Origin of the sequence: Streptomyces sp. NPDC047042 (assembly GCF_040644035.1) — a bacterium.
Classification (GTDB): domain Bacteria; phylum Actinomycetota; class Actinomycetes; order Streptomycetales; family Streptomycetaceae; genus Streptomyces.
Window position 1 is genome coordinate 1 of record NZ_JBEYVP010000027.1, and the last position, 57671, is coordinate 57671.

Genomic DNA, 57671 nt, shown 5'->3' on the forward strand with positions numbered 1-57671 from the left:
GGGGGGGGTTTCCCGCCCTCGGTGTATTTGCCCCTACCCGTCCCATCCTGTCCCGGGGGGGGGGGGGGGGGGGGGGGGGCTTTTTCGCCCCCGCCGCCCCTACCCGTCCCATCCCGTTCCTGGGGGCTGTGCCCCCAGACCCCCCTTTCGCGCTGGACGCGCTCGTCCTCAAACGCCGGACGGGCTGGGAATGCCTGGGTGGGCTGAAAAGGGAATGCCCCGCCTGACTCGCCGCGAACTTCGTTTTCTATGATCTCCGTCTGATCTTCCGAAGGTCCAAGAGGCCTCCCAGGCACGGAGTTCGACGGTGAGTGGTGTTGTTTTGACCGGCAGGCGTCGGTTTTTGACCGCTGTCGGGGCTGCCGCTTCCGGGCAGCTTCTGATGGCGGGGACCGCGCGGGCCGCGCAGACGCCGTTGCCCGCCGGGGTGTTCAGCCTCGGGGTCGCCTCCGGGGACCCGCTGCCCGACGGGGTCGTGCTGTGGACCCGGCTCGCTCCCGATCCGCTCCACGGGGGCGGGATGCCCGACCGGGCTGTTGTCGTCGAGTGGCAGATATCCGACGACCCCCGGTTCCGGCGCAAGGTCAGGAGCGGGTACGCCTGGGCCCGGCCCGAGTTCGGGCACAGCGTTCACGCGGATGTCCGGGGGCTGCTTCCGGAGCGGCACTACTGGTACCGGTTCCGGACCAGCGGGCAGATCTCGCCGGTGGGGCGTACCCGCACGGCGCCCCGGCAGTTCGCCTACGGCAACCGTCTGCGGGTCGCGCTCGCGTCCTGCCAGAACTGGCAGCACGGCTACTTCACCCCGTACGCCGACATGCGCGTCCAGGACCCGGACCTCGTCGTCTTCGTCGGCGACTACATCTACGAGTCGACGCCCGCGAGCACCGGCGTACGCAGACACGAGGGCAGCGGTGAGCCGTACAGCCTTGTGCAGTACCGCAACCGGTACGCCCAGTACCGCAGCGATCCGCACCTCAAGGCGATGCACGCCGCCGCGCCCTTCGTCGTCACCTTCGACGACCACGAGATCGACAACGACTTCGCCGGGGACATCCCGCAGGACCCCGACAAGCAGACGCCGGAGGCGTTCGCCGCCCGGCTCGCCGCCGGCTACCAGGCCTACTACGAGCACATGCCCGTGCGGGCGGCGGCGATACCCAACGGCCCCCACATACGGATGCACCGGCGGCTCGACTTCGGGCTGCTCGTGCGGCTCAATGTGCTTGACACCAGGCAGTACCGCAGTGACCAGGCCAGCAGCCAGGCCGGTGCCATGGACCCGGCGATGACCATGCTCGGCGCCGCGCAGAAGCAGTGGCTGCTCAGCAGTCTGCGCGGGTCGCAGGCCCGGTGGAACCTCATCGCCTCGCAGATCATGATGGCCGAGACCGACCTCAAGATCGGCGACGGCAAGCTCTGGTACTACGACTCCTGGGACGGCTACCAGGTCGAACGCAACGCCCTGCTCGCCGAGTTCGCGAATGTCCGCAATCCCGTCGTGCTCTCCGGGGACCGGCATGTCACCATGATCAGCGACCTCAAGCGGGACTTCGCTGATCCCGGCTCGGCGGTGGTCGGTTCCGAGTTCGTCGGTACGTCCATATCGAGCGGCGGTGACCAGGACCCTGTCGCCTTCCACAACGAGTGGGACGCTCGGATGGGTGACAATCCGCACTGGAAGGTCATCGACAACCACCGCGGCTACCACCTGTTCGACATCCGGCGCACGGGCATCGACGCCCAGGTCCGGATCGCCGACACCGTGACCAGGCCCACCTCCGCCTCCCGGACCCTCGCGAAACTCCATGTGGAGTCCGGGAAACCGGGAGTGCGGAAGGTCTGACTCACGGTCGAGTAAGTAGACCGTAAGCAAAATCACCGGAACAATTTCCGGTGAATAACGGGTTGCGCGCAGATATGCCACGGAGGGCGCTCACCTTGCACTGCGGTAACCGCAGATGGGACGATTTCAGGGTTCTCCGTTGCCCCGAGGTAGGTCGCCCGTGTCCCAGCGCAAAGCCAAGCCCCGCACCACCGCCGTCGTCCTCGCGGGCGGCACCGGTCAGCGGGTGGGTCTGTCGATTCCGAAGCAGTTGCTGAAGATCGCGGGCAAGGCGGTCATCGAGCACACCCTGAGCACGTTCGAGCAGGCGGAGTCGATCGACGACGTCATCGTGCTGATGGCGCCGGGCTATGTCGCGGACGTCGAGAAGATCGTCGCCAAGGCCGGTTTCAAGAAGGTCACCCGGATCATCGAGGGCGGTGCCACCCGCAACGACACCACCGAGCGGGCCATCGAGGCCCTGGGGGAGGGGCTGGAGGAGGGTGAGGACCGCAATGTCCTGTTCCATGACGCCGTACGGCCGCTGCTGTCCCAGCGGGTCATCGACGACTGTGTGACCGCCCTTGAGCGGTACCAGGCCGTCGATGTGGCCATTCCCTCCGCCGATACGATCATCGTCACGCGTACGCATGGTGAAGACGGTGAGTTCATCACCGAGATTCCGGACCGGTCGCGGCTGCGGCGCGGTCAGACGCCTCAGGCGTTCAAGCTGTCGACCATCCGGCGGGCCTACGAGGTGGCGGCGGGCGACCCCAACTTCCAGGCCACGGACGACTGTTCGGTGGTGCTGCGGTACCTGCCCGACGTACCGATCCATGTCGTCGCGGGCGACGAGTACAACATGAAGGTCACCCAGCCCGTCGATGTGTTCATCGCCGACAAGCTCTTCCAGCTCGCCTCCGCCGCCACTCCCGAACAGATGGGCGAGGACGCCTACCGCGAGTTGCTCACCGGAAAAACCCTTGTCGTCTTCGGCGGGTCCTACGGCATCGGCAAGGACATCGCCGAGCTGGCCGAGGGGTACGGCGCCAAGGTGTACGCCCTCGGACGGTCGACCACCGGCACGCACGTCGAGAACCCCGAGGAGGTCGACGACGCGCTGTCCAGGGCGTACTCCGCGACCGGGCGCATCGACTACGTCGTCAACACGGCCGGCGTACTGCGGATCGGCAAGCTCGCCGAGACCGACAACGCGACGATCGAGGAAGCGCTGAAGGTCAACTACCTCGCCCCCGTGCAGATCGCCCGGTCGGCCTACAAGTACCTCGCCGAGACCAAGGGCCAGCTGCTCCTCTACACCTCCAGCAGCTACACGCGCGGACGCGCCGAGTACAGCCTCTACTCCTCCACCAAGGCCGCGATGGTGAACCTCACCCAGGCCCTGTCGGACGAATGGGCCGCCGACGGCGTCCGCGTCAACTGCGTCAACCCGGAGCGCACGGCCACGCCGATGCGTACCAAGGCCTTCGGCGAGGAGCCCGCCGGTTCGCTGCTGTCCTCCGAGGCGGTCGCCCGTACCTCGCTGGACGTGCTGCTCTCCGAGCTGACCGGGCATGTCATCGACGTCCGCCAGCAGGACCCGACGGCCGCGGCCGGCCGGGCCTCCGGCTTCGAACAGGCGCTCGCAAGCGTTCTCGACCGGCAGAACGAGGACCTGGCATAAAGTCCACAGCACATTCACAAGAACACTGCCGGACAGACACCCAGACAATTCCCGAGTAATTCCAGATCGTTCCCGGGTACTTTCCCAGATACAGGTTCTCCTTGATTTCCACTGCTATTCGCGTCGCCCGGGTGGGCAGCCCGGCCGAACTGGCCGCGGCGGTCCTCATGATGCTGGGCTTCCCCTGTCTCATGCTGGCCGCGCTCCTCCCGAGCGTGCCCGCTTTCGCCGTCGCCGCCGCAGTGACGTACCTGGCGGACAACTATCTGCACCACCGGGGCAGTTATCTGGTCAACCGCCTCAGCAAGGTGCGCGCGGGCGTCTCCATCCGGTTCCTGGTCCGAGAGCTGCTGGTGCTGTTGCTGCTGGCCCGCCTGGACCTCTCCCGGAGCATGATCTTCTACGCGGCGATCGCCTGCTTCATCGCGTTCTACGGCTTCCAGGCCCCCCAGGGCGCCCTGGTCACGCTGATCCGCAACCGCCGCCGGATGCCGGTGGCCACCCGCAACGTCGATCTGGCCTCGCGCATCGCCATCCCGGACGCCCCGCCGCGCTTCCTGCTGAACCGCTCCACCGAGAAGATGCTCCACCTCGACCTGGCCGCGCTGACCGGCATCCTGGTCACCGCCGAGTCGGGTTCGACGGCGTTCGGCATGATCGGCGTCGGTGTCACCCTCGGACTGGCGTTCCTGTACGTGGTCGCCCTCGCGCCCTACGTCCGCGGGCGCCGCATCCCACCGGACGCGGAGACGGTGCTCGCCGCGACCGACGCGTGGCTGCGGGAGTACCGGCCGCAGACGGTGCTGTACTTCTCCGGTTCCAAGGACTCCGCGTACCAGGTCAACATGTGGCTGGAGACGATGGAGCAGCTGGACACCCGGCCCCTGATCGTCCTGCGGGAACGCGTCATCCTGCAGAACCTCGCGCCCACGACCGTCCCCGTGATCTGTGTGCCCGGCGGCATCCATCTGATGAACCTGGACCTGCGCACGGTCCGGGTCGCGCTCTACGCGGCCAACGTCGGCAAGAACATCCACCTGCTGCGCGTACCGACCATGAAGCACGTCTTCATCGGGCACGGCGACAGCGACAAGATCGCCAGCGTGAACCCGTTCAGCAAGGCCTACGACGAGGTGTGGGTCGCCGGGCGGGCCGGACGCGACCGGTACGCGATCGCCGACGTGGGTGTCCGGGACGAGGACATCGTCGAGGTCGGACGACCCCAACTGGCGCCGATCCGCGGGCCGTTGGGGGCGCCGACGGACGGGCGCATCCCGACCGTCCTCTACGCGCCCACCTGGGAGGGCTGGGACGACGACCCCGGCAACACCTCCCTCCTCCTCGCCGGCGAGAACATCGTGCGCGAGCTGGTGGCGGCCGACCCGCCCGTCCGGGTGCTGTACAAGCCGCACCCCTTCACCGGCACCCGCAGCGAAGAGGCCGGGGCCGCCCACCAGCGGATCACCGCGCTGGTCGAGAAGGCCGCCGTCGAACGGGCCGCCGACCCGCGCTTCCTGGGCGACGTCGACGAACAGACGCGCGCCAAGGCCGACCTCGTACGGATCGAGGCGCGGCTCGCCGAACTGGCCGGGCCCGCCGGGGAGAAGGGCGACGAGGCGGAGGCGTCCCGGGACGGGGTCGTCGACGTGGAGCGGCACGAGGAGATCGCGAAGCTGCGCACCGAGTGGAACGACGCGTACTGGCGTTCGTTCAGCGCCGGGGAGCACCGGGTCGTCACGGGCGCCGAACCCCGGCTCTACGACTGCTTCAACGTGTCCGACGCGATGGTCTCCGACATCTCCAGCGTCGTCTCCGACTTCATCGCGAGCGGCAAGCCGTACGCCGTGACGGACTCGGCGGCGCTGGGCGCGGAGGAGTTCAAGCGGCAGAACACCGCCGTACGCGCCGCCGTGATCCTCGGCAACAGCGCCCAGGAGCTGGGCCTGCTGCTGGACGCGGTGCGCGACCCGGCGGCCGATCCGCTGGCCGGTGAGCGCGCGGAACTCAAGCGGTATCTGCTCGGACCGGACGAGCCGCCGTCCATCGAGCAGTTCAACACCGCGACGGCGGACCTCACGGCGAAGGCCGAGGCACGCAACGCCGGTCAGAAGCGGCAGGCGGCGGCAGCGCGGAGCTGACGCGTGGTCGTTGTTCATTGCAGAGAGGCCCGTCCCGGGGATCACCCCTCGGTACGGGCCTCTCGTACGTGTCCGGTCAGGCCTCGGGCGTGGTGGTCAGTCCCTTGCAGGCGTTCGTGTTGTCGGCCGTGCCCGGGATCGCCGCCGCCTTGGCCGCGTTGAAGGCGGTGACATAGGCGTCGTGGTCGGCGTTGCTGTCGACCTTCAGGAGCGCCTCGTCGTTCTTGGTGAGAGCCGGGCCGCTGTAGTTGTGGCTGCCGGTCCACAGGATTTTCTGGCTGGCCGTGCCGTCGTACTTGCCCTCGATCAGCAGGTACTTGGAGTGGATGATGCGCGCGGCGGTGTTCGCGTTGTTGTCGTCGTCCCAGTTGTAGCAGCGCAGGGCAGGGCCGCCGGAGGCGTGCAGGGTCTCCCAGGTGCCGCTCGAACTGCCGCTGTCCGTCTCCGAGTAGACGATGTCGACCTGGCAGCCGGCCTTCTGCAGCGCGACCAGCTTCTGCGCCACGGCCAGCCGGGTGAGCTTGAACATCCCGACCCGGACCTTGGTCTGCTTGGCCGTGCCGCCCTCGGTGTAGGCGCAGGTGACGTTGTCGAGAACGGCGGTGACGGTGTCACCGGGGGAGGGGTCGTTCGCGGGGCGCGGGAAGAAGTACGCCTTGTACGGGCTGCTGGTGGTGGAGGTGTACCGCCAGTTCGCCCAGTCCTTGCCGACCAGCTTGCCGAAGTAGTCGCTGTACGCGGTGTAGATCGCCGCGTTGTTCGGCAGGACGTACGCGTCGTTCCAGAAGCGGCTGTAGCTGGACGGCGTCATGTTCGCCGAGGACTGCACGACGACGTTGCTCGCGCCGTCGAGCTGCGAGAACAGCCAGAACTTGTTGTGGTTGATCGAGGCGCCCTGGTCGGGCCGGCCCAGGCACGACTTGTCGACCGGGCACAGGCCGACGAACGAGTCCTGGGTGAGATCGGTGCCGAGGGCCGAGGCCAGGACGGGGTACGAGGGCTCGCCGTCGATGTCGCTGACGGAGCTCTCGTCCAGCATCACCTGCACCTTGACGCCCCGGGTGCGGGCGTCGGCCAGGGCCTGGGCGAGGCCCTTGTCCCAGAGGTGGTAGACCGAGGCCTTGATGGACGAGCCGGACGGCGACTGGCCGATGTAGTCGAGGAGCCGGGTGCGGATGGCCTGCTGTTCGGCGACGGTCCCGGTCGGGTTGTTGAAGACCGGGCCTGCGGTGACGGCGGCGGACGCGTCGCCGGCCAGGCCCAGTTGGAGCCCGGCGGCGAGCGAGAGCGCGGCGAGGACCGCGGTGAGACGGTCCGCTCCGCGAGCTGGTCGGCGGCGCGTGAAGTTCATGGTTCCCCCTGGCACATGGGCGCCGGACACCGCTGTCGGTGATCGAACTGGCGCTTGTCGGGGGGATGTTGCCAGAGAAATCGACTGTACGGCCAGAAAAGGGCGGCAGACGATCACTGGTCTCGGGCCGGCCGCCGGCCGACCGGGCCGTCGCCGAAATCGCGCACGATCACGTGGGATCCCCGAGTCCGCGTGCTGGACCGACGAGCGGTACCCGGCCCCCTTCGCGTAAATTGCGGCTCAGTGCGGCCGGGCAGTCCGGGCCGGCCGACCCGAGGGGACAGCACGCAGGTGGCAGGGGCAAGGCAGGCCGTCGCAGAGGCCCACAGGATCGTCGTCAAAGTGGGTTCCTCGTCGTTGACGACCGCGACCGGCGGTCTCGACGCCGACCGGGTGGACGCGCTCGTCGACGTACTCGCCAAGAGCCGCAGCGGCGGCGAGAAGGAGATCGTCCTCGTCTCCTCCGGTGCCATCGCCGCAGGTCTCGCCCCCCTCGGTCTGCGCCGGCGCCCCAAGGACCTGGCCCGCCAGCAGGCCGCCGCCAGCGTCGGGCAGGGACTCCTCGTCGCCCGCTACACCGCCTCCTGCGCGCGCTACGGCATCCGCGTCGGCCAGGTCCTGCTGACCTCCGACGACACCAGCCGCCGCGCCCACCACCGCAACGCCTCACGCACCCTCGACAAGCTCCTCGCGATGGGCGCGCTCCCGGTCGTCAACGAGAACGACACCGTCGCCACGGACGAGATCCGCTTCGGCGACAACGACCGCCTCGCCGCCCTCGTCGCCCACCTCGTCCGCGCCGACCTCCTCGTCCTGCTGTCCGACGTCGACGGCGTGTACGACGGCGACCCCAGCAAGCCCGGTACGGCACGGATCGCCGAGGTACGCGAACCGGCGGACCTCGCCCATGTCGACATCGGCAGCGCGGGCAAGGCCGGCGTCGGCACCGGCGGCATGGTCACCAAGGTCGAGGCCGCCCGGATCGCCGCCGCCGCCGGGATCCCGGTGGTCCTGACAAGTGCGGTGCACGCCGCCGACGCCCTCGCGGGCCGGGACACGGGCACCTACTTCCACGCCACCGGCAGACGCTCCGCCGACCGCCTCCTCTGGCTCCAGCACGCCTCCACCCCGCAGGGCTCGCTCACCCTCGACGACGGCGCCGTGCGGGCGGTCGTCCAGGGCCGCAAGTCGCTGCTGCCGGCCGGGATCGCCGGCGTCGAGGGCGAGTTCGTCGCCGGTGACCCCGTCGAGCTGCGCGACAGCGCGGGCCACGCGATCGCACGCGGGCTCGTCAGCTTCGACGCCAAGGAGATCCCCCAGCTGATCGGCCGCTCGACCCGCGAACTGGCCCGCGAACTGGGTCCCGCGTACGAGCGCGAGGTCGTGCACCGGGACGACCTCGTCATCCTGAACCCCTGAGGCAACCTTCCGCCCTCGTTGCCCGTCTTCCTCACCGCAGTCCCGCAAAGGCCGAAAACAGGGGGAACGCCCCGCAAATCCGCCCGCCGTGAGGTGGACGTTCCGCAAAAGTGCCCCACGAAGCGTGCGTACCTGCTTCTCTCTGTTTCAGGGAGATTCCGCACGACCATCGGGTAAAGGAGGCCGTCGTGAGACGAGTGCGCTCTGGGGCGGCGGCGTCCCGCGGTGGAGCCGCCGCCCGCAAGGTGGGCGAGGAGCGCGCCCTGACCAGCGTCGCGGCCGGCGCCCGCTACGAGGAGACGTACGAGGAGCCGAAGGACGTGCCGCGTCTGTGGCACGTCACCCTCAGCGTCTCCGGCGCCGAGGCCCCGCTGAAGGAGGTCCGGCGCGGCCTGGAACAGCTCGCCAACGACCACCCCTTCCTGCTGACCAGCAGATACGCCAACGACCACGCGGAGATCCGCTACTGGGAGGAGGCCCGCGACCTGCACGACGCCGCGGCCGTCGCCCTGCGGCTGTGGGGCGAGCACCGCCAGACCGCGAAGCTGCCGCCCTGGGAGATCGTCGGCCTGGAGGTCATCGACCGTGAGACCTACCACTACCGCATCGCCGAGGGCTTCGGCCCACTGCCGGCGACCCCGGTGGGCGTCCACCCCTTCTGACCGCACCGAGGCCACCCTGTGAGGTCACCCTTTTGCGGGGTCTCAGGGCCTTGTCTCGGGGTTTGGGATAGCCGCTGGACGGCTGTGCCCGGCGCACTACGCTTCCCCCATGACCACGCTTTCGCCGTACGACTCGATGTCCCCGGTCACCCAGGCCGCCTACCGCGCCAAGGCCGCCGCCGCCGACCTCGCCCCCCTCCCGAGGGCCGAGAAGGACGACGCGCTCCTCGCCATCGCGGACGCGCTGGAGGTCCGTACGAGCGAAATCGTCGAGGCCAACGCCAAGGACATCGCCCGCGCGCGCGAGGCCGGCACCAGCGAGACGGTCATCGACCGGCTGACGCTCACCCCGGAGCGGGTGCGCGCGATCGCCTCCGACGTACGGGACGTGGTGGCGCTGCCCGACCCGGTCGGCGAGGTCGTCCGCGGCTCGACCCTCCCCAACGGCATCGACCTGCGCCAGGTCCGCGTCCCGCTGGGCGTCGTCGGCATCATCTACGAGGCCCGCCCCAACGTGACGGTCGACGCCGCCGCGCTCTGCCTGAAGTCGGGCAACGCGGTCCTGCTGCGCGGCTCGTCCTCCGCGATCGCGTCGAACACCGCCCTGGTACGGGTGCTGCGCGACGCCGTCGGCGGGGCCGGCCTGCCCGCCGACGCCGTGCAGCTCGTACCCGGCGAGGGCCGCGAGTCCGTGACGGAGCTGATGCGCGCCCGAGGCCTGGTCGACGTGCTCATCCCGCGCGGCGGCGCCTCCCTGATCCAGACCGTCGTCCAGGAGTCGACCGTCCCCGTCATCGAGACCGGCACGGGCAACTGCCATGTGTACGTGGACGCGCAGGCCGACCTCGACATGGCGATCGAAATCCTGCTCAACTCCAAGGCGCAGCGCCCCAGCGTCTGCAACGCGGCCGAGACCCTCCTCGTCCACCAGGACATCGCCCCCGAGTTCCTGCCGCGCGCCCTGGACGCGCTGGCCGAGGCAGGCGTCACCGTGCACGCCGACGAGCGCGTGCTGGCGTACGCGAAGGACTCGAAGGCCACGGTCCTCGAGGCGACTCTGGAGGACTGGGAGACCGAGTACCTGTCGTACGACATCGCCGCCGCCGTCGTCGACTCGCTGGACCGGGCCGTCGACCACATCCGGCTGTGGACCTCCGGACACACGGAGGCGATCGTGACGACCTCGCAGCAGGCCGCACGCCGTTTCACCCAGCTGGTCGACTCGACCACGGTGGCCGTCAACGCGTCGACGCGATTCACCGATGGCGGTCAGTTCGGTTTCGGCGCCGAGATCGGGATCTCGACGCAGAAGCTGCACGCGCGCGGGCCGATGGGGCTGCCGGAGCTGACCAGCACCAAGTACATCGTCACCGGTGACGGGCACATTCGCCGCTGACGGGTGCGCTCGCGTGGGTCCGGCCGCCGGGGCGCGCGACGGCGGCCGGCGGGGCATGAAACGCCTCTCATCCAGGAGCTGAATTTCCCTACCGCCTGCCCAAATTGACACCCCCGGTCTACTCTGGATCCGTGCCGGAGGACGTGGGGGGCACGCCGTTCTTCCCTGACGGCTGGGAGCCCGACGACGACCACGACCGCGGGGTGTCGGACGAAGAGTTCGCCTCCGTGGTCTTCGACGAGGCCTTCGTACGGGCGGCCGTGGTGCACGAGCCGACCGCCGTCGAACGCCTCCTGGCCGCCGCAGAGGCGAGAGCGGAGGCCTCCGAGGCCGAGGCGCGCCGAGCGCACGCCAGAGGCCTCAGAGGGGACGACGAGCGCTACGAGGACGGCTTCGGGCCCGACGACCCCGGCTATTTCGGCCACGACCCGGATCTCGACGATCTGGACGACGCCGAGATCCTGGAGGGCCGCTACGGCGCTCCGGGCCCGCACGGCAAACAGGTCTCCCGCTGGCACCGCCCGGTCGCCTGGATGCTCGCCCTCGTGATGGGGGTCGGCATGGTCGCGCTGGCGTTCACGGCGGTCTACCGGGGGGCGTCCTCCAGCCGTCAGGAACAGGTCCCGCCGCCCGCCTCGACCGGCCTCGAGCAGGGCAGCGGAACGGGGTCGGGAACGGGCACCGGATCAGGCATCGGAGCGACCATCGGCACGGGCATCGGCACCGGTATCGGGGCGAGTCCCTCGGCCTCGGCCGACTACTCCCAGCCGGCTGTCTCGGCGATCCCGCGCACGCCCTGACCAAAACCTCCCCGCGCCCTGTTCCTTCCTGGTGAGAACCTGTCAGAACTTGTGGAGCAGCGGGGCGTTTACCGGGGCTTCAGGAGACCTACTCTGAATGTATGGGCGGACCAGGAGACCCACCTGAGGGGACACCCGAGGCTGCCCCCGGTGGCGGCGAGGACGAGTACCGATCCGTCGTCTTCGACGAGTCGTTCGTCCGTGCTGCCCGCCTCCAGGAGTTCTCCGCCCAGGAGCGTCTCGACGATCACGCACCCGCCGTACGCCGTCGCCAGCCACTGCACCGGGGGCTGTCCCGGCAGGTGCTGATCCTCGTCGTGCTGATCGCCGTCGCCTTCGGCACCGCGATCTACATGGGCGTACGGAACCCGTACGAGAGCCCCGTGGCCGAGTTGTCGCCCGAGCCGCTGCGGATGACCGTCATCCCGCTCGCCCCGCAGGGTGCCGTGCCCGGCGCGACCGATCCCGAACAACTGTTCGCCAGGAGTCCGGCGGCGCAGTTCGGTGTGGGGGCCGAGGGAATCCCGCTGCCCGCCACCCGGCGCACCGCTCACTTCTCGGACAGCCAGGTCGTCAGCGCCCTGGCCGCCGCCAAGGACTACCTGGTCGAGTCCTCGCTCTATCCCGAGGTGCTCGCCGGCAGCGAGGTCCGTGCCGTGCGGGTGATGCTCGATCCGGACCAGCTCGAGCAGTTCGACCAGAGCTTCGAGCACCCGGCGGCCGATGGCAGGCACGAGCCCACCGGCTGGCTGGTCCGCTTCGACCCCTCCCACGCCCAGCTGGCCGACGACCGGATCCGGGTGCGGGGGACCCTGCGGGTCAGCGAGACCGACTCGCAGACCCTCGAGGTCACCTCGGACCACACCTTTGTGTACGCGCTGAAGCCGACCGGGGCCGACGCCCGGGCGAAGGCGTCGCTGTTCACCGTCCGGCGCGAGCTGCACTTCAGCTTCGACCGTGACGATCTGCGGATGCATCAGGCCCGGCTGGTGGTCTCCTATGTCCAGGCCGGGCCCTTGTCCTGTGCGGAGGACTCCGTCGGTTACTTTCGGCCGCTGCTGGCCGGGCAGACCGCCAAGGCGGGTGGGCCGGCCGGGACGGATCCTTACGCCACGGGGGGTGCGACGGCGCTGTGCGGGTCGTTGGCGGTGGGGGTGCAGCCGAAGGTGTGAGGGTGTTTGGGGTGCGTGGGGTGCGTGGGGTGCGTTGTCGGGTGCGGGCCGGTGGGGGCTTGTCGCGCAGTTCCCCGCGCCCCTGGGGGTGGGTTCAGTTGTCCGGGGATGAATTCGCGCCGCCGAAGCCCCTTCTTACCCTGCCGCCCAGGTCGCCTGCTCCTCCGGCGATGTCTGTGACCAGCTTCATCAGGGGGTCCTTGGAGTTCTTGACGTTGGTCGCGTAGCTTGCCGCCGACTCGCGGAAGGAGCCGGAGACCGAGGTGTCCTTGTCCTCGGTGCGGCGCGGGTAGTGGCCGTCCATGAGCCGCTGGAAGTCGCGGGACTCGGCCCACTTCTTCAGCTCGGCGGCGCGCACGGTGGTGAAGGGGTGGGTGCGCGGGAGGACGTTGAGGATCTTCAGTACGGAGTCGCGCAGGTCGCCCCCCGCCTCGTACTCATCGGCCTGGGCGAGGAACGCGTCCACGTTCATCTCGTGCAGATGGTTGCCGCCGGCGATCTTCATCAGGCCGCGCATCGACGCCTTGAGGTCCTGGCCGACGAGCAGGCCCGCGCGGTCCGCGGACAGCTCCGACTTGCGGAACCACTCGCGCAGAGCCGTCACGATCGCCATGATCGCGATGTTGCCGAGCGGGATCCAGGCGACGCGGAGGGCCAGGTTGGTCAGGAAGAGCAGGATGGTCCGGTAGACGGAGTGGCCGGAGAGGGCATGTCCCACCTCGTGCCCGATGACCGCCCGCATCTCCTCCTCGTCGAGCAGTTCGACGAGACCGGTGGTGACGACGATGATCGGCTCGTCCAGGCCGATGCACATCGCGTTGGGCTGCGGATCCTGGTTGACGTACATCGGCGGGACCTTCTCCAGGTCCAGGATCTGGCAGGCGTCCAGCAGCATGGTGTGGAGATGGACGAACTGCTGGTCCGAGACGCGCACGGAGTCGGACAGGAACAGCAGCCGCAGGCTGCGCTCCGGAAGCAGTCCGCTGAGCGCCTTGAAGACGGTGTCGAACCCGCTGAGCTTGCGCAGGGCGACGAGGGCGGAGCGGTCCGCCGGATGCTCGTACGCCCGCGAGGAGATACCCGGGAAGCTCCTGCGCTGCCTGCTGGGTACGTGCTCGTGCCCTTCGGACCCCTCCGGCCCGTGCCCGTTGCTCTCGTGGCTGTCGTCGGACATGTGTTCCCCCATGCGTCTGATTGCCCTATGTGCCCCCCGAAGCGGGGCCCAGCCTAGGCGGAGATACCGTGGCGGGGCAGCACACCGTAAGGAGCGATCCGATGGACCACACCCCCGTAACCGACTGGATCACCCAGGCCGCGAGCGCCGCCGAGAAGCAGGGATCCGGCGGATCCGGCGACCTGCTCCGGGTCGTGCTGATCGTGATGTTCTTCGGCTGCATCCTGACCGCGTGGTTCGTGCTGCGGGGGTACAAGCAGAAGGACGACTGACACGGGCCGGAAGTTCCCCTCCGGCCCTTGCGCGGAGTCGGCGTGATCCCCGTCGGCGGGCACGCTTACGATGAGCCGACGTCTTTATCCCGCCCTCACCGAATAGGTACTGCCGAAGATGAGCTTCCACAGCGCCGCAGCCCAGTTGGTCACGCTTGCCGCCGAGGGCGAGGAGCACGGCGGCAACCACGAGAGCCTCAGCCCCTACGTCACCGGTGGCGGCGCCCTCTTCATCCTGCTGCTCCTGCTGTGGATCACCACCCGTTTCAACCGCGACCGCTGAGTCCGGTCAGGAGGGTCCGTCAGGCTGCGGCCGGGGCTCTCAGGCCGGGCCGGTAGGGTCTGCACGCATGGGAGAGCAGGACATGCCTACCGGCCCGGCGAACAACGCCGACGGCCGTCCGGCGCGCGACACGGAGAACCGCCCGGCGTTCCGGCGCGCGACCGGCAACGGCCCGTCGAGCGCGGGCAAGCGCCGCCTCGGCGTCATGGGCGGCACATTCGATCCGATCCACCACGGTCACCTCGTGGCGGCCAGTGAGGTCGCCGCGCAGTTCCACCTCGACGAGGTGGTGTTCGTACCGACCGGGCAGCCGTGGCAGAAGTCCGACCGCAGTGTGTCGCCGGCCGAGGACCGCTACCTGATGACGGTCATCGCGACCGCCGAGAACCCGCAGTTCTCGGTCAGCCGCATCGACCTCGACCGCGGTGGCCCTACCTACACGACGGACACCCTGCGCGACCTGCGCGCCCTCAACCCCGAAACGGACCTGTTCTTCATCACGGGCGCCGACGCGCTCGGCCAGATCCTCACCTGGCGCGATGCCGACGAACTGTTCTCCCTCGCGCACTTCATCGGGGTCACCCGGCCCGGCCACACCCTCACCGACCCGGGACTTCCGGAGGGCGGTGTCTCGCTCGTCGAGGTCCCCGCCCTGGCCATCTCGTCCACGGACTGCCGTGCGCGGGTCGCCAAGGGTGACCCGGTCTGGTACCTGGTGCCCGACGGTGTGGTGCGCTACATCGACAAGCGCGAGCTGTACCGCGGCGAGTGAGCCGAGAGGAGCACCGGTGAACGACCGATACGACTCGGGGTACGACGGCGACCAGCAGTACGAGATCGTCGGCTACGACGACTACGGCCGGCCCATATACCAGCAGGTGCCGGCGCAACAGGCGTACCAGCAACAACAGCCCCACCAGGGGCAACAGCCGTACGACCCGTACGCGCAGCAGACGCCCCAGAATCAGGGCTACGAGGGGTACGGCTACGACCCGTACAGCACCGGGCAGCAGCAGCCCGTCCCCGCCTACGACCCGTACGGGGCCCAGAACCCGGCCACCGGGTACGACCCCTACGGGCAGGCGGCGAGCAGTGGCCCGCAGCCCCGGGTCGCCGAGCAGACCGCGCCCTCCGTACCGACGCCGCGGACCCCTCGGGCCGAACAGACCCCCCAGGTCCCGCAGCAGGGCGGCCCGGCCGGGAACGACGGCCCGCAGGCGCGGGGGAGCACGCAGGAGCAGGGCGAACGCGACTACAGCACCCAGCAGTTCGCCTTCGTCGAGGAGCCCAGCGGCGACTCCGAGGACGTCATCGACTGGCTGAACTTCACCGAGAACCGCACCGAACGCCGCGAGGAGGCCAAGCGCCGCGCCCGGGGCCGCGTCATCGCCCTGGTCGTCGTCCTCGCCCTGGTGGCCGTGGGCGGGGTCGGCTACCTCTGGTACGCGGGGAAGCTGCCCGGCACGTCCTCCTCGGACACGAAGGCGGGCGCCGCGACCGGCGGGGCGGCCCAGAAACGGGACGTGGTCGTCGTCCATCTGCACAACACCGCCAAGGGCGGCACCTCGACGGTGCTGCTCGTCGACAACACCACCACCAAGCAGGGCGCCACCGTCCTGCTGCCCAACTCCCTCGCCCTGACCGACGACGACGGCACCACGACCACGCTCGCCAAGTCCGTCGACGACGACGGCTCCTCCGGGACGCGCGACGCGCTCGACACCGTCCTCGGCACCGACATCGAGGGCACCTGGCGGCTCGACACGCCCTACCTGCAGAACCTCGTCGAACTGGTCGGCAACATCGACATCGACACGAACGCCGACGTACCCGACCCGGGCGCCAAGAAGGGCACGGCGCCCCTGGTGAAGAAGGGCGAGGACCAGACCCTCAGCGGCAAGATGGCCGTCGCCTACGCCACCTACGTCGCCCGCGGCGAGACCCAGGACGCCCAGCTCGAGCGGTTCGGGCAGGTCATGCAGGGCGTGCTGCGCAAGCTGTCCTCCGACACCCAGGCGGCGACGGTGACCGTGCAGACCCTGGCGCAGATCCTCGACCCCTCGCTGACCGACAAGGACCTCGGCAGCTTCCTCGCCAGGCTCGCCGACCTCGCCAAGGGCGGCGACTACAAGACAGCGCTGCTGCCCGTCCAGGGCGACGGCACCCTGAGCGCCCAGGCCAGCTCCGCGGTCGTCAAGACCGTCCTGGGCGGCACCGCCAAGAGCCCCGACAAGGACGCCGCGGTCCGTGTCTCCGTCCAGAACGCGACCGGCGACAAGGACAACACCGAGAAGGCCCGCGTCGCCCTCCTCAACGGCGGCTTCACCTTCCTCGAGGCCGGTACCGGCACCGCACGCGCCACGTCCCAGGTCACCTACACCGACGCCGCCGACAAGGAGAACGCCACCGAGGCCGCCAAGACGCTGGGTCTGCCGACGAGCGCGGTGAAGAAGGGCACGGCCACCTCGAACGCGGACGTCTCCGTGATCCTCGGCCAGGACTTCAAGGCGCCCGCGTGACGAAGTGACCCGGGAAGCGATCCACTCCCCGGGGGCCCGACGCGGCTCCCGGGGAGTCATCCGGTAATGACGTGGGGTGGTGTGGGCGGTCCGTGAGACCCTTGGGGTAACCCGTACGGGTTCCCGACCGCCGACCGAAAGCCTTGTAGTGACCGCCACTGACCGTTCCATCGAGCTCATCTCCGCCGCCGCGCAGGCGGCTGCCGACAAGCTCGCGCACGACATCATCGCCTACGACGTCAGCGACGTGCTGTCGATCACGGACGCCTTCCTGCTGGCCTCCGCACCCAACGACCGCCAGGTCAAGTCGATCGTCGACGAGATCGAGGAGCGGCTCAGCAAGGAACTCGGCACCAAGCCGGTCCGCCGCGAGGGCGACCGCGAGGCCCGCTGGGTGCTCCTGGACTACGTCGACATCGTCGTCCACGTCCAGCACAGCGAGGAGCGCGTCTTCTACGCCCTGGAGCGGCTCTGGAAGGACTGCCCCGAGCTGGAACTGCCCGCCGACGCGAAGGCCACCCGCGGCAAGGCCGCCGAACACGCCAAGCTGCAGGCCGAGGAGGACACCGCCGACTTCGGAGGTCTGCGGTGACCGCCTCCGCGCCCGACGGGTCCCGCCGCAAGCCGCGCCCGGGCCGTCGCCTGATCCTCTGGCGCCACGGCCAGACGTCGTGGAACGTGGAGCGGCGCTTCCAGGGCACCACGGACGTCGAGCTCACCGAGACGGGCATCAGCCAGGCCCGCCGCGCCGCCCGGCTGCTCGCCTCCCTGAAGCCCGACGCGATCGTCGCCTCGGACCTCCGGCGCGCGGCGGACACCGCAGGCGAACTCGCCGAGCTCACCGGTCTCACGGTGAGCCACGACGAGGGCCTGCGCGAGACCTACGCGGGCGTCTGGCAGGGGCTGACGCACGAGGAGATCATCGCCCGGCACGGGGACGAGTACGCGGCGTGGAAGCGCGGTGAGCCGGTCCGTCGCGGTGGCGGCGAACTGGAGACCGAGGTCGCCGACCGCGCGGCTCCCGTGGTGCTGCGGCACGCCGACAAGCTGCCCGACGAGGGCACCCTCGTGGTGGTCAGCCACGGCGGCACCATCCGGACCACCATCGGGCGCCTGCTCGGCCTGGAGTCCCACCACTGGGAGAGCCTCGGCGGTCTCTCCAACTGCTGCTGGTCCGTCCTCGGCGAGGGCGCCCGCGGCTGGCGTCTCCTGGAGCACAACGCCGGCACACTGCCCGAGCCGGTCCTCGGTGACGACGACTGACCCGGATTTCACTTTCCGGCTGGTCGCAGGCTAAAGTTCATCTTGTTCACCCGCCAGGGCGGGAAGAACGCGAGGGGCTATAGCTCAGTTGGTAGAGCGCCTGCATGGCATGCAGGAGGTCAGGAGTTCAATTCTCCTTAGCTCCACAGATATCGGTGACAAAAGTCCCGTTCCCGTCAGGGAGCGGGATTTTTTGCATGCCTCGTCCGTGTGTGGTGTGTCACTTCGGCGCGGGGTCGACTCCCGTCCGGATCGCCGTGGCGAGGGGACCTCAACTCGGCTTCCGTGTCCGCGTTCAGGGCGCGTGTGCCGGGGCCGGCCCCGGCCGCGGCGCCCCGCGCGCCAGACGGTCCTCGCCTCGGCTGCGGTCGTCTCCGGCCCTGGTGGGCCTGGAATGTGGGCCCGGGCCGCCTGTCGGCAACCTGCCCTGATCCCGGCCGGGTTGACTCTTCCCGAACCGGCTTGAGTCACTTGGGGGGCCGGAGGCGTATACCTCTCCGGAAGCTCTTCTTATGCGCGTGTTCGCGCTGGCTGTGACGGCCGCGGCAGGTCGCCGTGTCCGGACTGGTACGAAGGCGTCGCTGACCGTATTGGTCCGGCCGTGGCAGAATCAAACGGCCGGAAGGGGGCGCGGCCCGACGGGAGGGAGTTGCGATGCCTGCGAGCATCCTCAGGGAGGTCGGTCACCTCCCTGAAGCGGCAGTCATACGGGGCAGGAGAACCCGTCTCAGCTGCCCTTCCTGCGGTTCCGGCCATGTCGCCCAGGTGCTCGGTGACAACGGTGGCGTTTCCTACGTGTGCACGGCCTGCGGCCACAGCTGGAGCTGATCCATGGGTGCACACAGGAGGAAATGCGACTGGTGCGGCAGTGGTACGCCGATCGTCCGTGACATGGAGCCGGTGAACCACGACTACCAGTACTGGTGCGAGGAATGCGCACGGGCGCTGATCATAAAAGGCGACCCGATCGAGACCTACCGTGAGCTCGAGGGCGAGCCGATCTACGGCCGGCTCCTCGAAGAGCACTGCACCCTCAAACGGTTCTACTCGTTCGTCACGGCCTGACCCCGGGAAACGATTTGGTGCTGCACCGGGGGACCGGTAATGTTGGCGTCGCCGCCGGGGAAACCCGGCCGCAACACCGCAAGGGGCTATAGCTCAGTTGGTAGAGCGCCTGCATGGCATGCAGGAGGTCAGGAGTTCAATTCTCCTTAGCTCCACAGAAAGTTGAAGGCGGGTCACCCGATCAGGGTGACCCGCCTTCGGCGTTGTGTGCGGTACTCAGGGGGACCGGGGGAGGGGGAGTGGCAAACCGGGTTGCCGCTCCCCCTCCGTGGCCTCAGCGGCCGCTCCCGAGGGCGCGGCGGCCCCGGCCGCCCCGCTGGGACAGGACCGGCAGACGGTCGGGGGCAGAGGCCCTGGTGTCCTCCTCGATGCGCAGCGCCAGCGCCGGGCAGCGGCGGACCGCGCGCAGGGCCTTCGCCTCCGCGTACCGGGGCACCTTGGCCTGCGCGACGGTCGGGAAGCCGTCGGCGCCCAGTTCGAAGACCTCGGGCAGGATGTCGGCGCACAGACCGTGACCCCGGCAGAGGGTCCAGTCGACGAAGATCTTCTGGCGGCTGGGGCCGCTCTCCTCCTCCGCCTGGCCACCCGGGATGCCCGTAGGGGTCTGGCCGCCCTCGAAGAGCGGCAGAACGCCTTCTACGGGCCTTCCGCAGCCGTTTCCGAGGACATGGGCGGCGAGGTCGTCCGTGAACGCCTTGATGGTCGATTCCAGGAACATCGCCGAGCCGTCCGGATGCGAGCACGCGCCGCGCCGTTTCACGGACTTGGCGACCTGCTTGACGGCCTCCAGGGCGGCCGGACCGCCGCCGTTGAGGATGTCCTGCATACCGCGCGCCGCGGCCGGCAGACCGAGGTAGCAGGGGCCGCACTGGCCGGCGCTCTCCTCCGCCAGCCACTGGGCGACCCGCAGCGACTCGCCGAGCGGGCAGGTGTCCTGGCTGATCGGCAGGATCGCGCCCGCGCCGAGCGCACCGCCCACCTGGTCCAGGGAGTTGCGCGAGACGATCGCCTCGTTGACCGTCGCCGCGTCGATCCACTTGCCGTGGTAGCCGCCGGTCAGCACACCCTGCGGGACCGGCGGGGCGCCGGCGAGCTGCAGGACGTAGCGCAGCGGAACACCCGTCGGCACCTCGATCACCATCGGGCGGGCGACCGCGCCGGAGACCGTGAGCATGACGGTGCCCGGCTCGTCGTACAGGCCGGTGTTGCAGTAGCGCTCGGCGCCGATGCGGGCGGCGATCGCCAGCTGGGCGTAGGTCTCGGCGTTGGACAGCAGGGTGGGCGCACCGCCCACTCCGCTCTGGGAGGCGCTGATCTTGCGGCCGGGCGGGATCGCCGGGCCGCCGTCGATGGAGCGGATCAGGGAGGCGGCGGCGCCGGTGACCATGCGGATCGGGTTGCGCTGCACGCGCGCGCGTAGCGCCGACCGGCGGCCGTTGTTGAGGCCGCGTTCGGCGAGCGCCGCCTCCATGGAGCGCTGCGTGGATTCACGTGTCACCCCGATGACGAGGGTGCGGGCGCCCATCGCCTCCGCGCACAGCAGGGCACCGTCCAGGATCAGGTGCGGGGCGCGGTTGACCAGCACCGTGTCCTTGCGGCAGGCGGGCTCGTCCTCGCTGGCGTTGACGACGACGACCGGGCGCACACCGCGCCGGATCGCCGACTCGGCGACCGACCGCAGCTTCTTGTGAAAGGGGAAGCCCGCGCCGCCGCGGCCCTTGAGGGAAATACGTTCGGCGAGCTGCGCGAGCTGCTCGCCGCCCATCGGTTCGAGCGGCCCGTGCACCTTCAGGTGCATGGGCAGGTCAAGTCTCTCGACAAGGTCGAAACCCGACGTGAGCTGAGGAAGCCCGACCACGCGGACTTCGGGGACGTCGGGCAGAGCCTCGTTCACTTAAAGCCTCCGGAAGGCGCGTTCCAAGGTTCGCCCGAACCCGGTGCGTCGTAACCGTAGGAAGCACCGGGGTTTGTCTCAGTGGCGGGACCGCTGTTGTACGTGTCGTTCGCGTTGTACGTGCCGTAGGCCGCATTCGACTCACCGGTGTTGTACACATCACTCGTGCCGTATGCGGCCGTGCCCGGATTGCCATAGGCCGGGATGTTGTATCCGGTGTCGTTCATGGGGTCGTACGCCGACACGGGAGCCTCGCCCACGGGCGGCGGGGACGGGATCGGCCAGTTGCCCGACGTGCTGCCGTCCACGCGCGGGATCGCCCCGGTCCCCTGCATGTCCATCGACAGGTCCATGCGCGCGGTCTGGTCCATGTACGTGTCCTGCCCGCGCGGGGGTGTCACGGCGCGGTAGGCCGCCGCGAAACCGTCCTGGGCGGGCTCGGGGGTCATGGTGCGGCTGGCCGGAACGTCGTAGAGCGGCGACGCGGTCGGCGCGCTGCGCGGCGTGGGAATTCCCCCGTCCCCGCGCGCGGGCCTGCCCCCGGACTGGTTCTCGTAGCCCGGCAGGGAGGATTCCCCGAGGCGCGCCCGGCTCGCGTCCAGGCCCTCGCGGCTCGGCCGCTCCTGGGAACCCAGGAACGCCATGATCTGGGCGGCCACCCGGCGCTTGAAGGGGCGGGGCGCCGAGCGCAGGGCCAGGGCCGCGATCACCGCGAGTAGACACAGGCTGTAGAGGATCGTGAAGACCGGCTTCGCCTGGCGTCCCGCGTACAGGCCGTGGACCAGGGCGAAGCACCAGGCCGGGTAGGCCAGCATGTGCATCGCGCGCCAGCGCGCCGCCACGGGCGCCGGGGAGGCGAAGCGGCTGCGCAGCGCGCCGGTGACGGCCGTGAAGATCATGAGCAGGCCGGCCGCGGAGCCCATGCCGATGAGACCTGAGGTGCCGGTGACGCCGAGGCTGAAGGGGATCAGCGCGGCGATCAGCGAGACGTGGTCGAGTGCCAGCTTGACCGAGACGTGCAGCAGCAGGAAGGCGACCGAGGAGACGGCGGTCGTCCGGTGCACGGCCTGCGCGATCAACCGCTGGCGGGTGTTCAGGAAGACCCGGTCGGTCGCGACCAGGCCCCAGATCACCGAGCAGGAGAGGGCGACCAACGAGAGCACGCCGGCGCCGAAGTTCAGGAAGTCCTGGACCGGGTCACCTCCGACCAGCACGATCACCGGTATGAGGAGCAGCACGGCAGCCGTCGCCATCCCGTAGGCCGAACGGCCCGTCCTGGGAAGCGAACTGTTACTACGAGGGTTCATGGGGGCAACTCCGAGCGGTTCGGGAAGGCGGTCCCGCGTCGAACTCTAAGTCGAGACATACCGAGGAGTACGAGGTTTGAGTTATTGCGCTGTTACCAAAGCGCCGTGAGGCCGTTGTGATGTCCCAAAGGGGTTGTTACGCGAAGTAATTTTTGAACCTGGTTCAGGTTTCGCTGTGTGGCGATTCACGTTTCCCCCTGAGGCGTGAGGGAGTCATGAGGGCGATGTGTGGGGGCTCTGTGGGCACTTCCGCGACTCCCGGGGGCACGGCGCCCGGCGTCGTCCCCCGCCGGGTACTCCGTCGCGGCACGCTCGACGGCTGCGGTACCCTGACGCCATGCGTGCCGTACGCCTTCTGCTTAGTGAGCCGCGCTGATCAGTCCCGACCGCTGAAGAATCGTGGTCGGCATCGGCGCGGCGTCCCCTCCTGTGCGAGGGGATTTTTCATTTCCAGCCACTGGCAGAGACGATCGATGGAGCTTTGAGGACCATGAGCGAGACGAACCCCGCTGCCGCCGAGGTCGCGGCGCCGCACCGCTACACGGCTGCCATGGCGGCCGACATCGAGGCACGCTGGCAGGACTTCTGGGACGCCGAGGGCACCTATGCCGCGCCGAACCCGAGCGGCGATCTGGCCGGCGACCCGGAGCTGGCCGCGAAGCCCAAGAAGTTCATCATGGACATGTTCCCGTACCCCTCCGGGGCGGGACTGCACGTCGGCCACCCGCTGGGCTACATCGCGACCGATGTGTACGCCCGTTTCCAGCGCATGACCGGCCACAACGTGCTGCACACCCTGGGCTTCGACGCCTTCGGCCTGCCCGCCGAGCAGTACGCCGTGCAGACCGGCACGCACCCACGTGTGTCCACCGAGGCCAACATCGAGAACATGAAGGTCCAGCTGCGTCGGCTGGGCCTGGGCCACGACCGGCGCCGGTCCTTCGCCACGATCGACCCGGACTACTACAAGTGGACCCAGTGGATCTTCCTGCAGATCTTCAACTCCTGGTACGACGAGGAGGCGGACAAGGCCCGCCCGATCGCCGCCCTGATCGCCCAGTTCGAGAGCGGCGAGCGCGCCGTACCGGGTGACCACGCGCGCGCGTGGAACGAGCTGACCGTCGCCGAGCGCGCCGACGTGCTGGGCGAGTACCGCCTGGCGTACGCCTCCGAGGCGCCCGTCAACTGGTGTCCGGGACTGGGCACCGTGCTGGCCAACGAGGAGGTCACCGCCGACGGCCGTTCCGAGCGCGGCAACTTCCCCGTCTTCAAGGCCAAGCTGCGCCAGTGGAACATGCGCATCACCGCCTACGCCGACCGGCTGCTGAACGACCTAGACGCGCTGGACTGGCCCGAGGCCATCAAGCTGCAGCAGCGCAACTGGATCGGCCGCTCCGAGGGCGCCCGGGTCGACTTCCCGGTGGACGGCGAGGCCATCACGGTCTTCACCACCCGCCCCGACACCCTGTTCGGCGCCAGCTACATGGTCCTGGCGCCCGAGCACCCGCTGGTCGAGAAGCTGATCCCGGCCGCCTGGCCCGAGGGCACCCACGACAGCTGGACGGGCGGTCACGCCACCCCCGGCGAGGCCGTCGCCGCCTACCGCGCCCAGGCCGCCTCGAAGTCGGACGTCGAGCGACAGGCCGAGGCCAAGGACAAGACCGGCGTCTTCATCGGCTCGTACGCGACCAACCCGGTCAACGGCGAGCAGATCCCCGTCTTCATCGCCGACTACGTCCTGATGGGCTACGGCACCGGCGCGATCATGGCCGTACCGGCGGGCGACCAGCGCGACTTCGAGTTCGCGCGCGCCTTCGAGCTGCCCATCCACTGCATCGTGGAGCCGACCGACGGGCGCGGCACCGACACCTCGACGTGGGACAACGCCTTCGGCGCCTACGACGCGAAGATCATCAACTCGGCCAACGGCGACATCTCGCTGGACGGCCTGCCCGTCGCCGAGGCCAAGGCCCGCATCACCGAGTGGCTGGAGCGCAAGGGCATCGGCCGCGGCACCGTCAACTTCCGGCTGCGCGACTGGCTGTTCAGCCGCCAGCGCTACTGGGGCGAGCCCTTCCCGATCGTCTACGACGAGGACGGCGTCGCCCACTCGCTGCCCGAGTCGATGCTGCCCCTGGAGCTGCCCGAGGTTGAGGACTACTCGCCGCGCACCTTCGACCCGGACGACGCGAACACCTCCCCGGAGACCCCGCTGTCCCGCAACGCGGACTGGGTCAACGTCACCCTGGACCTGGGCGACGGGCGCGGGCCGCAGAAGTACCGCCGCGAGACCAACACCATGCCCAACTGGGCCGGTTCCTGCTGGTACGAGCTGCGCTACCTGGACCCGCACAACAGCGAGAAGCTGGTCGACCCGGCCGTCGAGCAGTACTGGATGGGCCCCCGCGAGGGCCGGCCCCACGGCGGCGTCGACCTGTACGTCGGCGGCGCCGAGCACGCCGTGCTGCACCTGCTGTATGCCCGCTTCTGGTCCAAGGTCCTGTTCGACCTGGGGCACGTCTCGTCGGTCGAGCCGTTCCACAAGCTGTTCAACCAGGGCATGATCCAGGCCTTCGTGTACCGCGACAGCCGAGGCATCGCCGTACCGGCCACCGAGGTGGAGGAGCGCGACGGCGAGTTCTTCCACAACGGCGAGAAGGTCTCCCGGCTGCTGGGCAAGATGGGCAAGTCCCTGAAGAACGCGGTCACTCCGGACGAGGTCAGTGCCGAGTACGGGGCGGACACACTGCGCCTGTACGAGATGGCCATGGGCCCCCTGGACGTGTCGCGGCCGTGGGACACGCGCGCGGTGGTGGGCCAGTACCGGCTGCTGCAGCGGCTGTGGCGCAACGTCGTCGACGAGAACACCGGTGAGGTCACCGTCGTCGACTCCGAGACCGACGAGGCGACCCTGCGTGCCCTGCACAAGGCGATCGACGGCGTCCGCCAGGACCTGGAGGGCCTGCGCTTCAACACGGCCATCGCCAAGGTCACCGAGCTGAACAACCAGCTGACCAAGACGGGCGGGCCGGTCACGCGCACGGTCGCCGAGGCCCTGGTGCTGCTGGTCGCGCCGCTGGCCCCGCACATCGCCGAGGAGCTGTGGCGCAGGCTGGGCCACCCCGACTCGGTCGTCCACCAGGACTTCCCGGTCGCCGACCCCGCGTACGTCGTCGATGAGAGCGTGACCTGCGTCGTGCAGATCAAGGGCAAGGTCAAGGCCCGCCTGGAGGTCTCGCCGTCGATCTCCGAGGACGAGCTGGAGAAGGTGGCGCTGGGTGACGACAAGGTCGTGGAGGCACTGGCCGGCGCGGGGATCCGCAAGGTGATCGTGCGGGCGCCGAAGCTGGTCAACATCGTCACGGCGTAGGTCCGGGCTGCGGTCCGGACCGCAGTGCGGGCATGCGTGCCCGCAGTGACGCGGGGCCGGGCGTGGGCGGTCCGGTGGATCGCTCGGGGTAGTCCCCTACGGGCAGGTTCGGGGTTCTTTTGGAACTCCGGGCCTGCCCTTTGCGTTTACGGTTGAAGAGCGGCTCGAAGGCCGCGACCGGTACGAGGAGGAGCGTCGTGGAAGCCGCTGTCGCAGTTGTCGCCCTGCTCTTCCTGCTGTTCGTCGTGCTGGGCGTGTACGCGACCGTGAAAGTGGTCGGCGCGGCCAAGAGAGGTGTCGACCGGACGATCTCGCAGGCCCGCCGCACGGTCGAGGACACCACCCTGCGCGCCAAGACGTACGCCCAGCCCGGCCCGGTCGGCGAGCTGGCCCAGCTCAGGCTCAAACTGCGTACGTCGATGCGGGCCACCCAGGACGCGCTGCACGCGGGCGTGACCGAGGACGAGTCGCTCAAGGAGTCCCTCGGCCTCTTCGAACGGCTCAGCAGGCACGGCCACGAACTGGACGCCGAACTCAAGCGACTGGAGTCCGAGCCCGACCGGGCGACGCTGGCCGCGAGACTGCCCGCGCTGCGCGAGCGCACCGACCAGATCACTCAGGCCGCCGACTCGCTGCGCTGGGCGGCCCGGGACCGCGCGACCCGTTTCGCCGGCGACGACCTGGACTCCCTGCGGACCCAGATCGACGTCGAGGCGGGCGCCCTGCGGCACTGGACGACCGTGGAGCCGACGCCCACCGCGACACCCTCACCGGCAGCCACACCGACTCCCGCCCCCACGCCGGCCGCCACTCCCGCCCCCGCTCCGCCGCCCTGGCCCGAGGCTCCGGCCGCCGACGGGGGCGCGGCGCAACAGACCTGGGAGGACAACGCGGACGGGCGTCGGCCCGCCGAACCGGCTCGGCCCGCCATCACCCCGCCGGTCCAACAGCCCACCTATCCCTGGCAGAAGAAACCCCGTCCGGAGAGCACGACTTGATCCGGTGGGCCGACTCCGGTCCCGACGCAGGTGAAAGGGGCGGGCTGCCGCCCACAAGCTACGGCAGGTAACCTCCAGCTCATGTCCCGCCATGTCGCGATCGTCACCGATTCAACGGCCTACCTGCCGCCACGGACGATGGAGCGCCACGGCATCATCGCGGTGCCGCTGACCGTGGTCCTCGGCGACCAGGCTCTCGAAGAGGGCACCGAGATCTCGGCCCGTTCCCTGGCCCAGGCTCTCCAGAAGCGTCGGTCCGTCACCACTTCGCGCCCCAGCCCCCAACTCTTCGCGGAGACCTACCGCAAGGTCGCCGAGTCCGGCGCCACCGGCATCGTCTCCCTGCACCTCTCCGCCGAGTTCTCGGGCACGTACGATGCCGCGGTCCTGGCGGCCCGTGAGGCGCCGGTGCCCGTGCGGGTGGTGGACACCGGGATGGTCGCGATGGCCCTCGGGTTCTGCGCACTGGCCGCCGCCGAGGCGGCGGAGGCGGGCGGCACGGTGGACGAGGCCGTCACGGCCGCGGAGAAGCGCGCCGCGGGCACGTCCGCGTACTTCTACGTCGACACCCTCGACTATCTGCGCCGCGGCGGTCGGATCGGCGCGGCGCAGGCCATTTTCGGTTCCGCCCTCGCGGTGAAGCCGCTGTTGCAGCTGGACGGCGGACGCATCGAACTGCTCGAGAAGGTGCGAACGGCGTCCAGGGCCATCGCCCGCCTGGAGGAGATCGCCGTCGACCGTGCGGGTGGTGCACAGGTCGACATCGCGGTGCATCATCTGGCCGCTCCCGAACGGGCAGCGGCTCTCGCGGACCGACTGCGGGTCCGGGTGCCGGAGCTGGCCGACCTGCATGTGAGCGAGGTGGGCGCGGTGATCGGGGCGCATACGGGGCCCGGGTTGCTGGGTGTGGTTGTTTCGCCTCGGTGATGGTCTTCTGTGCCCAGAGGTTTGTGTGGGGCACTCGTGTGGGTGACGGAGTTTTCCACAACCGGTGAGTAATCCACCGGAATTGAGCAAGATCATCGCGAGTGTGGCGGATTGCTCCATCCTCGGCGCATGACATTTCGATCAGGTTCACGCGCAACCACTGCGACCAGCGGCCCGGGCCGCGGCTCGATGTCCGACGGCCGCGTCCGTCATGGCCATGGCCATGGCCAGCGCCATCGGCATCGCCGTCCCGGTGGCCGGGCTCGGCAGCATCAGGCGTCGGCCGATGAACTGCGGCGGCGGGCGGAGGTGCTCTTCGGCGAACGGGTACTGGAGCGAAGGGAGTTGGGGAACGGGCCGCCGGGTGGGGATCAGAATGCGGGGGCGGTGGACGACGGGGAGGTGGCGGGGCTCGGTAGGCCGGCGGCGGTAGGGCGTCGGGGCTCTGGTGGGGGCGTGGACGGCAGGGGTGCCGTTGGTGCGGCTGTTGTTGGGGACCGGGGTGCTGGTGCTGGTGTTCGGGCTGGTGGTGCTGGTGGCGGCATCAGTGCTGGTGCTGGTGCTGGCACGGGTGACGGTGACGGTGGCAGTGGCAGTGGCAGTGGCCGTGAGCGGGGTCGTGGCGGTGTCGGTGGCCGTGGCGATGGCGGTACCAGTAACAGTTCCGGTGTTGGCACCGGCACCAGTACGGGTGCCGGTGGCGGTTCGGATGGTGGTTACGGGGCCCCTGTTGAGGGCTGGCGGGAGCGGGCCGGGCTTGCTGTGCGGGAGCGGATGCCCGTGTGGTTGCAGGCGCGGTGCGGTCTGGAACGGCGGAGCGTGGTGGCGCTCACGGCGGTGCTGGTCGCTGCCGGTGTTCTCGCCGGGCAGCACTTCTGGGCGGGGCGTGTCCAGCCTGTCCGGGCGCCGGAAGTGGTGCGGGCGGCGGCTCCGCTCGGGTCGGCGCGGGCCGCGAGTGGCGTGACCGTGCCCCGGGGTGTCACGGCGCCGGCCGGGGCGCAGATCGTGGTGGACGTCAGCGGCAAGGTGCGTGAGCCGGGGGTTCATCGGCTGCCGGCCGGGTCGCGGGTCGCCGACGCGCTGCGGGCCGCCGGTGGGGTGCGGCCCGGCACGAAGACGGATGGGCTCAACCGCGCCCGGTTCCTGGTGGACGGCGAACAGGTGGTGGTCGGCGGGGTCGTGGGCGCATCGGGCGCGGTCGTGGGTGGCACGGTTGTGAGCGGGGCGGCCGGCTCGGGTGGCGTGGGAGCGGGCGGCTCCGTGGGCGGGGCGGGGGCTGGACCGGTGGCGCCGGTTTCGTTGAACACGGGCACCGTGGAACAGCTCGACACCCTGCCGGGGGTCGGGCCGGTGCTGGCGCAGCACATCGTCGACTACCGCACCCAGCACGGCGGATACCGGTCCGTCGACGAACTGCGCGAGGTGAACGGCATCGGCGACCGACGCTTCGCCGATCTGCGAAACCTCGTGCAGCCATGAGCCGGGTACCGGGCACCCCGGAATCGGAGCATCGCGCTCGGAACGCGGTGGCGGGGGACGCGCACGACGACTTTCGCCGGCTCGACGAGCAGAACGTCCCCGACGGTCGGACATCTCGCGCCCGTCGGTCCGTGCACGCCGCCTCGGGCAAGCGGCTCGGGGAGGCGAACCCCCGGCAGGAAGGGCCGACAGACCTGCGGTTGGTGCCGCCCGCGTTGGCGGCATGGGCGACAGCGGCACTGACACTGGATGCCCCTCCCGGCTGGGTCACCGGTGTCGCGGTCGTCTGTTCGGTCGTGGCCGGAGTGCTCCTGCTGGTCCGTCGGACCTCGGCGGGACCGGGGCTGCCGGCGGTGCGACAGCCCTGGCGGGGCAACTGGTCGCGGGTTTCCGTGGCCTGCGTGCTGCTCTGCGTCGCCGCGGCCGCCGCCTCCGCCGGACTGCACGGGGCCGATCTGCGCAGGGGGCCCGTGCCGGGGCTGGCGCGACAGTACGCCAGTGTGACGGCCGAGGTGGAGCTCACTTCCGATCCACGGCTCTCCCGGCCCCGGATCCAGGGCGCTCACGCCGCGCCGAGCGCCGTACTGCTCGACGCCGAGATCCGGCGGATCGAGTCGCCCGACGGGAGCACGACGGCGACACGGACGCCCGTACTCGTGACCGTCGACATGAGCGCGAAGCCGACGAGGGCGGGGCCCTTCCGCCGGCCGGGCGCCAAGGCGGGGGCCGGGCCGGAGCGTTCGCCCTGGCTGGGGTTGTTGCCGTCCACGCGGCTGAAGGTGACCGGGCGGCTCGTGCCCGCGTTGACCGGCGGTGACCGGATCGCGGCTGTGCTGCGGGTACGGGGTCGGGCGGCGCCGGAGGTGGTGGGGCCACCGTCGGCGGCACAGCGGTTCGCCGGGCGGCTGCGGGCGGGGCTGCGGGACGCCACCGAGGATCTCCCGGCGGACGCGCGGGCGCTGCTGCCCGGCCTGGTCGTCGGGGACACCTCGCGTGTCACACCCGAGCTGGACGAGGCGTTCAAGGAGACCGACCTCACGCACCTCATGGCCGTCAGCGGGGCGAACTTCACGATCCTCCTCGCCCTCCTCATCGGCCCGCCCGCCCTCGCCCAGCAGGTCGAACGGCGTGGTCTCGCACCCCGGCTGGGCATCTCCCTCCGGACGACCGCGCTGTTCGGCGGCGCGCTCACCCTGGGATTCGTCGTCGTGTGCAGACCCGACCCGAGTGTGCTGCGGGCCGCGGCCTGCGGATCGGTCGCACTGCTCGCCCTCGCGACCGGGCGCCGCCGGTCACTGATCCCGGCGCTGGCGACAGCGATCCTGCTGCTGGTGCTGTACGACCCCTGGCTGGCACGGAGTTACGGCTTCCTGCTCTCCGTCCTCGCCACCGGCGCCCTCCTCACCCTCGCGCCCCGCTGGAGCCCGGCGTTGCGCAGGCGCGGGGTGCCGCCGCGACTGGCCGAGGCGCTGGCCGCCGCCGGTGCCGCCCAGGCCGTGTGCGCGCCGGTCGTGGCCGTACTGTCGGCACGGGTGAGCCTGGTGGCGGTGCCGTGCAACCTGCTCGCCGAGTTCGCCGTCGCCCCGGCCACCGTGCTGGGCTTCGGGGCGCTGGCCACCGCGCCGGTGGCCATGCCGGTGGCCGGAGCGCTGGCCTGGGGCGCGAGTTGGCCCGCGGGGTGGATCGTCGACATCGCCCGCACGGGAGCGGCGCTGCCCGGCGGGGGAGTGGACTGGCCGGGCAGCTGGACGGGCGCGCTGCTGCTGGGGCTGTGCGTGGTGCTCGTCGTGTTCGTGGGCGCGCGGCTGTTGCGGCACCCCTGGTGGTGCGCGGCCTGTGGGGTGCTGCTGCTCCTGGTGGTCGTGCGGCCCGCGCCGCTGACCAGGGCGATCACCGGGTGGCCGCCGCCGGGGTGGCGGTTCGCGATGTGCGACGTGGGGCAAGGCGACGCGAGTGTGCTGGCGGCCGGGGAGGGTACCGGCGTGGTCGTGGACGCCGGACCCGACCCGGCGCTGGTCGACCACTGTCTGCGCGACCTCGGCATCACCAAGGTGCCCCTGGTGATCCTCACCCACTTCCACGCCGACCATGTCGCCGGGCTGCCCGGGGTACTGCGGGGGCGTTCGGTGGGCGCGATCGAGACGACCGGGTTCGAGGAGCCCGAGGACCAGGCCGAGTTCGTGCTGAGGGAGGCGGCGGCCCGGCGTATCCCCGTGACGCGTGCGGTCGCCGGGGAGCGGCGGAGGACGGGTGACCTCGACTGGGAGGTGCTGTGGCCGCGGCCGGCACCCGCACCCGAGCCGGAGGGGGCCAACGACGCCAGTGTCACGTTGCTCGTCCGGTCGGCGGGGCTGCGCCTGCTGCTCCTCGGGGACCTGGAACCCCCGGCCCAGCGCGCGCTGTTGGGTTCGCCGGCCGCCGGGGCGGTGCGTGCAGTGGACGTCCTGAAGGTCGCCCACCACGGATCCGCCTATCAGGACCCAGAGCTCATACGGGCGGCGGCACCGAGGCTGGCCCTCATCTCGTGCGGCGCGGACAACACGTACGGGCATCCCGCTCCCAGTACGGTGGCGGCGCTCAGGAACGGGGGTGCCGTGGTGCTGAGGACGGACGAGGACGGGGCGTTGGCGGTCGTCGGTGCGGGCCGTGAGCTGCGGGTGGCGAGAGACTGAGGCCATGAACTCCGCACAGGCTGCGGCCTACCTCCGTCGGCTGGGCGTCGAGCGCCCGGTGTCGCCCACCCTCGACACGCTGCGCGAGCTGCAACTGCGGCACCTGGTGTCGGTGCCTTTCGAGAATCTCTCGATCCATCTCGGAGAGGAGATCGTGCTGGCCGAGGACCGGCTGTTCGACAAGGTGGTGGGCGCCCGGCGGGGCGGGTTCTGCTACGAACTCAACGGTCTTTTCGGGGCGTTGCTGACGGCGCTGGGCTTCGACGTCACGCTGCTCGCGGCGCGGGTGTACGGCGACGAAGGGCGGCTCGGGATCCCGTACGACCATCTCGCGCTGCGGGTGGGGACGGTGGACGCGGAGGGGGGTGACTGGTTGGTCGATGTGGGTTTCGGGGCGCACAGCCACCGTCCGCTGGCCTTCGGGCAGCGGGGTGAGCAGGAGGATCCGGGCGGTACGTTCCTGATCGTCGAGGCGGGGCCCGACTCGGCGGGGGTGCGGGGCGGCGGGGTGGACAGGGGGTCGGGGATGGACTCGGGGACGGATTCGGGCGCGGGTGCGGGCGCGGGTGACCTGGACGTGGTGCGGGACGGGAGCCGTCGGTATCGGCTGGAGCTGCGGCCTCGGGTGCTGGGGGACTTCGTCGCCGGGGCGTGGTGGCACAGCACTTCCCCCGAGTCGCACTTCACGCGGTCGCTGGTCTGCTCGCGGGTCACGGAGGACGGCGGGAGGATCACGCTCAGCGGGCGGAGTCTCACGGTGACGGCGCCGGGTGGGGAGAAGGAGGTGCGGGAGCTGGGGGCCGACAGTGAGGTGCTCTCCGTGTACCGGGAGCGGTTCGGGGTCGAGTTGTCGCGGGTGCCGAGTGTGCCGAGTGTTCGGAGCCCTGGTGGGGATGCGTGAGGCGGCCGGCGGCTGGACCAGGCTCCGGGGTGGCGGAAAATGTCTCCGTGAGCGATGTGAGACATGTGCTGGTGCTGCCCGACCGCGATGCCGCCGAGGACGTGGTGGAGGCGTTGCGTGACCGGTTCGGCATCGGTGAGGAGCCGCAGCTCGTACGGGACGCGCTGGCCGGTGAGGACGATGCCGAGGACGCCCAGTGGCTGGTGGTGCTGACGGACGAGGCGGGGCGGCTGGACGCGGCGGAGCTGGACGAGTTCGTGGGGGAGTGGGAGGGGTGGCGGGAGGAGCCGTAGCCCCAAGCCGCCCAGCCCACCCAGCCCCCGAGCTCCCGAGCTCCCGAGCTCCCGGGGACTGTGGGCGGCGGCGTTGTCAGTGGCTCGTGGGATGCTTTCGGGGATGGCCAAGAAGACCGCACATGACGACCCTCTCGCCCCCGTCACGCTTGCCGTGGGCCAGGAGGACCTCCTGCTCGACCGTGCCGTGCAGGAGGTGGTGGCCGCCGCTCGGGCCGCCGACGCCGACACGGACGTACGGGACCTGACCTCGGACCAGTTGCAGCCGGGGACGCTGGCCGAGCTGACCAGTCCCTCGCTCTTCTCCGAGCGGAAGGTCGTGATCGTACGCAACGCGCAGGATCTGTCGGCCGACACGGTCAAGGATGTGAAGGCCTACCTCGGGGCGCCGGCGGAGGAGATCACCCTCGTGCTGCTGCACGCGGGCGGGGCCAAGGGCAAGGCGTTGCTCGACGCGGCGCGCAAGGTGGGGGCGCGGGAGGTGGCGTGTCCCAAGATGACGAAGCCGGCGGATCGGCTGGCGTTCGTGCGGTCGGAGTTCCGGGCGACGGGGAGATCCGCCACGCCCGAGGCGTGTCAGGCGCTCGTCGACTCGATCGGGAGTGATCTGCGGGAGCTGGCGTCCGCGGTGACTCAGCTGGTCGCGGATGTCGAGGGGACGATCGACGGGGCGGTGGTCGGGCGGTACTACACCGGGCGGGCCGAGGCCTCGAGTTTCGAGGTGGCCGACCGGGCCGTCGAGGGGCGGGCGGCGGAGGCGCTGGAGGCGTTGCGGTGGTCGTTGTCGACCGGGGTGGCGCCGGTGATGATCACTAGCGCGTTGGCTCAGGGGGTGCGGGCGATCGGGAAGTTGTCGTCCGCGCGGGGTGGGCGGCCGGCGGATCTTGCTCGGGAGTTGGGGATGCCGCCGTGGAAGATCGATCGGGTTCGGCAGCAGATGCGGGGGTGGACGCCGGAGGGGGTTTCTGTGGCGTTGCGGGCGGTGGCTGAGGCTGATGCGGGGGTTAAGGGGGGTGGGGATGATCCCGAGTACGCGTTGGAGAAGGCGGTTGTGGTGATTGCTCGGGCGGCTCGGTCTCGGGGGTAGGGGTGGGCGGGGTTTTTCGCCCCCGCCGCCCTTACCCGTCCCATCCCGTTCCTGGGGGCTGCCGCCCCCAGACCCCCGCTACGGCCCTGAACGGGCCTTGTCCTCAAACGCCGGACGGGCTAATGGTGCGGGCCGGTGCTGAAGAGGTGTCGGACGGGCTGGGGGTGCGGGCCGGTGTTGTAAAGGGGCCCGACGGGCGGGAATGTCGGCGTACGCCGAAGGCCCCGGCTTCTGTCCTGGGGTAGGACCGGTGCCGGGGCCTTCGGGTGTTGCTTCTGCTGGGTGGCTTCACGCCCGCGTGGCGAACGCAGTCGTGCGTGGAGCCGGGGTGCCGGGTGGGGGCGGGAGAGAGGGCCCGCTCTGGTCCGTCCGGCGGATTAGATCAAGGGAAGCGAGGTTCAGCCCTTGAGGGCGGCGACCTTGGAAGCAAGCGCCGACTTCTTGTTGGCGGCCTGGTTCTTGTGGATGACACCCTTCGAGACGGCCTTGTCGAGCTGACGCGCGGCAGCGCGCTGCGTCTCGGTGGCCTTCTCGATGTCACCCGCGGCAGCGGCCTCGCGGGCCTTGCGGATCGCGGTCTTCAGGGAGGACTTGACGGCCTTGTTGCGCAGCCGAGCCTTCTCGTTGGTCTTGTTCCGCTTGATCTGGGACTTGATGTTCGCCACGAATGAGCCTTTTCAGCTTCAGGTGCGCGAGGGCACGCCTCATGCACCGTTTGATTGCTTCTTGGTTTTACTGCACCGTGTCTCCTGCTGAGAGGGCATGGGACACAGCGACTCAGGCTACCAGCCGCTCTTCCGGCGGCCCAATCCGGTCGACCGCTCTCCCGCCCGCTCTTCGTGAAACCGCCCAAACCGGTCCCCGCTCCCCGCCCGTGGGACCATGGAACCTACGTATCGATTCGACCCGAGACCGCAGACACTGCGGACGCCTCAAGAATCAGGACCCTGCGTGCCCGCGATCCCTAGCCATGTGCCCGAGCCGAGCCGTACCGACCCGGCTCTGATCCGCAACTTCTGCATCATCGCGCACATCGACCACGGCAAGTCCACGCTCGCCGACCGGATGCTCCAGCTGACCGGAGTGGTCGACCAGCGGCAGATGCGCGCCCAGTACCTCGACCGCATGGACATCGAGCGCGAGCGCGGCATCACGATCAAGTCCCAGGCGGTGCGTCTGCCGTGGGCCCCGACCGGCGGGGACGGGGGTGAGAAGGGCAGGACCCACATCCTGAACATGATCGACACCCCGGGACACGTCGACTTCACCTACGAGGTCTCGCGGTCGCTCGCGGCCTGTGAGGGGACCGTCCTCCTCGTCGACGCCGCCCAGGGCATCGAGGCCCAGACCCTCGCCAACCTGTACCTGGCGATGGAGAACGACCTCAAGATCATCCCCGTACTGAACAAGATCGACCTGCCGGCCGCCCAGCCGGAGAAGTTCTCCGAGGAGCTCGCCAACCTCATCGGCTGCGACCCGGACGATGTGCTCAGGGTCTCCGCCAAGACGGGTGTGGGCGTCGACGCCCTGCTCGACAGGGTCGTCGCCGAGGTGCCGGCTCCCGTCGGGGTCGCGGACGCGCCCGCCCGCGCCATGATCTTCGACTCCGTGTACGACTCGTACCGGGGGGTCGTGACGTACGTACGAGTCATCGACGGGCAGCTCACCAAGCGTGAGCGGATCCGGATGATGTCCACCGGGGCCACGCACGAGCTGCTGGAGATCGGGACCAACTCGCCCGAGATGCTGCCCGCCGACGGGCTCGGGGTCGGTGAGGTGGGGTATCTCATCACCGGCGTGAAGGACGTGCGTCAGTCCAAGGTCGGTGACACCATCACGACCCTGCACCAGGGGGCGACCGAGGCGCTCGGCGGCTACAAGGACCCCAAGCCCATGGTCTTCTCCGGGCTCTATCCGCTGGACGGCTCCGACTACCCCGAGCTGCGCGACGCCCTCGACAAGCTCCAGCTCAACGACGCCGCGCTGGTCTACGAGCCCGAGACCTCCGCCGCCCTCGGGTTCGGCTTCCGGGTCGGCTTCCTGGGCCTGCTGCACCTCGACGTCATCCGCGAGCGACTCGAGCGGGAGTTCGGCCTCGACCTCATCGCCACCGCGCCCAACGTGGTCTACCGGGTGGTGATGGAGGACACCTCCGAGCACATCGTCACCAACCCGAGCGAGTTCCCCGAGGGGAAGATCAGCGAGGTCTACGAGCCCGTCGTACGGGCGACGATCCTCGCGCCGTCCGAGTTCATCGGGTCGATCATGGAGCTGTGCCAGACCCGGCGCGGTGTGCTGATCGGAATGGACTACCTGTCGGAGGACCGGGTCGAGATCCGGTACACGCTGCCGCTCGCCGAGATCGTCTTCGACTTCTTCGACCAGCTGAAGTCCAAGACCCGGGGCTACGCGTCGCTGGACTACGAGCCCACCGGTGAGCAGACCTCCAGCCTCGTCAAGGTCGACATCCTGCTGCACGGCGACAAGGTCGACGCGTTCTCCGCGGTCACGCACAAGGACGCGGCGTACGCGTACGGGGTGCGGCTCGTCGCCAAGCTGCGCGAGCTGATCCCGCGGCAGGCCTTCGAGGTGCCCATCCAGGCCGCCATCGGATCGCGGGTCATCGCCCGCGAGACCATCCGCGCGATCCGCAAGGACGTTCTCGCCAAGTGCTACGGCGGTGACATCTCGCGCAAGCGGAAGCTGCTGGAGAAGCAGAAGGAGGGCAAGAAGCGGATGAAGATGGTGGGCTCTGTGGAGGTTCCGCAGGACGCCTTCATCGCCGTCTTGTCGAGCGACGACAACGCCGGGTCGGGCAAGGGTAAGAAGTAGCCGACATCGGTGGTGTGCGATCGGGAGAATGGGGGCTCGCCGCGTAGGAACGCGGTGGGCCCCCGTTCGTGTCCTTACCGTCGGGGCTGTAGGAAGCGAACAGTCGCCATCTGTAGGAAGTGACGGCCCGTCGCCCCTTACGCACCGGGCGGTCGCGCCTTACTCTGATCTCTGCTCGGTAGTTACTCGCGAGTCACTCAGGTTCGCCTCGTGATGTGCATGTCGGTCGCACCCTGCTGACCTGCTTTTCTGCTGGGGGTCCGGGGGTCGTCCCCCGGGAAGACGCAGTAACAACAGCCGCAAATGAGCCAGCCGCCGCATTGCCGCGGGCCCCGGAGGATGTCGTGAGCGACACACAGACCTTGATCGAGAACCGTCCGCCGTCCGTAGCCGGTCTTTTCCTGGACCGAGTGGCCGCCACGCCGGACGCCGAGGCCTACCGCTACCCGGTGCCGCCGGCCGCCGGTGAGGGCCCGGACGACTGGAAGTCGCTGACCTGGGGGCAGACCGCGGAGCGGGTCTACGCCATCGCCGCCGGCCTCATCGAACTGGGCGTGCAGCCGGAGCAGCGCGTCGCGCTCGCCGCCGCCACCCGGGTCGAGTGGATCCTCGGTGACCTGGGCATCATGTGCGCCGGCGCGGCCACGACCACCGTGTATCCGCAGACCAACGCCGACGAGTCGGCCTTCATCCTTGCCGATTCCGCCAGCAAGGTGCTGATCGCGGAGGACGCGAGCCAGCTCGCCAAGGCGCAGGAGAAGCGCGCCGAACTCCCCGAACTCACCCATGTCGTGGTCATCGACCCGGCCGGCGTCGAGACCGGCGACGGTGTGCTCACGCTCGCCGAGCTCGAGCAGCGCGGTGCCGCGTATCTGGAGAAGCACCCGGACCTGATCAAGGAGCGGGTCGGGGCCATCACGAAGGACCAGCTCGCGACCCTGATCTACACCTCCGGCACCACCGGTCGCCCCAAGGGCGTCCGGCTGCCGCACGACAACTGGTCCTACATGGCGAAGGCGATCGCCGCGACCGGACTGGTCGGCCCGGACGACGTCCAGTACCTGTGGCTGCCGCTCGCGCACGTGTTCGGCAAGGTGCTGACCTCCGGTCAGATCGAGGTCGGTCATGTCACCGCCGTGGACGGCCGCGTCGACAAGATCATCGAGAACCTTCCGGTCGTGCAGCCGACGTACATGGCCGCCGTGCCGCGCATCTTCGAGAAGGTCTACAACGGGGTCGCGGCCAAGGCGCGCGCCGGTGGCGGCGCCAAGTACAAGATCTTCCAGTGGGCCTCCGGTGTCGCCCGCGAGTACGCCAAGGTCAGCCAGGACAACTTCCGGCGCACCGGCACCGCGTCCGCGCCCTTCGGTCTCTCCGCGAAGCACAAGGTCGCCGACGCCCTCGTCTTCGCCAAGATCCGCGAGGCCTTCGGCGGCAACCTGCGCGCCTGTGTCTCCGGATCGGCCGCCCTCGCGCCCGAGATCGGCTTCTTCTTCTCCGGCGCGGGCATCCACATCCTGGAGGGCTACGGCCTCACCGAGTCCTCCGCCGCGTCCTTCGTCAACCCCGGCGAGGCCTATCGCACCGGCACGGTCGGCAAGCCGTTGCCCGGTACGGAGGTGCGGATCGCGGACGACGGCGAGATTCTGCTGCGCGGGCCCGGGATCATGGAGGGCTACCACGGTCTGCCCGAGAAGACCGCCGAGGTGCTGGAGTCCGACGGCTGGTTCCACACCGGTGACATCGGCGAGCTGTCGCCCGACGGCTATCTGCGGATCACCGACCGCAAGAAGGACCTCATCAAAACGTCGGGCGGCAAGTACATCGCGCCGGCGGAGGTCGAGGGGCAGTTCAAGGCGGTCTGCCCGTACGTCTCCAACATCCTGGTGCACGGGGCCGACCGGAACTTCTGCACGGCGCTCATCGCCCTCGACGAGCCGGCCATTCTCGGCTGGGCCAAGGACAACGGGCTCGAGGGGAAGTCGTACGCGGAGGTGGTGGCCGCGCCGGGGACGGTCGCGCTGGTCGAGGGGTACGTCAAGGAGCTCAACGAGGGGCTTCAGCGGTGGCAGACGATCAAGAAGTTCCGGTTGTTGCCCCGGGATCTCGATGTGGAGCACGGGGAGATCACGCCGAGTCTGAAGTTGAAGCGGCCCGTGGTCGAGCGTGAGTACAAGTACTTGATCGACGAGATGTACGCGGGGTCTCGGGAGGCGTAAAGGGAGGCGCAAGGGGGGCGTGGGGTGCGGGGGCGTGCGGCGGCTGCGGGTGGGTTGCGGCTTGTCGCGCAGTTCCCCGCGCCCCTGCAGGGCCTGCCTGTCGGCGGCCCTACTTCGGCGGAATCTGTCCGTCTCTGAGCACTTGCGTAGCACTGTTCTTATTCATGGTGGCCCACTTCGGTAACTCGGCGCTTATGGGCGTGGTCGGTCTGTCACTCTGTCCGCGTCCATTGAGGTGTATTCGTACGAGCTGCCCGGGGAGCTGCCCATGGGGGTCATTCCGACGCAACGGGAGACCGTCTCCCGTGCGCCGTCCCCGGCGCCCGGCATTCCCGCGCGCCGGAGTGCGGACCGGCGCGCGGTTGTGCACGCCACGCTCGGCGGCGGCCCTCTCGCGGCGGGCGCGGCCCGTGGCCTCGTACGCGCGGCCCTCGCCGAATGGGCCCAACTCGGCCTGCCCGGCGCCGCATCGCTGCCGGAGCGGCTCATCGACGACGCCATGCTGGTCGTCAGTGAACTCGTCACCAACGCCGTCGTCCACGCGGGGACGGATGTCGAACTGGCGTGCCGACTGGAGACCTCGGGTGAACCGGAGGCCGAGGGCGGTGAGGTAGGGGCCGGGGGGAAGGGTCCCGTGCTCCTCGTCGAGGTGTCCGATCATCATCCCTCCCGCGCGCCTCGGGACGGCGGTGTCGAACTTCCGTACGACATACCGGAGTACGGGCGTGGCCTTCGCCTCGTCTCCGTGCTCTCCGAGGCCTGGGGAGTCACCTACCGCACCGGCGTCAAGACCGTCTGGGCACGGCTTCCCGCCGAGGGGACGAGGACCGACGACGACTTCGAGGCGTACGACGACACGCAGGCCCTCGGTCGCGGGTTACGGGCCGGCGAGGTCCCCGCCCCCGAGCCGCAGCGCGGCCCGCACGACCAGGAGTGGCTCGATCACGGCGCCCTCTCCTTCCTCGCCGAGGCCTCCGACCTCCTTGCCGGGCACCTCGACGAGGACCATGTCGCCGCGCTCACCGCACAGCTCCTCGTCCCGCGCCTCGCCGACTGGTGCGCGGTGTGGCTGGAGGACGAGTCCATGGGACGCGGGAGCTGGAGCGACGGCGGCGGAGCAGGCGGAGGCGGGAACGGCGGACGCTGGGGGAGCGGCGGGTACGTCGGACCCGGGCCGCGGCTCACCGGGGTGTGGCACCGCAGCGAGGAGCGGGTCGAGGAGTTGCGGGGCGCCCTGGAGAAGGACCCGCCGCGCCCGCCCGACACCTCCAGGACCGGGCCCGTTCCCGTGCCGTGGCCCGGCGACGCGCTCGGAGACGTGCACGAACAGGCACGCGAAGACGCGCGCGAAGACGCGCGCGAAGACGCGTGTGGCGGGGGGCCGGGGCGCGAGGACACCGGTGCCGCGCTCGCCTATCGGCTGGTCGCCGGCGGTCGGCCGCTCGGCACGCTGGTGATCGGGCGCGCCGGCGCGATCTGCTTCCCCGACGAGGTCACCGGCCTGGTCGAGGACCTCAGCCGCCGCGTCGCGCTCGCCGTCGGCGCCGCCCGCCAGTACGCCCGCCAGGCCACCATCAGCCGTATCCTCCAGCGCGGGCTGCTGCCCGGCGCCGTCGCCGAGATCCCCGGCATCAGCAGCGCCCTCGTCTACGAGCCCTGCGACAAGGGCGGGCCCAGCGGCGACTTCTACGACCTCTTCCCGGCCGGCGCCGGCCGCTGGTGTTTCGCCGTCGGCGACGTCCAGGGCAAGGGGCCCGAGGCCGCCGTGGTGATCGGCCTCGCCCGGCCCTGGCTGCGGCTGCTCGCCCGCGAGGGCTACCGCGTCGCCGATGTCCTCGACCGCCTCAACCAACTGCTCCTCGACGACGCCACGGAGACGGCGGACGCGGCGGCCCGCGCGCTCGTCGCGGCGGAGGGGCGCCACGGGCCACCGGGTGCCGCGGCGGGGCCGACAGGGGGTGCGGGGGGTTCGTTCGCCTCGGCTGTCCCCGGCGGCCTGGGCGCCGTACGGCCGGGTGAGGGGCCGCAGACTCGCTTCCTCTCCCTGCTGTACGGCGAACTCGTCCCCTTCGACGGAGGCGTGCGCTGCACCCTCGCCTCGGCCGGGCATCCGCTGCCGCTGGTGCTCCGGGCGGGCGGGGAGGTCCTCACGGCAGCCGAACCGCAGACCCTGCTCGGGGTCGTCGAGGACGAGACGTACACCAGCGGAAGCTTCGAGCTGTGGCCCGGCGACAGCCTGCTGTGCGTCACCGACGGGGTCACCGAGCGGCGCTGCGGGCCCCGCCAGTTCGACGACGGCGACGGTCTGGCGAGCGCCCTCGCGGGCTGCGCGGGGCTGAGCGCTCAGCTGATCGCGGAACGTATCAGCCGGCTCGTGCACGAGTTCGGGGAGCAGCCGCCGGAGGACGATCTGGCACTGCTGGTGCTGCAGACCGGGTGACGGCGCCCGGGACACCCGTGGCGGTGCTGGACAATGGGAGACATGCCCTCCGCACTTCCCGACGGCGAGGCCGTCCCCGACGACGGTGCCCTCCCCGCCCCCGCGCTCGCCGGGGCGGCGGATCGTCCCCTCGGGTTCTACCTCCACGTCCCGTACTGCGCGACCCGCTGCGGCTACTGCGACTTCAACACCTACACCGCGACCGAGCTGCGCGGCACGGGCGGTGTCCTCGCCTCCCGCGACAACTACGCGGACACCCTGATCGACGAGGTCCGGCTCGCCCGGAAGGTCCTCGGCGACGACCCGCGCGAGGTCCGCACGGTGTTCGTCGGAGGCGGTACGCCCACACTGCTGGCCGCCGACGACCTCGTACGGATGCTGGGGGCGATCCGTGACGAGTTCGGCCTCGCGGCGGACGCCGAGGTGACGACCGAGGCGAATCCGGAGTCCGTGGACGAGCGATATCTGGCCACTCTGCGCGAGGGGGGTTTCAACCGGATCTCCTTCGGGATGCAGAGCGCGAAGCAGCATGTGCTGAAGGTGCTGGACCGTACGCACACGCCGGGGCGCCCCGAGGCGTGTGTCGCGGAGGCGCGAGCGGTGGGGTTCGAACATGTGAACCTCGACCTGATCTACGGCACGCCCGGGGAGTCCGACGACGACTGGCGGGCCTCGCTGGACGCGGTGCTGGGGGCCGGGCCGGACCATGTGAGCGCCTATGCGCTGATCGTGGAGGAGGGTACGCAGCTGGCTCGGCGTATCCGCCGGGGCGAGGTTCCGATGACCGACGACGACGTCCACGCTGATCGGTATCTGATCGCCGACGAGGTGCTGGGGGCGGCGGGATTCGAGTGGTACGAGGTGTCGAACTGGGCTACGTCGGAGGCGGCCCGGTGTCTTCACAACGAGCTGTACTGGCGTGGCGCCGACTGGTGGGGTGCGGGGCCGGGGGCGCACAGTCATGTGGGGGGCGTGCGGTGGTGGAACGTGAAGCATCCGGGGGCGTACGCGGGGGCGTTGGCGGCGGGGCGGTCGCCGGGGGCGGGGCGCGAGGTGCTGTCGGAGGAGGATCGGCGGGTCGAGCGGGTGTTGTTGGAGTTGCGGTTGCGGGAGGGGGTGCCGTTGGGGGTGTTGCGGGAGGCGGGGTTGGTGGCTGCGGGGAGGGCGTTGCGGGAGGGGTTGTTGGAGGCGGGGGCGTTTGAGGAGGGGTGGGGGGTGTTGACGTTGCGGGGGCGGTTGTTGGCTGATGCGGTGGTTCGGGATTTGGTGGACTGAGGGGGTGTGCTGCTGCGGGGCTGAGTTGTTCTCGCCCCCGCCGCCCCTACCCGTCCCATCCCTGGGGGCTGTGCCCCCAGACCCCCCTACGGCCCTGAACGGGCCTTGTCCTCAAACGCCGGACGGGCTGGAAATGCTGGCGTCAGTGACGAAGTCGATCAGCCGCTCCACAGAGCCCAGCAGCTCTGGTTCCAGGTCCCTGTACGAGTTCACCCTTGCCAAGATTGCCTGCCATACCGCGCCCGTGTTGGTCGGCCAGCCCAGTTCGCGGCACACGCCTGTTTTCCAGTCCTCGCCGTGGGGGATTCGGGGCCAGGCCTTGATTCCCAGTGATGCCGGCTTCACCGCCTCCCATACGTCGATGTACGGGTGGCCTACCACCAGTGCGTGTTCGCTTGTCACCGACTGTGCGATCCGGAACTCCTTCGTGCCCGGGATCAGGTGGTCCACCAGGATGCCCAGGCGGGCGTCCGGGCCCGGGGCGAACTCGGTCACGATCGCGGGGAGGTCGTCGATGCCCTCCAGGTACTCGACGACCACGCCCTCCACCCGCAGGTCGTCTCCCCACACCTTCTCGACCAGTTCCGCGTCGTGACGGCCCTCGACATAGATCCGCCCCGCCCTGGCCACCCGCGCCCGGGCCCCGGGGACCGCCAGCGAACCGGAAGCCGTACGGGACGGGCGGAGAGAGGGGGACGGGGCGGCGGGGCGTACGAGCGTTACCGGTTTGCCCTCCAGGAGGAAGGCGGCCGGTTCCAGCGGGAACACGCGGTGTTTGCCGAAGCGGTCCTCCAGGGTGACCGTGCCCGCCTCGCAGCGGATCACCGCGCCGCAGAAGCCCGTACCGGGCTCCTCGACCACCAGGCCCGGTTCGGCCGGGACCTGGGGTACGGGCTTCGGCTTCTTCCAGGGCGGGGTCAGGTCCGGAGAGTACTGGCGCATTCGGATGACGATAGGAGAAGCCCCCTCGCCCTCAGTCCACCGCCCGTCGCGACACGCCGAAACGGCTTGCCAGCGCGTCCCGTTGGGCCCGTACGAACGCGGCGTCCACCACCGCGCCGTGGCCGGGGACGTACAGCGCGTCCTCGCCGCCCAGGGCGAGCAGGCGGTCGAGGGCCGTCGGCCAGTGGGACGGCACGGCGTCGGGGCCCGCCTGGGGGTCGCCCGACTCCTCGACCAGGTCGCCGCAGAAGACGACCGGCGGGGCGTTGCGGGGGCGTACGACCGCTACCAGGTCGTGGTGGGTGTGGGCGGGGCCGGGGGTGGTTGTCAGGAGGACTTCCGGGGCGCCGGGGGGCGTGATCGTGAGGTTTCCGCGTACGTACTGGTGCGGGGTCACGAGGGTGTCCGCCGCCTCCTCCGCCGAGGGGGCGTCCAGGCCGTTGTGAACCGCGTCCGCACGCAATGCCTCGCGGCCCGCTTTTCCGTAGACGTCGGGAGTGGGGGCGGCGGCTTCTGCCGCTGCCGCGAAGATGTGCGCGCCCGCGAACGCCGCCGCTCCGAAAATATGATCGAAATGGGGGTGGGTGAGTGCGAGAAAGTCCACACGGCGCCCGGCGAGCCTCTGCGCCTCCAGACGCACCTTCGCGCCCTCCGCGAGGCTCGATCCCGCGTCGATCAGGAGTGCGCCGCCCGGCCAGGTCACCAGCCCCACCGTGCAGTCCCAGACCGGCAGCCGGCGCCGTCCGGCCCCGGCCGCCAGGCGTTCCCAGCCCAGGTCTTCCCACCGCGGCTCTTCCCAAGTCGCTTTCATGCGGCGACGCTAGCCGGACGCGACATCGCAGGACAGGTCGGTACACGTCGGCAGGTCGGCGCAGGCCGCCCTTGCCGGGGGCGTACCCGACAGCCGTACACTGGGCCGGGGAACTCTGGCACTCGCACGCGAAGAGTGCCAGGGCTGGTCAGTGAAGAGCAGCGCTCAGGGACGACGACAGCAGCTGGAGGTGCGCGCGGATGCTCAGTGAACGCAGGCTCGAAGTGCTGCGCGCCATCGTCCAGGACTATGTCGGCACCGAGGAGCCGGTCGGGTCCAAGGCGCTCACCGAGCGGCACAACCTCGGGGTCTCCCCGGCGACGGTCCGCAACGACATGGCGGCGCTGGAGGACGAGGGGTTCATCGCCCAGCCGCACACCAGTGCGGGGCGCATCCCGACCGACAAGGGCTACCGGCTCTTCGTCGACAAGCTCGCCGGTGTGAAGCCGATGACGGCCCCCGAGCGGCGTGCCATCCAGAATTTTCTGGACGGTGCCGTCGATCTCGACGATGTGGTCGGGCGGACTGTTCGGTTGCTTGCCCAGCTGACGCGGCAGGTCGCCGTCGTGCAGTATCCGTCGCTCACGCGTTCTACCGTCCGGCATGTGGAGCTGCTCTCGCTCGCTCCCGCGCGCGTGATGCTCGTGCTGATCACGGACACGGGCCGCGTGGAGCAGCGGATGATCGACTGCCCGGCGCCCTTCGGGGAGACGTCGCTGGCGGATCTACGCGCGCGGCTCAACAGCCGGGTCGCGGGCCGCCGGTTCGCGGACGTGCCGCAGCTGGTGCAGGATCTCCCGGACGCCTTCGAGGCGGAGGACCGGGGGACGGTCGCGACGGTGCTCTCCACTCTTCTGGAGACGCTCGTCGAGGAGACCGAGGAGCGGTTGATGATCGGCGGAACGGCCAATCTGACCCGCTTCGGCCATGACTTTCCCCTCACTATCCGACCCGTTCTGGAAGCCCTGGAGGAACAGGTCGTACTTCTCAAACTCCTTGGTGAGGCCGGGGATTCGAGCATGACCGTGCGAATCGGTCACGAGAACAAATACGAGGGACTCAACTCCACGTCCGTCGTGTCGGTCGGCTACGGTTCGGGCGGCGAGGCAGTCGCCAAGCTCGGCGTGGTCGGACCGACCCGCATGGACTACCCGGGAACGATGGGAGCGGTACGCGCAGTGGCACGGTACGTCGGACAGATCCTGGCGGAGTCGTAAGTGGCCACGGACTACTACGCCGTACTCGGCGTGCGCCGCGACGCGTCCCAGGACGAGATCAAGAAGGCGTTCAGGAGGCTCGCCCGCGAGCTGCACCCGGACGTCAACCCCGATCCGAAGACGCAGGAGCGGTTCAAGGAGATCAACGCCGCGTACGAGGTGTTGTCGGACCCGCAGAAGAAGCAGGTCTACGACCTCGGCGGCGACCCCCTCTCGCAGGCGGGCGGCGGAGGCGCGGGCGGCTTCGGCGCCGGTGGCTTCGGGAACTTCTCGGACATCATGGACGCGTTCTTCGGAACGGCGTCCCAGCGCGGGCCGAGGTCGCGTACGCGGCGCGGCCAGGACGCGATGATCCGGCTCGACATCGAGCTCGACGAGGCCGCCTTCGGGACCACCAAGGACATCCAGGTCGACACGGCCATCGTGTGCGGCACCTGTAGCGGTGAGGGTGCCGCGCCGGGGACCTCCGCCCAGACCTGCGACATGTGTCGCGGCCGGGGTGAGGTGTCCCAGGTGACGCGGTCCTTCCTGGGCCAGGTCATGACGTCCCGGCCCTGCCCGCAGTGCCAGGGGTTCGGGACGGTCGTTCCGACGCCGTGCCCCGAGTGCGCGGGCGACGGGCGGGTGCGGTCGCGGCGGACGCTGACCGTGAAGATCCCCGCGGGTGTCGACAACGGTACGCGGATCCAGCTCGCCGGTGAGGGCGAGGTGGGCCCGGGCGGCGGTCCCGCCGGTGACCTGTACGTCGAGATCCACGAGCTGCCGCACTCGCAGTTCCAGCGGCGCGGAGACGATCTGCACTGCACGGTGACCCTTCCGATGACGGCGGCGTCCCTGGGCACGAAGGTGCCGCTGGAGACGCTCGACGGGCTCGAGGAGGTCGACATCCGTCCCGGCACCCAGTCCGGGCAGTCGATCCCGCTGCACGGGCGCGGGGTCACGCACCTGAGGGGCGGCGGGCGCGGTGACCTCATCGTCCATGTCGAGGTCATGACGCCCACGAAGCTCGATCCCGAGCAGGAGCGGTTGCTGCGGGAACTGGCGAAGCTGCGGGGTGAGGAGCGGCCCACCGGGCAGTTCCAGCCTGGGCAGCAGGGGCTGTTCTCGCGGCTGAAGGACGCCTTCAACGGGCGCTGAGGACGGGGCCGCGCCCCTGCGGGAGCTGGGGGTAAGGCCTGATTCGGACTTGTGCGGGGGACGTGACAACATGCCGTCATGTCCTCCGCACTGACCGATCTCTTTCCTCACCCGATCGTGCAGGCCCCCATGGCGGGCGGCGTCTCCGTCCCGCAGCTGGCCGGGGCCGTCGCCGATGCGGGCGGGCTCGGGTTCCTCGCCGGCGGGTACAAGACCGCCGACGGGATGTACCAGGAGATCAAGACCCTGCGCGGACTCACCGGCCGTCCCTTCGGCGTGAACCTCTTCATGCCGCAGCCCGAGTATGCCGACCCCGCCGCCGTCGAGGTGTACGCCCACCAGCTCGCGGGTGAGTCCACCTGGTACGACACCGAGCTGGGCGACCCGGACAGCGGACGCGACGACGGGTACGACGCCAAGCTCGCCGTACTCCTCGACAACCCGGTGGCGGTCGTCTCCTTCCACTTCGGGGTGCCGAGCCCCGACGTACTGGACTCCCTCCGCCGCGCGGGCACCTTCACCCTGGTCACCGCGACCACCGCCGAGGAGGCCCTCGCCGTGGAGCGGGCCGGGGCCGACGCGGTGATCGTGCAGGGCGCCGAGGCCGGTGGCCATCAGGGCACCCACCGGGACAACCCCGAGGCCGACTGTGCCGCGATCGGGCTGCTCTCCCTTCTCGCGCAGGTCCGCGAGACCGTGAACCTGCCCCTTGTCGCCGCAGGCGGGCTCATGCGCGGCAGCCAGATCGCGGCCGTCCTCGCCGCGGGCGCGAGCGCCGCCCAGCTCGGCACCGCGTTCCTCGCCACCCCCGAGTCCGGCGCCCACGCGCTGCACAAGCAGGCGCTGACGAACCCCCTCTTCGTCCGTACGGAGCTGACGCGCGCGTTCTCCGGCCGGCCGGCCCGGGGGCTGGTGAACCGTTTCGTGCGCGAGCACGGCCCGTACGCGCCCGCCGCCTACCCCGAGGTCCACCACCTCACCTCGCCCCTGCGCAAGAAGGCCGCCGCGTCGGGCGACGCGCAGGGCATGGCGCTGTGGGCGGGACAGGGGCACCGGATGGCCCGTGACCTTCCGGCGGGCGAGCTGGTGCGGGTGCTGGCCGACGAGATCGAGGTCGCGCGGGACGCGTTGCTGGGCGGGGGTGCGAGCTCATGACCGCGCCCGTGTTCGTCGTCGAGAACCTCCCCGACGTCCGGCAGTACGTCCTCGACGGGCCCGAAGGCCGTCACGCCGTCTCCGTGAAGCGGCTGCGGGTCGGTGAGGCCGTCGTCCTCACCGACGGCGCCGGACACTGGGCGGACGGCGAGGTCGTCGGTGTCGAGGGCAAGGACCAGCTGGTTCTGCGGCTCGGCGCGGTCGTCGAGGAGGCGGTGGAGTCTCCGCGTATCACCGTCGTCCAGGCTCTTCCCAAGGGCGACCGGGGCGAGTTGGCCGTCGAGACGATGACCGAGACCGGGGTCGACGCCATCGTTCCCTGGGCCGCCTCCCGGTGCATCACCCAGTGGCGGGGCGACCGTGGGCTGAAGGCGCTCGCCAAGTGGCGGGCCACCGCCCGGGAAGCCGGCAAGCAGTCCCGCCGGGTGCGCTTCCCGGAGGTCGCGGACGCCGCGTCGAGCAAGCAGGTTGCCGCACTTCTCGCCAACGCCGACTTCGCCGCCGTACTGCACGAGGACCGTGAGTACCCCAGCGCCGCGCTCGCGACCGCCGAACTCCCCTCCGCTGGTGAGATCGTGCTGGTCGTCGGGCCCGAAGGCGGCGTCTCCCCCGAGGAGTTGGCCCTCTTCGAGGAGGCGGGGGCGAAGGCGTACCGGCTCGGGGCCAGTGTGCTGCGTACCTCGACCGCCGGTACCGCCGCTACGGCACTGCTGCTCGGCCGCACCGGACGCTGGTCCTAGACCCTGTCCGGTACACGCCTTCCGGGGCGGGGCCCGGCGGTGGCAGGCTGCCCAACATGGGGGCTATGAGACGGATTTGGCACCGGCCGCGCAGGAGCCGCCGGGTGGTCGCGGCGGCCGGACTCGTGGTGGCCGGCGTGAGTGGGATCGTCGCCTGCGATCCCGGTGGACTCAGTTCGGCCACGGTGGCGTTCACCACCGACCAGACCGCGACGAAGGAACTCGAGCGACGGGACGTCGACGTCCAGTGGCTCACCTGCACGGCCTCGGTCAACGGCGGCAACAAGGCGTCCGGGTCCGGGAGTTCGCCCTCGCCGAGCGCGAGCACCGTCGCGAGCGTCGAGTGCCGGGGCGAGACGAAGGGCGGCAAGGACATCACCGTCGACGGCAAAGTGACGCGCGCGGTCGACGGCAGATGCGTACGCGGTGACCTCACCGCCAAGGTCGCCGGCAAGCAGTGGTTCCGCGTCACCGGACTCGGCAACTGCGACGCGCCCAGCACCCCGCGCGCCACCTGGCGTCCCCCGGACAACGGGCGGCCCGAACCGACCGTGACCGTCACCGCGACGAAGACCGTCTACTGCCAGAAGAACCCGAACTGCTGGCCCGTCGAGGGTAAATGAGCAGGCATGAAGTGATCCAAACCTCTGTCCGGGGGCGTGCCCGCTGCTTAGGGTGATCGGGTGACTCAGCCCTCTTCGCCTGCGTATCTCCGGTTTCCGCATCTGCACGGCGACTCGGTCGCCTTCACCGCCGAGGACGACGTCTGGGTCGCCCCGCTCGACGGCGGCCGGGCCTGGCGCGTCAGCGCCGACAACGTACCGGTGAACCATCCCCGTTTCTCCCCGGACGGCACCCGCCTCGCCTGGACCTCCACCCGCGACGGCGCCCCCGAGGTCCATGTCGCCCCCATCGACGGCGGACCCGCCAAGCGGCTCACCCACTGGGGCAGTTGGCGGACCCAGGTACGCGGCTGGACCCCCGACGGGCGGGTCCTCGCCATCAGCACCCAGGGCCAGGCCAGCCTGCGCCGCTCCTGGGCCCGCGCCGTCCCGCTCGACGGCGGCCCGGCAACTCTCCTGCCGTACGGGCCCGTCGGCGATGTCGTCCAGGGCGGGCCGGGAGCGACCGTTCTCCTCTCCGCTCCCATGGGGCGCGAGGCCGCCTGGTGGAAGCGCTACCGGGGCGGTACGGCGGGCAAGCTGTGGATCGACCGGGAGGGCGCCGGCGAGTTCGTACGGCTGCACGCCGAGCTGGACGGGAACATCGAGTACCCGGTGTGGGTGGGGGAGCGCATCGCCTTCCTCTCCGACCACGAGGGTGTCGGGGCGTTGTACTCCTCCCTCGCCGACGGGTCCGACCTGCGACGTCACACCCCGCTCCACGGCTTCTACGCCCGGCATGCGGCGAGCGACGGCAGCCGGGTCGTGTACTCCTCCGCCGGTCAACTGTGGCTCCTCGACGACCTGGACGGGGCCGAGCCGCGACTCCTCGACATCCGGCTCGGCGGCCAGCGCGTCGACCTCCAGCCCCATCCCGTCAGCGCCTCCCGGTGGTTCAGCTCCGGCGCGCCGGACCACACCGGACGCGGCAGCGCCATCGGGGTGCGCGGCTCGGTGCACTGGGTCACCCACCGCTCCGGCCCCGCCCGCGTCCTCGCCTCCGGGCACGGTGTACGGGCCCGGCTGCCCCGCGCCTTCCGCGCGGACGGCGAGGAGTGGGCCGTGTGGGTGACGGACGCGGAGGGTGACGACGCACTGGAGTTCGCCCCCGCGACCGGTACCGCACCGGGGGCGCCGCCGCGCCGGCTCGCCGCCGGACAGCTCGGCCGCGTCCTCGGCCTCGCCGTGGCACCCGACGGCAGCCGGGTCGCCGTCGCCTCCCACGACGGGCGTGTGCTGCTCGTCGAGCGGGAGTCGGGCGAGGTGCGCGAGGTCGACAGCAGCGACGACGGCAATGTGACCGGGCTCGTCTTCTCACCCGACTCCGCCTGGCTCGCCTGGTCCCACCCCGGGCCGGACCCGCTGCGTCAGCTCAAGCTCGCCAACACCACCGACCTGTCGGTGACCGAGGCGACCCCGCTCCGCTTCCGGGACTACTCGCCCGCCTTCACCGTCGACGGCAAGCATCTCGTCTTCCTCTCGGCCAGGTCCTTCGACCCCGTCTACGACGAGCACGTGTTCGACCTCGCATTCGTCGGCGGCTCCCGTCCGCACCTCATCCCTCTCGCCGCGACCACGCCCTCGCCCTTCGGGCCGCAGCGGCACGGGCGGCCCTTCGAGGCGCCGGACAAGGACGAGACCCCGGACAGCGAGGGCGCCCCCGCCACCCGTATCGACCTCGACGGGCTCGCCGACCGGATCGTCCCCTTCCCGGTGGAGGCCGCCCGCTACTCCACGCTCCGCGCCGCCAAGGACGGCGTGCTGTGGCTGCGCCACCCCGTCCGCGGAGTCCTCGGCTCCTCCCGGGCCACCCCGGACGACCCCGACCCCAAGACCGAGCTGGAGCGGTACGATCTCGCCCAGAAGCGCATCGAGCACCTCGCCGGGGACGCCGACCACTTCGCCGTCAGCGGCGACGGCAAACGCGTTTTGCTGTGGACCGACGGCAAGCTGAAGGTCGTACCCAGCGACCGGCGCGCCTCGAACGACGACGAGAGCGACTCGAACATCACCGTCGACCTCTCCCGCGTCCGCCAGATCGTCGACCCGGCCGCCGAATGGCGGCAGATGTACGACGAGAACGGCCGCATCATGCGCGACAACTTCTGGCGCGCGGACATGGGCGGCACCGACTGGAACGCCGTCCTCGACCGCTACCGGCCCCTCCTCGACCGCGTCGCCACCCACGACGACCTCGTCGACCTTCTCTGGGAGGTTCACGGCGAGTTGGGCACCTCGCACGCGTACGTCACCCCGCGCGGCGGCTACGGCGGCGGCGAGCGCCAGGGCCTCCTGGGCGCCGACATCTCCCGCCACGAGGACGGCCCCCAGGACACCCCGCTCTGGCGCATCGACCGCATCCTCCCCGCCGAGACCTCCGACCCCGACGGTGTCTCCCCGCTCGCCGCACCCGGCGTCGCGGTGCGCCCCGGGGACGCGATCGTCGCCGTCGCCGGACAGCCCGTCGACCCGGTGACCGGGCCGGGCCCGCTGCTCGTCGGTACGGCGGGCAAGCCCATCGAGCTGACCATCTCGCCGTCCGGCGGCGGCGACCCGCGCCACGTGGTCGTCGTACCCCTCGCGGACGAGGAACCGTTGCGCTACCACGCGTGGGTCAACGACCGGCGCGCGTACGTCACCGAGAAGTCCGGCGGCCGGCTCGGCTATCTCCATGTGCCCGACATGCAGGCGCCCGGCTGGGCCCAGATCCACCGTGACCTGCGTGTCGAGGTCGCGAAGGAGGGGCTCGTCGTCGACGTCCGCGAGAACCGGGGCGGGCACACGTCGCAGCTGATCGTCGAGAAGCTGGCGCGGCGGATCGTCGGCTGGAACCTGCCGCGCGGGCTGCGCCCGTACAGCTACCCGGAGGACGCGCCGCGCGGGCCCGTCGTCGCCGTCGCCAACGAGTTCTCGGGGTCGGACGGGGACATCGTGAACGCGGCGATCAAGGCGCTGGGGATCGGGCCGGTGGTCGGTACGCGGACGTGGGGCGGGGTCATCGGCATCGACAACCGCTATGGGCTGGTCGACGGGACGCGGGTCACTCAGCCCAAGTACGCGTTCTGGCTGGAGGGTTACGGGTGGGGCGTGGAGAACCACGGGGTCGATCCGGACGTGGAGGTCGTGCAGACGCCGCAGGATTACGCCGCCGGGCGGGATGTCCAGCTGGATGCGGCGATCCGGCTGGCGCTGGAGTCGCTGGAGGAGCGGCCGGCGAGGACGGCGCCGGCGTTGCCTGAGGTGTAGTTTTCTCGCCCCCGCCGCCCCTACCCGTCCCATCCCGTCCTGGGGGCTGCCGCCCCCAGACCCCCGCTTCGCGCTGAACGCGCTCGTCCTCAAACGCCGGACGGGCTAAAAATTAGCCCCTCCGGCGTTTGAGGAGCGGGGGTTCGGGGGCAGCGCCCCCGAGGGGTCGCCCACTCGGCCCTCTCCGACCGGCGCCAACCCCGCGGCGCTCATACGCTCGGGGCATGTCAGAGGTGTACGCGGCGCGCAGAGCGCGGCTTCGGGAGCGGTGTCACGCGGGCGGTAGTGCGGGGGCGTTGGTGTCCCGGGCCGCCAATGTGCGGTATCTCGCGGGCGAGGCCCCGCAGGGAGCCGTACTGCTGCTGGGAAAACGCGAGGACCTGCTCGTGTGCGCGGGGCCCGAGGGCAGCCGTCCCGACGGGGCGCTGCGTGTGCACGCGCTGTCCGCGCCCGGCGGCGATCCCGCCGTCGCCGCCGCGGATCTCGCCGCCGCGCAGGGCACCGAGTCCCTGGCCGTCGAGGAGCACCATCTGACCGTGGCCCGGCACCGGGCCATCGGCTCGGTCGCCCCCCGGCTGCGTCTCGCCGACCTCGGCGGCGCGGTCGAGCAGCTCCGCGTGGTCAAGGACGAGGAGGAGATCGCCTGTCTGCGGATCGCCGCCGAGATCGCCGACCAGGCCCTCGGCGAGCTGCTGGAGTCGATCCTGGTCGGGCGTACGGAAAGACACCTCGCCCTGGAACTCGAGCGGCGGCTCGTCGATCACGGCGCCGACGGCCCCGCCTTCGCGACCGCCGTCGCGACCGGGCCCCACTCCGGCCGCCGGGGGCATCGGCCCACGGATCGGCGCGTGGAAGAGGGAGACTTCCTGTCTGTCTGTCTCGGTGCCGTGTATCGCGGATACCGGTGTGAAATCGGCCGCACATTCGTCATCGGGACCTCGCCGGCCGACTGGCAGATCGAGCTCTACGACCTCGTCTTCGCAGCCCAGCGCGCCGGACGCGAGGCACTGGCACCCGGCGCCGCCTACCGTGACGTGGACCGCGCGGCACGCCAGGTTCTGGACTCCGCGGGGTACGCGGACCGCCTTTCGGAGCTCTCCGGACACGGTGTGGGCCTCGAAATCGAGGAGGAGCCGCAGCTCGCCCCCGCAGCCATGGGTAAACTGGACGCTTGCGTGCCGGTCACCGTCGAACCGGGGGTCCACCTCCCGGGCCGGGGCGGTGTCCGGATCGATGACACGCTCGTCGTACGCCCTGAGGCGGACGGCGGACCCGAGCTACTTACCATCACGACCAAGGAACTGCTCGCGCTCTAGCTTCGAGCTGTCGCGTCTGCCCCGGGGTCGTCCACGTCAGTCCAGGAGATTCCGCAACCGTGGCTTCCACGAACGACCTCAAGAACGGCCTGGTGCTCAAGCTCGACGGGGGCCAGCTCTGGTCCGTCGTCGAGTTCCAGCACGTCAAGCCCGGCAAGGGCCCGGCCTTCGTGCGCACCAAGCTCAAGAACGTGCTCTCCGGCAAGGTCGTCGACAAGACGTTCAACGCCGGCGTCAAGGTCGAGACGGCCACTGTCGACAAGCGTGACATGCAGTTCTCCTACATGGACGGCGAGTACTTCGTCTTCATGGACATGGAGACGTACGACCAGCTCATGGTGGACCGCAAGGCCGTCGCCGACGCTGCCAACTTCCTGATCGAGGGCTTCACGGCCACGGTCGCGCAGCACGAGGGCGAGGTGCTCTTCGTCGAGCTGCCGGCCGCCGTCGAGCTCGTGGTCCAGGAGACCGAGCCGGGTGTCCAGGGCGACCGCTCCACGGGCGGCACCAAGCCGGCCACGCTGGAGACGGGCCACCAGATCCAGGTCCCGCTCTTCATCACCACCGGTGAGAAGATCAAGGTCGACACCCGTACGAGCGACTACCTCGGCCGGGTGAACAGCTAACCGTGGCTGCCCGCAACACGGCCCGCAAGCGTGCCTTCCAGATCCTCTTCGAGGGCGACCAGCGCGGGGTCGATGTCCAGACGGTCCTCGGGGACTGGATCCGGCACTCCCATGCCGATACCCGCCAGCCCCCGGTCAGCGAGTACACGATGCAGCTCGTCGAGGGGTACGCGCAGCACGCCAAGCGCATCGACGAGCTGATCGCGCAGTACTCGGTCGGCTGGACGCTCGACAGGATGCCGGTCGTCGACCGCAACATCCTGCGCCTCGGCGCCTACGAGCTGATCTGGGTCGACGAGACCCCGGACGCGGTCGTTCTCGACGAGATGGTGCAGCTGGCCAAGGAGTTCTCCACGGACGAGTCCCCCTCGTTCGTGAACGGCCTCCTCGGCCGGTTCAAGGACCTGAAGTCCTCGCTCCGCCGCGAATAGCTCCGCCGGACACGCCGGGGAACTGCGGTCGTATGTGATGTGCGGGCCGCCTGTGGCTGATCGCGCAGTTCCCCGCGCCCTTCGGGCGCGGACTCGCCGGAGGGCCCACAGCGACACGCTGTGGGCCCTCCGCGTTCTCACCTGTGCCCTGAGGCCCTCCAGGCCCGCAGAACGCCGCCGGGGTGGCCCGAACCCATAGGTTCCGGCCACCCCGGCGGCACGTTTCTGCTCAACGGCTGAAAGCCGTCGGGCTCAGTTCTCCTCGTGGGAGACGGCGCGGCGCGCGTCCGCGTCCAGAACGCCCCAGCTGATCAGCTGCTCGGTCAGGACCGAGGGCGACTGGTCGTAGATGACGGCGAGGGTGCGCAGGTCGTCCTGGCGGATCGACAGCACCTTGCCGTTGTAGTCGCCGCGCTGGGACTGGATCGTCGCGGCATAGCGCTGCAGGGGACCCGCCTTCTCGGCCGGCACATGGGCCAGCCGCTCAAGGTCGAGCACGAGCTTCGGCGGCGGCTCGGCGGCCCCGCCCGGCGTGGTGCCCGGCAGCAGCTCCTGCACGGGAACCCCGTAGAAATCCGCCAGCTCGGCGAGTCGCTGCACGGTCACGGCACGGTCGCCGCGCTCGTACGAACCGACCACGACCGCCTTCCAGCGTCCCTGGGACTTCTCCTCGACACCGTGGAGGGAAAGGCCCTGCTGGGTGCGGATCGCCCGGAGCTTGGCCCCGAGCTGTTTGGCGTATTCGCTGGACATATAGCTCCCGGACACAGTGTCGACGTGCGGACGAGCCGCGCGGCTGGTGACTCACTGTGAGGTTACGCAGCGTTACTCTTCCCCGTCAAGCCGAATGGTCCCGCCCGACCCTTCCGTACGGGACGACGTGCGGTTACGGCAGTCGGGTGACGCCTGACGCCCATGCGGTGATCAGGTGCGTTGCGCGGACTGGTACCGTGGATGGCGCAATTCCGACGTCCTTTAATGATCCGTCCCGTGAGGCGGAGAAGGAGGTCCGTTTCGTATGGACTCAGAGCAGGCAAGGCAGCAGGACAAGCAGCAGTACGAGGCCGATGCCCGGCCCGTGCTGGAAGCCCCCGACATCGCGCGGGTGCTGACCCGCATCGCCCACGAGATCGTCGAACGCGCCAAGGGCGCCGACGACGTGGTGCTCCTCGGCATTCCGACCCGGGGCGTCTTCCTCGCCCAGCGGCTCGCCGCCAAGCTGGCGGAGATCACCGACCGCAAGATCCCGGTCGGTTCGCTCGACATCACCATGTACCGCGACGACCTGCGCATGCACCCGCCGCGCGCGCTGGCCCGCACCGACATCCCCGGTGACGGCCTCGACGGCAGACTGGTCGTCCTCGTCGACGACGTGCTCTTCTCCGGCCGCACCATCCGCGCCGCCCTCGACGCCCTGAACGACCTCGGGCGCCCGCGCGCGGTGCAACTGGCGGTCCTCGTCGACCGCGGACACCGCGAACTGCCCATCCGTGCCGACTACGTCGGCAAGAACCTCCCCACGTCGCTGCGGGAGACGGTCAAGGTCCAGCTCGCCGAGGAGGACGGTCGGGACACCGTGCTGCTCGGTGCGAAGCAGACCGCCCAGCAGTAGCACGCGCGCGTGCGGCCCCGCGCCGCACGTCATCCCGCGATGCCCCTGTCTGCCCGGAATCTCCTGAACTTCCTTACGGAGCCTGAAAGATGCAGCGTCATCTCATCTCGGCCGCCGACCTCACCCGCGACGACGCCGTCCTGATCCTCGACACCGCCGAGGAGATGGCCCGGGTCGCCGACCGGCCGATCAAGAAACTGCCGACCCTGCGCGGCCGTACCGTCGTCAACCTCTTCTTCGAGGACTCGACACGGACCCGGATCTCCTTCGAGGCCGCGGAGAAGCGTCTGTCCGCGGACGTCATCAACTTCACCGCCAAGGGATCGAGCGTCTCCAAGGGCGAGTCCCTGAAGGACACCGCCCAGACCCTCGAGGCCATGGGCGTCGACGCCGTCGTCATCCGGCACGGCGCCTCGGGCGCCCCCTACCGGCTCGCCACCTCAGGCTGGATCGACGCGGCCGTCATCAACGCCGGCGACGGCACCCACCAGCACCCCACGCAGGCCCTGCTCGACGCCTTCACCATGCGCCGCCGACTGGTCGGCCGGGACGCGGGCATCGGCCAGGACCTCGCCGGCAAGCGCATCACCCTGGTCGGCGACATCCTGCACAGCCGCGTCGCCCGTTCCAACGTCGACCTGCTGCACACCCTCGGCGCCGAGGTCACCCTGGTCGCCCCGCCGACCCTGGTGCCGGTCGGCGTCGAGAGCTGGCCCTGCGAGGTCTCGTACGACCTCGACAGCACGCTGCCGAAGTCCGACGCGGTGATGCTGCTGCGCGTGCAGCGGGAGCGCATGAACGCCGCGTTCTTCCCGACCGAGCGCGAGTACTCGCGGCGCTACGGCCTCGACGGCGACCGTATGGCGCGGATGCCGGAGCACGCCATCGTGATGCACCCCGGGCCGATGGTCCGGGGCATGGAGATCACCGCCGAGGTCGCCGACTCGGAGCGCTGTACGGCGATCGAGCAGGTCACCAACGGTGTCTCCATCCGGATGGCCGTGCTCTATCTGCTGCTCGGCGGCAACGAACCCGCCGTCACCCACACCCGTACCGAGG

The 57671-nt window shown here is 70.4% G+C and carries 46 protein-coding genes and 2 tRNA genes (1 of these 48 running past the window's edge); 40 read left to right on the forward strand and 8 right to left on the reverse strand.

What is annotated here, in order from left to right; genetic code table 11:
* Window positions 1-382: 382 nt before the first annotated feature.
* The 3 genes from ABZ855_RS29220 (at window position 383) to ABZ855_RS29230 (ending at window position 5647) form a co-directional block, all read left to right on the forward strand.
* Window positions 383-1846 (forward strand): alkaline phosphatase D family protein, encoded by a 1464-nt coding sequence (locus ABZ855_RS29220; protein ID WP_360811849.1) that lies wholly within the window; start codon window positions 383-385, stop codon window positions 1844-1846.
* Window positions 1847-2006: 160 nt separating this feature from the next.
* Window positions 2007-3509, forward strand: coding sequence for a bifunctional cytidylyltransferase/SDR family oxidoreductase (locus ABZ855_RS29225; protein ID WP_360811851.1), 1503 nt, complete (start codon window positions 2007-2009; stop codon window positions 3507-3509).
* 101 nt (window positions 3510-3610) lie between these two features.
* Window positions 3611-5647, forward strand: coding sequence for a hypothetical protein (locus ABZ855_RS29230; protein ID WP_360811853.1), 2037 nt, complete (start codon window positions 3611-3613; stop codon window positions 5645-5647).
* Window positions 5648-5723: 76 nt separating this feature from the next.
* On the opposite strand, the gene ABZ855_RS29235 is transcribed toward ABZ855_RS29230, so the two are convergent.
* Window positions 5724-6998: a phospholipase D-like domain-containing protein gene (locus ABZ855_RS29235; RefSeq protein WP_360811855.1), complete on the reverse strand. Its 1275-nt coding sequence runs from the start codon at window positions 6996-6998 to the stop codon at window positions 5724-5726.
* Window positions 6999-7289: 291 nt separating this feature from the next.
* Here ABZ855_RS29235 and proB point away from each other — a divergent pair, with 291 nt between their 5' ends.
* The 5 genes from proB (at window position 7290) to ABZ855_RS29260 (ending at window position 12447) form a co-directional block, all read left to right on the forward strand.
* Entirely contained in the window at window positions 7290-8417 is a 1128-nt protein-coding gene (gene proB, locus ABZ855_RS29240) for a glutamate 5-kinase (RefSeq protein ID WP_360811857.1), read from the forward strand.
* A gap of 197 nt (window positions 8418-8614) precedes the next feature.
* On the forward strand, window positions 8615-9079 hold the full coding sequence (locus ABZ855_RS29245; protein ID WP_360812071.1) for a hypothetical protein: 465 nt from the start codon (window positions 8615-8617) through the stop codon (window positions 9077-9079).
* Window positions 9080-9188: 109 nt separating this feature from the next.
* Window positions 9189-10475 carry a glutamate-5-semialdehyde dehydrogenase gene (locus ABZ855_RS29250; RefSeq protein ID WP_360811859.1) on the forward strand — a complete coding sequence of 429 codons (1287 nt, stop codon included), beginning with the start codon at window positions 9189-9191 and terminating at the stop codon, window positions 10473-10475.
* Window positions 10476-10579: 104 nt separating this feature from the next.
* Window positions 10580-11275 (forward strand): hypothetical protein, encoded by a 696-nt coding sequence (locus tag ABZ855_RS29255; RefSeq protein ID WP_360811861.1) that lies wholly within the window; start codon window positions 10580-10582, stop codon window positions 11273-11275.
* Window positions 11276-11376: 101 nt separating this feature from the next.
* Entirely contained in the window at window positions 11377-12447 is a 1071-nt protein-coding gene (locus ABZ855_RS29260) for a hypothetical protein (RefSeq protein ID WP_360811863.1), read from the forward strand.
* 94 nt (window positions 12448-12541) lie between these two features.
* Here the strand turns inward: ABZ855_RS29260 and ABZ855_RS29265 are convergent, their stop codons facing one another.
* Complete coding sequence (locus tag ABZ855_RS29265; protein WP_360811865.1) at window positions 12542-13621, reverse strand: M48 family metallopeptidase; 1080 nt, start codon at window positions 13619-13621, stop codon at window positions 12542-12544.
* A 101-nt stretch (window positions 13622-13722) separates the two neighbouring features.
* Between ABZ855_RS29265 and ABZ855_RS29270 the strand changes: the two genes are divergently transcribed.
* The 9 genes from ABZ855_RS29270 to ABZ855_RS29310 all read left to right on the forward strand — a co-directional run bounded on the left by ABZ855_RS29270 (window position 13723) and on the right by ABZ855_RS29310 (window position 19178).
* A complete protein-coding gene (locus ABZ855_RS29270) occupies window positions 13723-13893 on the forward strand; it encodes a hypothetical protein (protein ID WP_360811867.1) in 171 nt (56 codons plus the stop codon).
* Between the two features lie 118 nt (window positions 13894-14011).
* Window positions 14012-14176 carry a hypothetical protein gene (locus tag ABZ855_RS29275; protein WP_006376185.1) on the forward strand — a complete coding sequence of 55 codons (165 nt, stop codon included), beginning with the start codon at window positions 14012-14014 and terminating at the stop codon, window positions 14174-14176.
* A 67-nt stretch (window positions 14177-14243) separates the two neighbouring features.
* The gene (gene nadD / locus ABZ855_RS29280; RefSeq protein WP_360811869.1) at window positions 14244-14948 is read left to right on the forward strand and encodes a nicotinate-nucleotide adenylyltransferase; all 705 of its coding nucleotides are present in this window, start codon (window positions 14244-14246) and stop codon (window positions 14946-14948) included.
* A gap of 16 nt (window positions 14949-14964) precedes the next feature.
* A complete protein-coding gene (locus ABZ855_RS29285) occupies window positions 14965-16695 on the forward strand; it encodes a LytR C-terminal domain-containing protein (RefSeq protein WP_360811871.1) in 1731 nt (576 codons plus the stop codon).
* A gap of 148 nt (window positions 16696-16843) precedes the next feature.
* Window positions 16844-17287, forward strand: coding sequence for a ribosome silencing factor (gene rsfS, locus ABZ855_RS29290; protein WP_318320388.1), 444 nt, complete (start codon window positions 16844-16846; stop codon window positions 17285-17287).
* Entirely contained in the window at window positions 17284-17958 is a 675-nt protein-coding gene (locus ABZ855_RS29295; protein ID WP_360811873.1) for a histidine phosphatase family protein, read from the forward strand. The genes rsfS and ABZ855_RS29295 overlap by 4 nt, the downstream gene beginning before the upstream one ends.
* A 73-nt stretch (window positions 17959-18031) precedes the next feature.
* Window positions 18032-18104 (forward strand) — tRNA-Ala (locus ABZ855_RS29300).
* A 685-nt stretch (window positions 18105-18789) separates the two neighbouring features.
* Window positions 18790-19023 carry a hypothetical protein gene (locus tag ABZ855_RS29305; RefSeq protein WP_044472114.1) on the forward strand — a complete coding sequence of 78 codons (234 nt, stop codon included), beginning with the start codon at window positions 18790-18792 and terminating at the stop codon, window positions 19021-19023.
* Window positions 19024-19105: 82 nt separating this feature from the next.
* Window positions 19106-19178, forward strand: a tRNA-Ala gene (locus tag ABZ855_RS29310).
* Between the two features lie 119 nt (window positions 19179-19297).
* Here the strand turns inward: ABZ855_RS29310 and ABZ855_RS29315 are convergent.
* Both ABZ855_RS29315 and ABZ855_RS29320 read right to left on the reverse strand, forming a co-directional pair.
* Window positions 19298-20917: an NADH-ubiquinone oxidoreductase-F iron-sulfur binding region domain-containing protein gene (locus ABZ855_RS29315; RefSeq protein ID WP_319204468.1), complete on the reverse strand. Its 1620-nt coding sequence runs from the start codon at window positions 20915-20917 to the stop codon at window positions 19298-19300.
* Complete coding sequence (locus ABZ855_RS29320; RefSeq protein WP_360811876.1) at window positions 20914-22224, reverse strand: cytochrome b/b6 domain-containing protein; 1311 nt, start codon at window positions 22222-22224, stop codon at window positions 20914-20916. The genes ABZ855_RS29315 and ABZ855_RS29320 overlap by 4 nt, the downstream gene beginning before the upstream one ends.
* 490 nt (window positions 22225-22714) lie before the next feature.
* Between ABZ855_RS29320 and leuS the strand changes: the two genes are divergently transcribed.
* The 8 genes from leuS to holA all read left to right on the forward strand — a co-directional run bounded on the left by leuS (window position 22715) and on the right by holA (window position 33951).
* Entirely contained in the window at window positions 22715-25594 is a 2880-nt protein-coding gene (leuS, locus tag ABZ855_RS29325; RefSeq protein WP_360811878.1) for a leucine--tRNA ligase, read from the forward strand.
* A 197-nt stretch (window positions 25595-25791) separates the two neighbouring features.
* Window positions 25792-26592, forward strand: coding sequence for a hypothetical protein (locus tag ABZ855_RS29330; protein WP_360811880.1), 801 nt, complete (start codon window positions 25792-25794; stop codon window positions 26590-26592).
* Window positions 26593-26673: 81 nt separating this feature from the next.
* Entirely contained in the window at window positions 26674-27519 is an 846-nt protein-coding gene (locus ABZ855_RS29335) for a DegV family protein (RefSeq protein ID WP_360811882.1), read from the forward strand.
* Between the two features lie 543 nt (window positions 27520-28062).
* Window positions 28063-28998 carry a ComEA family DNA-binding protein gene (locus ABZ855_RS29340; protein ID WP_360812073.1) on the forward strand — a complete coding sequence of 312 codons (936 nt, stop codon included), beginning with the start codon at window positions 28063-28065 and terminating at the stop codon, window positions 28996-28998.
* A 131-nt stretch (window positions 28999-29129) separates the two neighbouring features.
* The gene (locus ABZ855_RS29345) at window positions 29130-31670 is read left to right on the forward strand and encodes a ComEC/Rec2 family competence protein (RefSeq protein ID WP_360812075.1); all 2541 of its coding nucleotides are present in this window, start codon (window positions 29130-29132) and stop codon (window positions 31668-31670) included.
* A gap of 4 nt (window positions 31671-31674) precedes the next feature.
* Window positions 31675-32571, forward strand: a complete 897-nt coding sequence (locus ABZ855_RS29350; RefSeq protein WP_360811884.1) for an arylamine N-acetyltransferase — start codon at window positions 31675-31677, stop codon at window positions 32569-32571.
* Window positions 32572-32618: 47 nt separating this feature from the next.
* Window positions 32619-32864 (forward strand): hypothetical protein, encoded by a 246-nt coding sequence (locus ABZ855_RS29355; protein WP_319204482.1) that lies wholly within the window; start codon window positions 32619-32621, stop codon window positions 32862-32864.
* Window positions 32865-32967: 103 nt separating this feature from the next.
* Window positions 32968-33951, forward strand: a complete 984-nt coding sequence (gene holA, locus ABZ855_RS29360; protein WP_360811886.1) for a DNA polymerase III subunit delta — start codon at window positions 32968-32970, stop codon at window positions 33949-33951.
* A gap of 398 nt (window positions 33952-34349) precedes the next feature.
* Here holA and rpsT read toward each other — a convergent pair whose 3' ends face one another.
* Complete coding sequence (rpsT, locus tag ABZ855_RS29365; RefSeq protein ID WP_360811888.1) at window positions 34350-34616, reverse strand: 30S ribosomal protein S20; 267 nt, start codon at window positions 34614-34616, stop codon at window positions 34350-34352.
* 286 nt (window positions 34617-34902) lie between these two features.
* Between rpsT and lepA the strand changes: the two genes are divergently transcribed.
* From lepA to hemW, 4 genes are all read left to right on the forward strand, one after another.
* Entirely contained in the window at window positions 34903-36783 is a 1881-nt protein-coding gene (lepA, locus tag ABZ855_RS29370) for a translation elongation factor 4 (RefSeq protein ID WP_360811890.1), read from the forward strand.
* A 344-nt stretch (window positions 36784-37127) separates the two neighbouring features.
* Window positions 37128-39002, forward strand: coding sequence for an AMP-dependent synthetase/ligase (locus ABZ855_RS29375; RefSeq protein ID WP_360811892.1), 1875 nt, complete (start codon window positions 37128-37130; stop codon window positions 39000-39002).
* Window positions 39003-39270: 268 nt separating this feature from the next.
* A complete protein-coding gene (locus tag ABZ855_RS29380; protein ID WP_360811894.1) occupies window positions 39271-41442 on the forward strand; it encodes an ATP-binding SpoIIE family protein phosphatase in 2172 nt (723 codons plus the stop codon).
* A gap of 42 nt (window positions 41443-41484) precedes the next feature.
* A complete protein-coding gene (hemW, locus tag ABZ855_RS29385) occupies window positions 41485-42717 on the forward strand; it encodes a radical SAM family heme chaperone HemW (protein WP_360811896.1) in 1233 nt (410 codons plus the stop codon).
* A 111-nt stretch (window positions 42718-42828) separates the two neighbouring features.
* Here hemW and ABZ855_RS29390 read toward each other — a convergent pair whose 3' ends face one another.
* Both ABZ855_RS29390 and ABZ855_RS29395 read right to left on the reverse strand, forming a co-directional pair.
* On the reverse strand, window positions 42829-43659 hold the full coding sequence (locus ABZ855_RS29390) for a DUF3097 domain-containing protein (protein WP_360811898.1): 831 nt from the start codon (window positions 43657-43659) through the stop codon (window positions 42829-42831).
* 31 nt (window positions 43660-43690) lie between these two features.
* On the reverse strand, window positions 43691-44470 hold the full coding sequence (locus ABZ855_RS29395; RefSeq protein ID WP_360811900.1) for an MBL fold metallo-hydrolase: 780 nt from the start codon (window positions 44468-44470) through the stop codon (window positions 43691-43693).
* 200 nt (window positions 44471-44670) lie between these two features.
* Between ABZ855_RS29395 and hrcA the strand changes: the two genes are divergently transcribed.
* The 9 genes from hrcA to nusB all read left to right on the forward strand — a co-directional run bounded on the left by hrcA (window position 44671) and on the right by nusB (window position 55000).
* A complete protein-coding gene (gene hrcA, locus ABZ855_RS29400; protein ID WP_319204500.1) occupies window positions 44671-45687 on the forward strand; it encodes a heat-inducible transcriptional repressor HrcA in 1017 nt (338 codons plus the stop codon).
* Complete coding sequence (gene dnaJ / locus ABZ855_RS29405) at window positions 45688-46824, forward strand: molecular chaperone DnaJ (RefSeq protein WP_319204502.1); 1137 nt, start codon at window positions 45688-45690, stop codon at window positions 46822-46824.
* 78 nt (window positions 46825-46902) lie between these two features.
* Window positions 46903-47979, forward strand: coding sequence for a nitronate monooxygenase (locus tag ABZ855_RS29410; RefSeq protein ID WP_360811902.1), 1077 nt, complete (start codon window positions 46903-46905; stop codon window positions 47977-47979).
* Window positions 47976-48719, forward strand: coding sequence for a 16S rRNA (uracil(1498)-N(3))-methyltransferase (locus ABZ855_RS29415; RefSeq protein ID WP_360811904.1), 744 nt, complete (start codon window positions 47976-47978; stop codon window positions 48717-48719). Before ABZ855_RS29410 ends, ABZ855_RS29415 begins: the two co-directional genes overlap by 4 nt.
* 56 nt (window positions 48720-48775) lie before the next feature.
* Window positions 48776-49342 carry a hypothetical protein gene (locus ABZ855_RS29420; protein ID WP_360811906.1) on the forward strand — a complete coding sequence of 189 codons (567 nt, stop codon included), beginning with the start codon at window positions 48776-48778 and terminating at the stop codon, window positions 49340-49342.
* Between the two features lie 60 nt (window positions 49343-49402).
* The gene (locus tag ABZ855_RS29425; protein ID WP_360811908.1) at window positions 49403-52627 is read left to right on the forward strand and encodes a S41 family peptidase; all 3225 of its coding nucleotides are present in this window, start codon (window positions 49403-49405) and stop codon (window positions 52625-52627) included.
* A gap of 224 nt (window positions 52628-52851) precedes the next feature.
* Window positions 52852-53943, forward strand: coding sequence for a M24 family metallopeptidase (locus ABZ855_RS29430; RefSeq protein WP_360811910.1), 1092 nt, complete (start codon window positions 52852-52854; stop codon window positions 53941-53943).
* Window positions 53944-54002: 59 nt separating this feature from the next.
* Window positions 54003-54569: an elongation factor P gene (efp, locus tag ABZ855_RS29435; protein ID WP_053744664.1), complete on the forward strand. Its 567-nt coding sequence runs from the start codon at window positions 54003-54005 to the stop codon at window positions 54567-54569.
* A gap of 2 nt (window positions 54570-54571) precedes the next feature.
* Window positions 54572-55000 carry a transcription antitermination factor NusB gene (gene nusB / locus ABZ855_RS29440; RefSeq protein WP_360811912.1) on the forward strand — a complete coding sequence of 143 codons (429 nt, stop codon included), beginning with the start codon at window positions 54572-54574 and terminating at the stop codon, window positions 54998-55000.
* Between the two features lie 252 nt (window positions 55001-55252).
* On the opposite strand, the gene bldD is transcribed toward nusB, so the two are convergent.
* Window positions 55253-55753 carry a transcriptional regulator BldD gene (gene bldD / locus ABZ855_RS29445; protein WP_019059743.1) on the reverse strand — a complete coding sequence of 167 codons (501 nt, stop codon included), beginning with the start codon at window positions 55751-55753 and terminating at the stop codon, window positions 55253-55255.
* Between the two features lie 265 nt (window positions 55754-56018).
* On the opposite strand from bldD, the gene pyrR reads away from it, so the two are divergent.
* Both pyrR and ABZ855_RS29455 read left to right on the forward strand, forming a co-directional pair.
* Window positions 56019-56612: a bifunctional pyr operon transcriptional regulator/uracil phosphoribosyltransferase PyrR gene (pyrR, locus tag ABZ855_RS29450; protein WP_360811914.1), complete on the forward strand. Its 594-nt coding sequence runs from the start codon at window positions 56019-56021 to the stop codon at window positions 56610-56612.
* An 89-nt stretch (window positions 56613-56701) separates the two neighbouring features.
* Window positions 56702-57671 carry the 5' portion of an aspartate carbamoyltransferase catalytic subunit gene (locus tag ABZ855_RS29455; RefSeq protein ID WP_055526200.1) on the forward strand. It continues 8 nt past the right edge of the window, so the window shows 970 of its 978 coding nt (coding positions 1-970); its start codon is at window positions 56702-56704; the stop codon falls past the right edge of the window.

Excerpts from the sequence above, each read along its gene's own strand:
- ABZ855_RS29270 (WP_360811867.1), top strand. The coding sequence starts at position 13,723 with ATGGACCACACCCCCGTAACCGACTGGATCACCCAGGCCGCGAGCGCC.
- ABZ855_RS29250 (WP_360811859.1), top strand. The coding sequence starts at position 9,189 with ATGACCACGCTTTCGCCGTACGACTCGATGTCCCCGGTCACCCAGGCC.
- ABZ855_RS29235 (WP_360811855.1), bottom strand. The coding sequence starts at position 6,998 with ATGAACTTCACGCGCCGCCGACCAGCTCGCGGAGCGGACCGTCTCACC.
- ABZ855_RS29420 (WP_360811906.1), top strand. The coding sequence starts at position 48,776 with ATGGGGGCTATGAGACGGATTTGGCACCGGCCGCGCAGGAGCCGCCGG.
- ABZ855_RS29430 (WP_360811910.1), top strand. The coding sequence starts at position 52,852 with ATGTCAGAGGTGTACGCGGCGCGCAGAGCGCGGCTTCGGGAGCGGTGT.
- ABZ855_RS29220 (WP_360811849.1), top strand. The coding sequence starts at position 383 with ATGGCGGGGACCGCGCGGGCCGCGCAGACGCCGTTGCCCGCCGGGGTG.
- pyrR (WP_360811914.1), top strand. The coding sequence starts at position 56,019 with ATGGACTCAGAGCAGGCAAGGCAGCAGGACAAGCAGCAGTACGAGGCC.
- holA (WP_360811886.1), top strand. The coding sequence starts at position 32,968 with ATGGCCAAGAAGACCGCACATGACGACCCTCTCGCCCCCGTCACGCTT.
- ABZ855_RS29260 (WP_360811863.1), top strand. The coding sequence starts at position 11,377 with ATGGGCGGACCAGGAGACCCACCTGAGGGGACACCCGAGGCTGCCCCC.
- ABZ855_RS29410 (WP_360811902.1), top strand. The coding sequence starts at position 46,903 with ATGTCCTCCGCACTGACCGATCTCTTTCCTCACCCGATCGTGCAGGCC.
- ABZ855_RS29320 (WP_360811876.1), bottom strand. The coding sequence starts at position 22,224 with ATGAACCCTCGTAGTAACAGTTCGCTTCCCAGGACGGGCCGTTCGGCC.
- ABZ855_RS29415 (WP_360811904.1), top strand. The coding sequence starts at position 47,976 with ATGACCGCGCCCGTGTTCGTCGTCGAGAACCTCCCCGACGTCCGGCAG.
- ABZ855_RS29275 (WP_006376185.1), top strand. The coding sequence starts at position 14,012 with ATGAGCTTCCACAGCGCCGCAGCCCAGTTGGTCACGCTTGCCGCCGAG.
- ABZ855_RS29335 (WP_360811882.1), top strand. The coding sequence starts at position 26,674 with ATGTCCCGCCATGTCGCGATCGTCACCGATTCAACGGCCTACCTGCCG.
- ABZ855_RS29265 (WP_360811865.1), bottom strand. The coding sequence starts at position 13,621 with ATGTCCGACGACAGCCACGAGAGCAACGGGCACGGGCCGGAGGGGTCC.
- ABZ855_RS29390 (WP_360811898.1), bottom strand. The coding sequence starts at position 43,659 with ATGCGCCAGTACTCTCCGGACCTGACCCCGCCCTGGAAGAAGCCGAAG.
- ABZ855_RS29380 (WP_360811894.1), top strand. The coding sequence starts at position 39,271 with ATGGGGGTCATTCCGACGCAACGGGAGACCGTCTCCCGTGCGCCGTCC.
- ABZ855_RS29395 (WP_360811900.1), bottom strand. The coding sequence starts at position 44,470 with ATGAAAGCGACTTGGGAAGAGCCGCGGTGGGAAGACCTGGGCTGGGAA.
- bldD (WP_019059743.1), bottom strand. The coding sequence starts at position 55,753 with ATGTCCAGCGAATACGCCAAACAGCTCGGGGCCAAGCTCCGGGCGATC.
- ABZ855_RS29305 (WP_044472114.1), top strand. The coding sequence starts at position 18,790 with ATGGGTGCACACAGGAGGAAATGCGACTGGTGCGGCAGTGGTACGCCG.
- ABZ855_RS29350 (WP_360811884.1), top strand. The coding sequence starts at position 31,675 with ATGAACTCCGCACAGGCTGCGGCCTACCTCCGTCGGCTGGGCGTCGAG.
- nadD (WP_360811869.1), top strand. The coding sequence starts at position 14,244 with ATGGGAGAGCAGGACATGCCTACCGGCCCGGCGAACAACGCCGACGGC.
- hemW (WP_360811896.1), top strand. The coding sequence starts at position 41,485 with ATGCCCTCCGCACTTCCCGACGGCGAGGCCGTCCCCGACGACGGTGCC.
- leuS (WP_360811878.1), top strand. The coding sequence starts at position 22,715 with ATGAGCGAGACGAACCCCGCTGCCGCCGAGGTCGCGGCGCCGCACCGC.
- hrcA (WP_319204500.1), top strand. The coding sequence starts at position 44,671 with ATGCTCAGTGAACGCAGGCTCGAAGTGCTGCGCGCCATCGTCCAGGAC.